Source organism: Heyndrickxia acidiproducens DSM 23148, from assembly GCF_000374345.1.
In the GTDB taxonomy this organism is placed as follows: domain Bacteria; phylum Bacillota; class Bacilli; order Bacillales; family Bacillaceae_C; genus Weizmannia; species Weizmannia acidiproducens.
On the sequence record NZ_KB893981.1, the window covers coordinates 1 to 57671 of the forward strand.

The following is a 57671-nucleotide window of genomic DNA, read 5'->3' on the forward strand; positions in this document are numbered from 1 at the left end:
CGGAAAGTCTGCTGGATTTTCATCCGTTCCAGAAATTGCAGAAATGGGAGGATGCCACTAAATTTTGTACTATTCTTTAAATTGAATTCATATTTAATTCTTGAGACAGGAATGATATAATTCACCTTAAAGGTGCCCCCTTTCTTGGTTATTGTTTTTTCCTCAAAATCAATTATACCAAAGGATGGGGCCCTTTTTTTATTTTAAATTACTATTTTACTTTCGTAATCTGGGTTTATAGTAAACTTTTTAATTTGTCCTATTGACATTATACCTATCGGGGTATATTATAAAACCTGTCAACGATAGTTGTTATTTGAAGGAGGATTAAATGGAATTTTTACTTTTAATGACAATAATTTTAACTTTTGTTTTATATAAAAGATATTTTCCAGTTTCAGGTGTTCATTGTATCAATTTGAAGGACCTTGATTTAGATAAAATAAAGGTAATTGATATAAGAGATTACAATGAATCGCACAACAACCCAGTTGAAGGCACGATGAATATTCCTATTTCTTATTTAAACAGAAATGTCAACGAAATTCCAAATAGTGATTTACACTTAATTGTATCAAATCTTCTTGAAAAAAATATTGGAATACGCTTCTTTAGGAAAAAGGGCTTTTGTGTTGTTGGATATACTATTGTTAATTCTAAACATCACCATTTATTTTTAAAGGAAAATTCCTTGAAAATAGGAACTAAATGTTAAGGAGGCAAAACAATGGATTACAATGTTCAAATGAAAAATAGAGTGAAACGTATTGAAGGTCAAGTGAGAGGAATTATAAGAATGATGGAAGAAAATAAGGACTGCAAAGAGGTTATTACACAGCTATCTGCAGCTAGAACCGCCATTGATCGTACGATTGGGGTAATCGTAAGTTCCAATTTAGTTAATTGCGTTCAAGAAACTAATGAACAAGGGGGAAAAAATACGGAAGAATTAATACAGGAAGCAGTTAACTTGCTAGTAAAAAGTCGTTAGAAAAGGATATTTTTTTAACTTTAAAAATACCTATATGGGTATATAGTGTGAATTACATCTGGGAGGTTACCAAATGGACTATGTTAATTATCTTGTTATTGCAATATTTCTATTCTTTTTATTCAAAAGATACTTGCCAACAAAAGGGGTTAACAACATTTCAACAACAGACTTAAAAGCTGAATTAAATGACAAAAACAAACAATTTGTTGACGTTCGTACACCCGAAGAGTATAAGGGAAATCATATTAGAGGCTTTAAAAATATCCCTCTTAATCAACTCGCCCAAAAAGCGGAGAAAGAACTGTCAAGGGAAAAAGAAGTAATCGTGATCTGTCAAAGTGGAATGAGAAGTAGGCAGGCGAGTAAGATCTTAAAGAAATTAGGATTTTCAAAAGTTACAAATGTTAAGAGTGGAATGAATGCTTGGTCTTAAACAAAATAATTGGAGGAACCTTTAGATGAATAAAATCACAGCAAAAGAAGTTGAAAAATTAATAAACGAAGGAAAAACAATAAATATCATTGATGTTCGTGAAGTTCATGAAGTTGCAACTGGAAAAATTTCAGGTGCAGTAAACATTCCATTAGGATTAATTGAGTTTCGTATGCATGAATTAGATAAATCAAAAGAATATATCATTGTTTGCCATTCAGGAGGCAGAAGTAGTCGTGCTGTGCAATTCCTTGAAAGCTACGGATATAACGTGATTAACTTGATTGGTGGAATGCTTGCTTGGGAAAGTGAAACTAAATAAATTTTTCAGAAAAAATAATACCCTTACAGGTATAAAACAATGAATTTAAAATTCCTAATATATTCTTTGTTGGCTTCATACCTAGATAGTAATATGGGTATTTAATAATTTTTAATAACAAGGTCAAATAAAGACATAATAAAATATTAATCTTTAATAACATGACCAAATAGGAGGCATAATAATGAGTGAAAAAGTAGCAATTATCGCAAGCAATGGTGGATTATTCGATGCCTATAAAGTCTTTAATATTGCAACAGCAGCAGCTTCAATGGATCAAGAGGTAGCTATTTTCTTTACCTTTGAAGGATTAAACTTAATTCATAAAGAAGCGAATAAACAACTACCTATGCCAGAAGGAAAAGAACATTTTGCAGAAGGATTTGCAAAGGCAAATGTTCCTTCTATTCCTGACATACTCGCAATGGCACAAGAATTAGGAGTTAAATTGATTGGCTGTCAAATGACTATGGATGTAATGGGACTTGGAGAAGAAGTGTTTGTTGATGGGATTGAAGTCGGTGGAGCTGTAACATTCCTACAATTTGCGAAAGATGCTGATGTAACACTAACTTTTTAATTTACACGTAAAGATATCATGCTTGCAAGCTGAATTCAGCTTAGTTTGTTTTACTTGCAAGCTTTTGAAACCATACTCTTTTAAAAATTTTTTTGCTTTAATTTATACCTTATAGGGTATTTGAAAATTGTGAATAAAACATCAGGAGGATTTTACCATGACACAAAAAGTAATCATCATAGGTGGAGTTGCAGGCGGGGCCACAGCAGCAGCGAAGTTAAGAAGATTAAGTGAAGACGTAGAAATTATTCTTGTTGAACGTGGAGAATATATTTCATTTGCCAACTGTGGTTTACCATATTATATTGGGGAAACCATTACAGACAGAAGTAAATTATTAGTACAAACAGTAGAAGGTATGTCGGAACGATTTAACATGGATATTCGTAATCTGAGTGAAGTAGTGAGTATTAATCCTGATCATCATTCAGTCACGATTAAAAATTTGCGAAATGGTGAAGAGTACAAAGAAACATACGATAAATTATTGTTATCACCCGGCGCTAGACCAATTATACCCCCAATTCCCTGTCTAAAGGAAAATGAGACATTATTTACCCTAAGAAATATTCCAGATACGGATAAAATCAAAAACTATGTAGATCAACAAAAACCAAAACAAGCAGTTGTTGTCGGTGGTGGCTTTATCGGTATTGAAATGGCAGAAAACTTGGCAGAACGCGGGATTAAAGTCACGATTATTGAAATGGCAAACCAAGTAATGGCACCTATCGATTATGAAATGGCAAGTATCTTGCACCACCATCTAAAAGAAAAAGGTGTACGATTAATTTTAGAGAATGGTGTACAATCTTTTGCAGATAATGGAAAGAAAATAATCTTATCTGATGGGACAACAGTAGATACAGATATGACCATTCTTTCTATTGGAGTAAGACCTGAAAATGAATTAGCGAAAAATGCTGGTCTTGAATTAGGTCCACGCGGTCATATTATTGTAAATGAATATCTGCAAACCTCAAACGAGGACATTTATGCTGTAGGAGACGCAATAGAAGTAGTGGATTATATTAATGGTAATCAAACAGCGATTCCTCTAGCTGGACCAGCAAATAGACAGGGTCGTATTGCAGCGAAAAATATGATGGGACAAAAAGAGAAATATCAAGGAACACTTGGTACATCAGTGGCAAAAGTTTTCGATTTAACGGTGGCTTCAACTGGAAACAATGAAAAGACACTAAAAAGGATTAGAACTCCTTATGAGGTTCTTCATATCCATCCAAGTTCACATGCAGGCTATTATCCGGGGGCTGCACAAATTTCATTAAAACTTATTTTTAACAAAGAAACAGGTAAAATATATGGAGCGCAGGCCATAGGGGTAGATGGAGTTGAAAAACGAATAGATGTCATTTCAACAGCTATCAAAGGTGGATTAACAGTGGAGGATTTAACCAATCTAGAACTATCTTATGCACCTCCATATTCTTCCGCAAAAGATCCTGTTAATATGGCAGGTTATGTGGCGACAAACATACTCGAAGGAGAGTTAGAACATATTCAATGGCATGAGGTAGATAAAACAATTGATGATGGTGGGCTATTAATTGATGTCCGTGAACCGATGGAACGTGAATTTGGTTATATTAAAGGGTCTATCAATATTCCATTAAATGATCTTAGAAAGAGATTAAATGAAATTCCAAAAGACAAAACAGTTTATGTCAGCTGTCAAGTTGGTTTAAGAGGATATTTAGCAAGTCGAATTTTGAAAAATAACGGATACCATGTCAAAAATGTTGATGGTGGTTGGAAAACATATTCATCTGTCTATGGTAGTAATATTCATGTTGATGTGGAAACAACAACGAATGACTTAGGTGAAACGATTATTCAAGATGAAAATGATATAATAGTGGATGAAGTTGTTGACGTTACAGGTCTAACTTGTCCTATGCCTATTGTAAAATTAAAAAAGGGTATAGAGACAATTGAAAGCAATCAGATTTTAGAACTTCATGCAACAGACAGAGGAACATTAAATGACTTACCTGCATGGTCGAAAAACGCAGGACATACTATCTTAAAAACAGAACAAGATGGTCCGGTCATTAAATTTTGGATTAAAAAGAAATAAAGGTACAACGTTTTTCCTATTTATGAATCAGTGTTTTGATATTTTTATTTATTACACAAATGGGCGCAACTGTTGAAGATCATTAGTCTAATTCCTCGATAAAAATGTGGAGGAATTAGACTTTTTTGATCTCTTAAAATCTTTTTTCTTTGGAAGACCATTTTTCTTGACATCACTCCAATGGTAACCATGTTATAGTAGTGATTAATTTCCGGCAGTGTAAATAAATTAGGTTTACCACTTCGAGAAGGATCGCGTCTCCTAATATCGAAACAAAAGGCAAAGAGATTGAATTTGACCCTATGGAGATTGCTATGGCTAATTAAATATGAAAACACTTGGTTAATAATTGATCGGGAAAACCGTGAAATTTATGAAATATAAAATGGAGATAAACAGATGAATATAAAACCAATGGATACACCCAAAACACGGCAAGAATTTGAGAGGAATTTTCATATAGCAGCAGAGCAGTTTATCGAGGGAAAGATGAATTTAGTTAATGTGAGAAGAATTGCAGAAGGGCTTTCAAAAGTAAGAAAGTTACCCAATAATCGTATCGATTTTCTTAGTGTTGATGAAACTGCAAGATTACATGTAAATATGGCTTCAAACTTTCAAGATTCTATATTACAAGATGAAGAATAAAAATAATGTATTTAATAAAAATATGCACCACTACATCTCATGTTTTTTTGTGATTTATACTATCGTCAGCACTCCACACATATTGAGTACGGAACATTTTGATGAAATTATAGAAAGTGGGAGAATACCTCTATAAACTTCATAAAAAGTATGTAAATAATAAGGAAAAGCATAGTAGACCAAAACTAAAAAGGCATCGGTAAGATTATTTACCAATGCTTTTTTTTCTTAAATTATAACTTCAACCCTAACATAACATATCCCACTTATATCATCATCTTTTAAATACCATGCTAGCAGTGTTTTTCTTTCCATTCCTTCACCCATGCTATTATTTTTTTTGGCCCCAACTTGGGCCCAGTGGCCCCAAATTAGTGCATTATCTTGCTCAATTTTGCAAAATACATAAAAACGAAAAAACCCCTGAAACGTTGATTTAACAACATTTCAAGGGTTTTATTAGCATTAAAATGCATAATGCTAATATTAACGAGAGGAAAACACAGGGGAATTTGCAAAAAAGCATTCAGTTTCCATTTTCTAATCAGGAAAAAAGCAGGGGCAGCAAAAAACGGATGGACGATACCATAAAGGCAAGGGCCGGCAGTGCTTTACTAGCTTTTCAATGATGAAAAACAGCATGAAGGATTTTTTTAGAAAAAGGTGATAAAGTAATAATGAAGAAGATACCTGTCCACATCTTTTTATACAATGGACAGGGAATTACAGGAAGGATGTTGCAGCATGATGTACGGAGGTTACGGCATGATGGGGGCATTTGGGATCGTCAGCATGTTTGCCCAGCTGCTGATTCTCGTTTTGATCATATACTTGATCGTTATCGGAATCAAGAAACTCAGTGTAAAGGATGTTGCACCGCAGCATAAAGAAGACCGCAGTTTGGAAATTTTACGTGAACGTTATGCAAAGGGCGAGATTACGGAAGAAGAATTTAAAAAAATGAAAAAAGAATTAACTGAATAAAGCAAGGGGCCACAAAGCGGGCTCCTTTTTTGCGTGAGTTGAAAAGAAGCAGCTATATAAAATGAACTTAAGTTTTTGCATCAAGACCCATCATCATTTTGCATGATTACTCCTTTTTACAGAGGGAAACAGAGTAGCAATGTTTCGTTCATTTTATATAATAGGTATCCATAAAAAAATCCCCTTTGAGAAGGGGATTTGTAATTTATTGAATTTGAATCCGTTTGCCTGATGGCGCTTCTTTTGCCTTTTTCGGAATATTGATTTTCAGGACGCCGTTATCAAGCGTGGCGCTGATTTCGTCTTCTTTTATATTATCGACATAAAACTGCCGGACGAATTCTCCGTAGCGGCGTTCCTGCCGAATCATTTTGCCTTTTTCGTCTTTACTTTCTTCTACTTGGTCGCGTTTTGCGCGGATCGTTAAATAGTTGTTGTTGACGTCAATGGTAATGTCTTCTTTTGAAAATCCCGGCAAATCTGCCTCAACATAATATGCATCATCTTTTTCGGTGATGTCTGTCCGGAATGAGTTGGTGCTTCCGGTAATCGGAGCCAGGCCATTTGTGTTAAACATATCATTGAAGGTCTTCAGCATACGTTCGAAAACATCCTCATTTCCTTTATGGAACGGCATAAGATCAAACATATCAAATCCCTCCTTCTTTATACATGTATATTATACCCCTGATAAAAATGAAATAACACAAAGATCCATTTTAACAAAAAAGTTCACAAAACGGCCAAACTTTTACAATAAAACCTTTGTGCAGAAAAGTGTTAAGATGATACGAGAAGGGATAAAGTGAAACTTCCATCAGTGGAGGGTTTTCCTTCGACGGGCAGTTGATCTCCCGCCGATCTTCTTCTTAACTTGGATTCTTGAGGCAGGAGTCTTACTGCCCGTTAAGGGTGGAATAAATTGAAGCAAAAAGCAGGGGTAGGATGAAAAACAGGAAAAGATGGATTTTAAGCATAGTAATATTGGTGATTTTGATCGGGGCGGCGTTTTTTTACAGCCATCAGCAGCAAGTAAAAGAAAACGCAAAGCAAAAAGCGGCACAGCATCCCCCGCTCCCGGTTCCCGCTCTCTTGAAAGATACCAACCCGGATCCAAAAGTTGCGGATTTCACTCTGAGCGCGCAACAGGGGAAAAAGTCATTTGTCTCCGGGAAAATGTCAACCACATATGGTTATAATGGCAGTTATCTTGGCCCTGTCATCCGGGTAAAGCGCGGAGAACAGGTCAACATGATAGTAAAAAACAAATTAAAAGAAGTGACAACAGTGCACTGGCACGGCTTGCTGGTACCGGGTACAGCAGATGGCGGGCCGCATAATCAGATTGCGCCAGGCAAAACATGGAAGGTCAGCTTTATGGTCAACCAGCCGGCCGCCACACTCTGGTACCATCCGCATCCGATGGGGAAAACAGGCAAACAGGTCTATAAAGGCCTCGCCGGATTATTTTATATTGATGATCAAAACTCAGAAAGCCTCGATATTCCAAACAAATATGGCAAAAATGACTTCCCGCTCGTACTGCAGGACCGCCGCTTCAATAAAAGCGGGCAGTTGTCCTATAAATTGGACATGAATGACCAGATGTTCGGCTTTCAGGGCACAACCGAATTGGTCAATGGCGCGGTTAAGCCGCAATTGAAAGTAAAACGTGGACTTGTCAGGCTCCGGATTCTAAACGGGGCGAACGGCAGAACGTATCATTTACACTTGAGCGGCAAGCAAACCTTTACACAGATTGCTTCTGACGGCGGGTTGCTGAAGTCACCGGTTAAATTGAAAAACTTAACACTGTCCGCCGGCGAACGTGCAGAAATTCTCGTTGATTTCTCTGCGCTCGAAAGCGGCGGCACATTGCAGCTGAAAAATGGCAAAGAAACACTGATGTATTTCAAAGCCAAGGGCAAAGACAACAAGCAATATCGTGTTCCACAAAAACTGGCAACGATTGATAAAATCCCGGTTTCAGAAGCGGTAAAGACGCGGACATTTGTGATGAAAGGCATGGGACCGGACGTCAATATCAACGGCAAGCAGATGAAGATGGACCGTATTGACGAGAAGGTAAAATTGAATTCTGTGGAAATTTGGAACATCAAAAATGCGTCAACATCCATGGGAACGAAAGAAATGGTCCACCCGTTCCATATTCATGGCGTCCAGTTCCAAATCATCAGCATCAATGGGAAAACACCGCCGCTGAATGAACAAGGCTGGAAAGATACTGTGCTTGTCAATCCTGGCGAAACGGTAAAAGTCATCATGCGGTTCCCGTTTAAAGGCATTTACATGTATCACTGCCATATCCTTGAACATGAAGATTTGGGGATGATGGGGCAGTATGAAGTGAAATAGCCGTGATGGCAAAGGGGGGAGAAGATGGCGTTTGGCATCTACTCGGCGATATGTACGATATTGGTTATGATTATCGGATACTTCCTGGGGAAATTCATGAATATCCCGGTTTATGTATTGCCGATCCTCGTTATATTTCTTGGCATCATCATTGTATTGATCAGCTTCATGATAGGTGGCTTTGAAGGCATGGGACTGGGGGCGTTGGGGCTTGTATTACTCGTGTCCTCCATTGTTGCTTTTGTCTTAATGGTATTTTGGAGCGCGTTCTGCGACAAAAATAAGTAAGGATTAAAAATGCAGGCCGGGCGGGGATAAGCCCGGCTTTTTCAGCTTACAACGCATTTTTCTGCTGCTGCACCCTGCAGATTCGCGGATTTTTGCCAACATGATGATCAATCGTTCATTCCGCCAGCTGTACTGCCAAATAAAACAAAGCAATTCCTTCTGTTGTTTTCGGGTCAATGCCTGTGACCTCTGTAATCTGCTTGAGCCGGTAGTGGAGCGTGTTGATATGCACATGCAGCTCTAAGGCCGTTTCTTTCAGTGACAGGTTGTTCGCAAGATAGGCCTGCAATGTTTCCAACAGTCCGGCATGGCCCCGCAATTTTTCGGCCGTTTTTTCCAAATACGCTTTTCGCGAATCCTCAGACACTTCTTCCACAAGCAAATCCAAAAGCAAGTCCTGATAAAATACAATGCCCCCGCTTTTTTCTGCCGCCTTTAACGCCTTTTTCGCTTCTATGAACGACTGGTGGATGACAAAAGTGCCGGCTGTTTTGCCCACACCGATTGCACAGGCTTGTCCGTATTTTTTCAAAAATGCTTGCTGAAACACAACAAACCGCTTATTGAGTCTTTGCTCGGAAAACGGCGCTCCCACATCTTTCAGAAGCAGGTACAGCCCCGGCCCCCAGCGTACGATCATGTCCTGTCCGGTTTCAAAATGATATTTCAAACGCTCATACATCTCGGTTTCCGTCGCTTGCGCCGCGCCCAGCTGTAAGAAGCAACAAATATGCGGCGACTGCACCGGGATTCCGAGCATCATTCCGCGTTCGGCAAAATGCTGGTCATAGGCCTGCAGGGTCGCCCATTCGTAGAAATAGGCTTCAAGGCCCCGCGTTTTTGACTGTGTCTGTTCGGTACGGACGGTTTCCTGAATAATCAATTCTGTCAACCGGCGGATCAGCTCTGCAAAATGTTCGACTTCTTTCGGGCTGCCGGTGACACCAATCACGCCGATTATTCGGCCCTCAAACTGGATTGGCATATTGATCCCCATGCGCACCCCTTCCAGCCGTTTTTCCATCACTTCATCGATATACAATTTTCCCTGCGTTTGCAACACAATCTGCGCACCCCTGTGAAAGTTTCCGATCCGGTTTTTCTGTGTAGAAGCGATAATGATCCCATTTGCATCAACGACAATGATATCTTCATCCATCACCGTTTGGACTTCATTAATAATTTTTCCGGCAAGTTTTGGAGATAGCAGCATCGTCCTCCACCCTCTTTGTATAAAAGTCTAAAAAAATAGCAAAATAACCGGTAAAACTTTGTATCTTTCTCTATACCAATCTTCTCCATTTAGCTATATCATAAAATCGTGCACAAAACAATATTTATCTTGTGAAAATGTTGAATATTTTACGGATCGGGGATGGTGGAATGATTTCAAAGGAGATAAAAGAAAAGCTGAAACAGATCTGCGGACCGGAAAACTACGATGACACGAACGCGGGCAGGCTTGTGTATTCGTACGACGCAAGCCCGCAGTTTCAGGCCATGCCGGATGCAGTGGTGGCGCCGCGCAATAAAGAAGAAATAACAGAGATCGTAAAAATCTGTAATGCCCATAAAATTCCGATTGTGCCGCGCGGCTCGGGATCGAATCTCTGTGCAGGCACATGCCCGGTAGCAGGCGGCATTGTTTTACTTTTTAAGCATATGAACAAAATTTTGGAAATTGACGAAGAAAATTTAACGGTGACGGTACAGCCCGGCGTGGTTACACTTGATATGATCAAAGCGGTCGAAGCAAAGGGCCTCTTTTACCCGCCGGATCCGAGTTCGATGAAGATCTCGACGATCGGCGGCAATATCAATGAGAATTCCGGCGGCCTGCGCGGTTTGAAATACGGTGTGACACGCGATTATGTGATAGCGCTTGAAGCGGTGCTCGCAAACGGAGAGGTGATCAAAACCGGCGGCAAGCTTGCAAAGGACGTGGCCGGTTACGATCTGACACGGCTTCTGGTTGGTTCGGAAGGCACTTTGGCCATCCTGACAGAAGCGACTTTAAAGCTTGTACCGATGCCGGAAACGAAAAAGACCATGCTTGCGCTCTATCAGGATATTGAAGCGTGTGCACAAACGGTTTCCAATATTATTGCGAATAAGATCATTCCGACAACGCTTGAGTTTCTCGACCAGCCGACGCTTAAAGCCGTGGAAGATTTTGCGAAAATCGGGCTGCCGACCAATGTGAAGGCAGTGCTTTTGATTGAGCAGGACGGACCGGAAGAGGTAGTCGAACGTGATATTCAAAAAATCGCTGAGATCTGCCGGGCGGAACATGCAGTCGACGTTCAGGTCGCGCAATCGGCAGAACATGCAGAAGCTTTAATGACGGCAAGGAGAACGGCTTTAAGTGCGCTCGCCCGCCTGAAACCAACGACGATATTGGAAGATGCGACCGTACCGCGTTCAGAAATCGCAAAAATGGTCGTAGCTATTAATGAGATTGCTGAAAAATACGGGCTCAATATTGGGACGTTCGGACATGCAGGGGATGGGAATCTGCACCCGACCTGCCTTGCAGATATTCGCGACAAAGATGAAATGGAGCGGGTGGAAAAAGCCTTTGCGGAAATTTTTCAAAAGGCGATTGAACTTGGCGGCACGATCACGGGTGAACATGGTGTCGGCGTGGCAAAAGCACCGTATTTAGAATGGAAACTCGGAAAAACCGGAATCGAAGTCATGAAGGCAATCAAAAATGCACTGGATCCGAATCAGATTCTCAATCCTGGAAAAGCATTTGCAAAAGAATCGAACCGTGTGGTGATGACAAATTGATAACAGCAGAACAACAAAAAGAAATTCAACGGAAATTTAAAGAGAGAATGGATGAAGACCAGCTGCTCAACTGTATGCGCTGCGGTTTCTGCCTGCCTTCATGCCCGACGTATATTGAATCAGGATTTCAGGAATCGCATTCGCCGAGGGGAAGGATTGCGCTTATGAAAGCCGTGGTAGACGGGCTGGTTGAGCCGGATGAGGATGTTGAGCATTCCTTGAATCTGTGTCTCGGCTGCAGGGCATGCGAATCGGTATGCCCATCTGGCGTCAATTACGGCCATTTGCTGGAAGAAGCGCGTGATATTATCCAGCAGAGCAAGAAAAAGAAGCAGTCCCTGCCGGTGAAAGTGCTGCGGAAAACGGTTTTTGAAGAATTGTTTCCGCACCAGAACCGGATGCGTTTCTTAACGGGGCTGATCGGGCTTTACCAGCGGACCGGCCTGCAGAAAGCGGCACATGCAACGGGTGCTTTGAAACTGCTGCCGGACAATTTGTCTTCCATGGAAAAAGTGCTCCCGAAAATCCCGACGATGAAAGAAATGAAGCACCGGCCATCACATTTGGCGCCCAAAACAGAAGTGAAAAAACGGGTCGCTTTTTTCACAGGCTGCCTGATGGATACGATGTTCATGAAAACGAATGATGCGACGATGAAACTCTTGCAGCTGGCCGGCTGCGAGATTGTAATTCCGCAAAACCAGGCATGCTGCGGCGCACTTCACGGCCACGGCGGCGAAAAAGAAATGGCTAAGGACCTTGCCCGCCGCAATATCCAGGCTTTCGAAGACCTGAAAGTGGACTATATTATTTCTAATGCCGGCGGCTGCGGCGCTTATTTAATTGATTACGGCCATCTGTTAAAAGATGATCCGGAATGGGCGGAGCGGGCTCAAGCATTTTCAAGTAAAATGAAGGACATTTCTGCTGTGCTTGTTGAACTTGGTTTCCATAAGCGGAAACTCAGCCTGCCGAAACAGGTGGTGACATACCAGGATTCCTGCCATTTGCGGAATGTCATGAAAACTTTTTCGGCGCCGCGCCTCTTGCTGCAGTCGATCGAAAATGTTGAGTACCGCGAGATGAAAGAAGCCGACCATTGCTGCGGTTCGGCGGGAATCTACAATATTGTCGAGTCAGAGATGTCGATGCAAATCCTGGACCATAAGATGGAGAATGCAAAAGCAACAGAGGCTGCAACGATTGTAACCGCAAATCCGGGATGCCTGCTACAGATGAAACTCGGAATTGAACGCGAGGGGTTAAGCGGAAAAGTGCGCGCGGTCCATATCGCGGATCTGCTGCTTGAGGCTGCTGAATCTGCACTGGCTGTCCGATAAGTCTGTCCTCGTTCCCGGCTGTCTTTCCGGCTGCAGCTGCGGTAACCAGGCTTTGTGTCTGTTTCAAAAAAATATTAGAAGACCGGCTCTTTTAAAGAGCCGGTTATTTTTTTTGAGAACCGATGGATAAGACATGGCACGGAACAAGAAAGAGGGGCAAACAGACATAAAGCGCGGAGATGGGCAAAAAGGGACCAAATAAGACACGAAAAGCAGCATCCATCCGTGTCTCTCATGTTTTCAGTTGAATATTTTCACAGAATTGATATGATAAAGTAAAATTAAATGTTAAAATTACGGGGAAAATACGGATGACCATGCAATGATATTTGCATCTCATGAAGGAAACGGTAGAATGAATGGAGTGTCCATGATTGTTATTAAAAAATTTTTTGCCCAAAAAACAAGTGAAATCTGTTTTGAATATAGATCCAAAAGTACTAAAGGAGCATGGCATAAAGGCAATCATTACAGATTTGGATAATACATTGGTGGAATGGGACAGGCCGAGTGCGCCGCCAAAACTGATCCAATGGTTCCAAAATATGAAAAAACATGATATTAAGGTGACAATTGTTTCAAATAATAGCGAAACCAGAGTCAAAACATTTGCTGATCCGCTCGGCATTCCGTTTTTATATAAAGCGAGGAAACCGCTGGGCCGTGCTTTCCGCCAGGCGCTCGAGATGATGAATGTCAAAAAGGAAGAAACCGTTGTGATCGGCGACCAGCTGCTGACCGATGTGTTCGGCGGGAACAGGAGCGGATTTTATACCATTTTGGTCGTTCCGGTTGCACAGTCGGATGGTTTTGTGACAAAATTTAATCGCAAACTTGAACGGCAAATGATGGGATGGTTTAAGAAAAAAGGCTATTTAACTTGGGAGGATTAAATTTGGATAAAATGGAAGTTCACTGCATCGGTTGCGGGGTTGCCATCCAAACGGAAGACCCGGATGCATTGGGATACGCCCCGAAATCTGCATTAGAGAAAGAACAAATCATCTGCCAGCGATGTTTCAGGCTGAAACATTACAATGAAGTGCAGGATGTGCCGCTGACGGATGATGATTTCCTGAAAATTTTAAACCAGCTTGGCCGGGTGGACGGGCTGATTGTAAAAATCGTCGATATTTTTGATTTTAACGGCAGCTGGCTGCCTGGTTTACAGAGGTTTGTCGGGAAAAATCCGATTCTATTAATCGGGAATAAAGAGGACCTGTTGCCAAAAGCTGTGAAAAGAGCGAAAATGATCCAGTGGATGAAACAGCAGGCAAAAGAGTTTGGCCTCCAGCCGGTTGATGTGCTGCTGGTCAGCGCAGCAAAGGGGCATGCCATTGCGGAGGCAATGGCAGCAATCGACCATTACCGGGAAGGGAAAGACGCCTATGTGGTGGGCTGCACGAATGTCGGCAAATCAACATTCATTAATCGCATCATCAAACAGGCAACAGGAGAAAAAGACTTCATTACAACATCCTATTTTCCGGGTACGACACTGGATATGATCGAAATCCCGCTTGATGACGGGTCTGCCCTGTTTGACACACCGGGAATTATCAACCACCATCAAATGGCACATTTTGTCGGCAAAAATGAATTAAAGGTGATTACGCCAAAAAAAGAAATCAAGCCAATGGTTTTCCAGCTGAATGAGGCGCAGACATTATTTTTCGGCGGGCTGGCAAGATTTGATTATATCAAAGGCGGCAGGCGCTCATTTGTCTGCTATGTTTCCAATGCCCTGAATATTCACCGTACCAAGCTTGAGAATGCGGATGCTTTATATGAACGGCAACTGGGAGATTTGCTGCAGCCGCCGGGAAATGACCGGCTCGACGATTTTCCTGAACTGGTGCGCCATGAATTTTCGATCAAAGAAGGAAAGACGGATATTGTCTTTTCGGGGCTCGGATGGATTACCGTACATGATCCTGGCGCTGTGGTGGCAGCTTATGCGCCAAAAGGAGTCCGGGTCATGGTCCGGAAGTCATTGATTTAGACAATGGGGGAGGAGGCGGGAATTTTTGTTCCTGTCTTTCTTCCGTTATACTGGGGGATGAGAAATTTTGACAGCTTTATACGGGGTAATTGGAGATCCGATTGCCCATTCCTTATCGCCGGCGATGCACAATGATGCTTTCAGGGCACTGCAATATGACGCCTATTACCATGCTTTTCATATTACGCCCGAAAACCTGGAAACGGCGGTGAAAGGAATGAAAGCAATCGGGGTCGCCGGTTTTAACGTAACAATTCCGCATAAAACCGCAATCATGCCTTATTTGGATGAAATCGACCCGCTTGCTGAAGCCATTGGCGCCGTTAATACAGTTGTGCGCAGGGGCGGCAGCTTGATCGGGTACAATACAGACGGGCCCGGTTTTATTCAGGCGTTCAGGGAAGAAAGCGGAAAGGATGTAAAAACAGAAAAAGTGCTTGTCATCGGTGCGGGCGGGGCGGCCAAAGCCATCTATTATTCGCTCGCAAAAGAAGGCGCCGCGGCTATTGATCTCTGCAACCGGAATGTGGAAAGGGCGGCAGCGATCCAAAGGGCGAACCCTTTTTCATGCCAGTCGGATGTCCTTGGTTTAAAAGAAGCGGAAACCCGATTGGGCGAGTATACACTGATCGTCCAGACGACACCCGTTGGCATGCATCCGGACACGGAAGCACAACCGGTATCGTTGGAAAACGTGAAGCCGGGTACATTCGTATCCGATATTATTTATAACCCGTTTGAAACGAAAATTTTAAAAGAAGCAAGAAAACGCGGCGCCCGCACGCAAAATGGGCTCGGCATGTTTATTTACCAGGGAGCAATTGCGTTTAAGAAATGGACCGGAATCAATCCCGATACGGATAGAATGAAAAGCATTGTACTGGACAAATTAGGAGGAACTCTATGTTAACTGGCAAACAAAAACGTTTTTTACGTGCAAAAGCCCATCACTTAAACCCGATTTTTCAAGTGGGAAAAGGCGGGGTCAATGATAATATGGTCAAGCAGGTAAACGATGCACTTGAGGCACGTGAACTGATGAAAATCAGTGTACTGCAAAACTGTGAAGATGATCACGAAACAGTCGCCAAGGAATTAGCCTCAGGGACAAATGCCGAACTTGTGCAGATCATCGGGCATACGATCGTCCTCTATAAAGAATCAAAAAACAATAAAGAAATTGTTCTTCCTTAAGGTGGGGCAGCATGAAGAAAAAAAGAGTGGGGATATTAGGAGGAACATTTGACCCTCCTCACCTCGGGCATTTAATTTTGGCAAATGAAGTGTTGCAGGAATTGGAATTGGATGAGATCCGGTTTATGCCGAACCAGGAACCGCCGCATAAGGATAAGCCTGCGGATGTCACGAGCAGGGACCGGCTGAACATGCTCGAGCTTTCCGTTGCCGGTAATCCTGCATTTAAAATCGAAACAATTGAACTGGAGAGAACCGGGCGTTCATATACGTATGATACAATGGTACTGCTGAAGAACCGGGAGCCGGATGTACAATTTTATTTTATCATTGGGGCGGACATGATCGAGTATCTGCCAAAGTGGCGCAATATTGGTGAACTCGTTCAGCTTGTCCAATTTGTTGGTGTAAACCGGCCAAAATACTCCCATGCCACCCCCTATCCGGTACAATATGTGGAAATACCCGAAATTCATATCTCATCGTCACTGATCCGTAACCACCTGCAAAAAAAAAGATCGGTAAAATATTTAATTGTTGATCCGGTGTGGGAGTATATAAAGGAGCATCATATCTATGGAACGTGATAAAGCATTGCAATTGGTAAAAGCGCAGCTGACAGAACGGCGCTATACCCATACGATTGGCGTCATGAAAACAGCGGTACAACTGGCAAAAAAATATCATGAAGATGAAAAAAAAGCGGAACTGGCAGCGATTTTTCATGATTATGCGAAATTCCGCCCGGCTGATGAAATGAAGCAAATCATAGTGGACCAACAGCTGGATGAAAGATTGCTTGCTTTCCACTCTGAACTATGGCATGCCCCTGTTGGCGCGTATTTAGTTGAAAAAGAAGCGGGCATCCGCGACAGCGATGTGCTTGGCGCCATCCGTTTCCACACATCCGGAAGAGCCGGCATGTCCAAGCTCGAAAAAATCATTTATCTGGCAGACTATATTGAACCGGGACGCAGTTTCCCGGGCGTGGAAGAAGCCAGAAGACTGGCTGCAAAAAATTTGGATGAAGCCGTACTGTATGCGGCCGGCCACACCATCCAATTCCTGGCAGGCAAACAGCAGGCAATTTTTCCGGAAACCTTTTCATTATACAATGATTTAATATTCAAGAAAGAAGGGAAATCCATTTGAACAATGATGCATTATTAAAAACCGTCGTCAAGGCTTGTGATGATAAACGTGCAGAAGATATTGTCGTCTTAAATATGCAGGGAATTTCTTTAATTGCAGATTATTTTCTTATTTGCAATGGGAATTCCGACAAACAAATTCAGACGATCGCCCGCGAAGTAAAAGAAAAAGCGGAGGAAGCGGGGTGCACGGTAAGGCGGATGGAAGGCTTCGACGAAGGAAAATGGATCCTGATTGACCTTGGGGATATTGTTGCCCATATCTTTAACCGTGATGAAAGAAATTACTACAATTTGGAGAGGCTTTGGGGAGATGCGCCGTCCGTTAATATCCAAAGCGCATTGTCATGAGCTACGAAGATTTTGCCTATGTGTATGACGCTTTAATGAATGATGCGCCTTATGATGACTGGCTGGACTGGGTGAAGGAAGAACAGCGGCGGCACCACACAGAAGGCCGCCGTGTCCTGGATTTGGCTTGCGGAACAGGCGAATTATCCATCCGCCTTGCCAAAAGCGGTTATGATGTGACAGGCGTTGATTTATCGGAAGACATGCTGGCGGTCGCGAGTGAAAAAGCGATAGAATCCGGTACACCGGTTACACTGCTTCAGCAAAACATGTGCGCATTATCGGGTTTGCATGACTTTGACATCGTAACGATTTTTTGCGACTCGTTCAATTATTTGGGCACGGAAGCTGAAGTGGAGGCTGCATTGAAAAATGTATTCAATGCCTTGAAACCGGGCGGGCTGTTTCTTTTTGATGTGCATTCGATTTATAAAATGGATGAAGTGTTTCAAAACCACACATTTGCCGATAATGGCAGGGAGGTTTCCTATATTTGGAACAGCTTTCCCGGTGAACACCCGCACTCGGTTGAACATGATTTAAGTTTTTTTGTATTGGACGAGGCCACAGGCAAATACGACCGATTTGAAGAATTACATAAGCAGCGGACATTTGCAGTTGAAGTCTATCAGAACTGGCTGGCTGAAGCCGGATTCGAATTAAAAACAGTCGCTGCCGATTTTAAACGGGAAGCACCGGACCCGAAAAGTGAACGGATCTTTTTTTCCAGCATCAAACCGTAAAGAAAATGGCAAACAGGAATGGCATGCATTTTTTGGTCAGCGCCATTCCTTTTTTTATAAAAAATTTTAAAAACAGGCAGGACTTTGAAAAAAATTGGCGAATTTTAAGATTGTATGCCGAACTGCCGGGAAACCGCCCCCAGATCTTCTTTGAACTTTTCGTGTGTCGCCTGAAACAGTTCCTCAAACATGCCTTCTGCTTTTCGCTCCAGCACTTTCAGCCCTTCCCCTGTAATGCCGCCTTTTACCGTGACTTTTTCCTGAAGTGCAGGCAAAGTATAGAAATTATTCTTCAGCAGTTCCCCCATCCCAATGATCATTTCAGCAGCCAGTGCAACAGCCGTATCTTCATCAATATCTGTAACATGCGTTGCCCCTTCTATCATCTTCTGTGTTAAAAAGCTGAAAAAAGCCGGCCCGCAGCTGACAATATCGGATGCAGTCCGAATCGAGGCCTGATCAATCTCAATCGGGCGTGATATGCGGGAAAATAAAGCCGTTATTTCATTTCGCCAATAGGCTGTGCATTGTTTTCCGTAAGTGATTAACATCGCTCCTGAAAGCGCCCGGTTTGTAATACTCGGAATGGCTCTTACGCATGAACAGGGGACAACTGACGCCAGTTGTTCCGTGGTGACCGGGCTTGTAATGCTTACCAGGCACTGGGACGGCTTGAAGCTCGCGGCATAATGTTTGAGAATCGGATACATGTCGAGCGGTTTCACACATAACAAAATCAGATCTTGCGACTCAATCGTTTCTTTTATAGGCGCAACCTGTATGTCCGGGTATTGTTTTTTTAAGAGAACAGCTTTTTCAGGTGAACGGTTGGTAATCGTTAACTGTGAAGGAGTGATGGCTTTCGCGTTCATCAATGCTTCAATTAAGATGCTTCCCATATTGCCCGTTCCAATAACGCCAAGCTTCACGCTGGTACCCTCCTTCAACTGCCAATTTGGTTTAACATGCATTCATCATACTATATGACCCGTGGCTGCCCGATATGCATGGAGAACAGAGAGCGGGTGCCGATCGGGATTTTCTGTGAGGTGATCTGAAAATGAAAGAATTGGTATTAAAATATCTCTGGTATGCCCTGGCGGCGGCCGGAATTGGTATTGCATTATTTTTGTATTTTAGCCAAAATAAAAGCATGGCCCATCAGCAGCCGTCTGCACCTGTTGAAAATACAATGATAAAGGCGGATGCAAGCAACGGCGCGGAAGAGGGCAGCAGGCAGCAGGCCACACAACCGGCAAACCCGGCATCCGCTGAAATTTTTGTGGATATAAAAGGGGCTGTAAAAAAACCGGGCATTTATAAAGCAGACGCAGAAGACCGCGTATACGATGTGATTCAAAAAGCAGGCGGGTTCCTGAAAAATGCCAACCAGAGCCAGGTGAACCTGGCCCAGAAGGTCAAAGATGAAATGGTCATTCAGGTGCCGAAACAGGGAGATCCCGCGCCCGCGCAACCGGTCCCCGGAACTTCTTCGGACGCTTCCGCCTCAGCCGCTTCAGACAGCGGCGGGCAGACTGCGGAAAAAGTGAACATTAATACGGCTGATGAGGCTGCCCTCGAGACGCTGCCCGGTATCGGCCCATCCAAAGCGGCCGCCATGATTGAGTACCGGGAGAAAAACGGTCCCTTTCAAAAACCGGAAGATTTGAAAAATGTATCGGGAATCGGCGATCAAACTTACGCCAATATTGAAAGTGCGATTACGGTGCAATAAGACTATAAGAATAGAAGAAGCAGGAAAGGAAGTTGAAGTTATGGAACGGTTATCCTGGAACCAGTATTTTTTGGCGCAGAGCCATTTATTATCTTATCGCAGCACATGTTCAAGGCTTGCAGTCGGCGCAACGATTGTCAGGGACAAACGGATTATTGCCGGCGGATATAACGGCTCGATTGCAGGGGACGAGCATTGTATTGATGAAGGCTGCTATGTGATTGACGGCCACTGTGTGCGCACGATCCATGCCGAAATGAATGCCATTCTTCAATGCGCAAAATTCGGGGTGGCAACAAAAGATGCGGAAATTTATGTAACCCATTATCCATGCCTCCAGTGCACAAAAGCGATTATCCAGGCCGGGATCAAATCGGTTTACTATGCCCGGGACTATCGCATCCACCCCTATGCAGCGGAATTATTCAAAAAAGCAGGTGTCCATGTTGAACATGTCCCTTTTCAACCGGAATCATTGGATATCCATGCCCGTGAAAAAGCGGATTTAATTGAGCAATTGTTCAAGGTTGCGAAAGAACACGGCGCCGGTTCCGATGTACTGGAGGATTTGCTGCAAAAAGCGGAATCTTTGTTTCCGGGCGCAATGAAAAAAGAATAAGGCTGTTTCCCGGCAGCCCTTTTGTGGATTTGTAAAAGGCAGGTGATGGGATGAAAGGAAATTGGCTGTTTGCAGCACTCGCCTGCTTATGCGGCGTACTTGTGGTGCTTCACGCCCCGGCTGTGCTCGTCCTCGGGTTCCATCTGATTTGGATTCGCGTCATCTTCACGAAAAATCGTACAGTGATCAGGACTGCTGCTGTTTTTTACGTGCTGGGGATGCTGGCAGGGTTGTGGCAACTGCATTTATCCGTAACCAAACTCCAGGCCGGTGCTGCCCAAATGACCATTCAGTTCCAGGAATATCCGGCAATCGACGGGAATCAAATCAAGACAACCGCAACTGTACAGAATGAAAAGATTGTATTTCAATATTATGCGGAAAAAGAAACAGAACTTGCGGCATTAAAAGCAACTATTACCCCCGGTACAATCTGCGCTGCCGGCGGTGAACTGGTACAGCCTGAACCAAACCGCAATCCCGCAGCGTTTAATTATCGTTCTTATTTAGCACATCAGCATATCTACTGGATTTTTAAAAGCGACCGGATTCAAACCTGCAGCCCGCCCCAAAAACAGTGGCTTTATATGCTCAAACAAATTCGCAACGCATCCCTCCAGCAAATTGAAAAAACCTTTCCTTCCTCCACAATCCCGTATGCAGCAGCACTGCTTTTTGGCGACCAGGACAATTTTGAAGACAGCATCTATCAGCTGTACCAGCGCCTTGGCGTGGTTCATCTGCTGGCAATTTCCGGCCTGCATGTCCAGCTGATTGCCGCCAGCCTGTTTTATTTGCTGATCCGCGCGGGTATCACAAGGGAACGGGCTGCGGGCTGTTTAATGGCTGCATTGCCGGTATATGCGGCTTTGTGCGGGATGAATCCGCCGGTTGTCCGGTCAGTGCTGATGTCCATGCTGTTATTAGCCGCCTCCAGGCATAAGCTCCCCCTTCAAACAATGGATGTTCTTTCCATCAGTTTTATTCTGTTCGTATTAAAAAATGCTTACGTGATTTATCATGTTGGTTTTCAGCTGTCATTTGCCGTTTGTTGCGGCCTTTTGCTTTCCAGCCAAACGATTTTGAAAAAAATTTCCGGCACCGTTGGCAAAGGGTTCGCCATTTCTTTGATCTCACAACTTTCGGCATTGCCGGTGCTTTCGTATTCGTTCTATGAGCTTTCGCTTGTTGGTTTGTTTGCAAATCTTCTTTATGTACCGCTTTATACGTATATTCTGCTGCCATTAGCCGCCATGGCCTTTGCCGCCAGCCTGGCTGCCTATCCGTTGTTTCCTTTGTTTGCAAAACCATTGTTATGGGCGGCCGGCATTTCCGAACAACTCGGGCAGATGATGGACACAAAATGGTCTACACTGGTGACAGGGCGCCCGCCGGTTTGGGTGATCGTGATCATGGTTGCCGGATTGGTGTATTTATTTATCTGCCTCGAAAATGGAAAAGCTTTCTTTGCGGCTGCATTTCCATTTTTGGTTGTCCTGACGATGTTTATCGCGAGTGAAAAGTATTTGATTTTTGGAAAAATAACCATTATTGATGTGGGACAGGGGGACAGCATCTTAATCCAGCTCCCGTTCCACAGGGGTACTTATTTAATGGATACCGGGGGAACGGTCCGGTTTGAACAGCCGGAGTGGATGAAAAGAAAGCATCCATACGAGGTGGGGAGGGATACGCTCGTCCCGTTTTTAAAGAGCCAGGGGATCAGTACAATTGATAAACTGATTTTAACGCACAGCGATGAAGACCATATTGGGGGTGCAATGGCTTTGCTGCAGTCATTGGAGGTAAAAGAGATCCACATCACACCGCATTCGTGGGAAAAACCGTTGATGGACAAAACGCTGGTGTATGCCCGGCAAAAAAAGATCCCCGTCTATGAAATGAAAAACGGCAGCGGCTGGCGAAATGCTTCCGGCGTTTTCCACTATGTCTCGCCAAATGATGAAAAATATGAAGGCAATAATGATTCACTTGTAATGTATGCTGCAATAGGCGGAAAAACCTGGCTCTTTACGGGCGATCTCGAGGAAGAGGGCGAGGCGCTCCTGGTGAAGTTATATCCAGACCTGCCCATTGATGTATTAAAAGCCGGCCACCATGGCAGCAAAACATCAACAAGTGAAACCCTGCTCCGCCAGTATCATCCGCAAATTGCAATCCTTTCCGTTGGCAAACATAACCGGTTCGGACATCCAAGCCCGGAAGTGATCGACAGGCTTGTAAAGGATGATGTAAAAATCTACCGGACAGATGAAGATGGGGCTGTGCAGTACCGCTTTTTCAAAAACAAGGGAACGTTTTCAACTGTTTTTCCATAAGATGAAGTAACATAACCGGCTGTAATAAAAATGCCCGGTTGCTTTTGAAAGTGAGGGCCGGCAACGATGCCAGCCGGGCTGCACCGGGCCTTGCATTGTTAACTGCCTAATAAGTCAATCGTCGTGGCAATGATGAAGAGAACCAGGAAAAACAAAAAAGATACGCCAAAGCCAACCATTGAATCAACGACATCATTTGTTTTGGATTGGACATTCTGCTCAAATTCGTTCATGTGCTCCCCCCTTTTCTACTTTTTCATTATATAGAATTTTATAAATGATTTCCACAATGAACGAAAGGCCTTTCCTTTCGTACCAGGAGTTAACATTTATAAGTCCGGGCTGAATCGGTGACAATACAAGTATGCCGGTTCCACCGTTAATGGGAAAGTGTCCTAGGCCTCTTCCATTAGCGTTTATATAGATAAAGGGGATTTTTAAATAAATCCCCTTTCTATTTTAGGCTTGCAGAATGGGGTTCGTTTCCTTACGATAGAGATAAAGAATGGTTTGGGAGCGAAATAGATGAAAGAGCTTTGGAAAAAAATTGAACGGCAGCAATTTTCGCCGCTTTATTTATTATATGGCACAGAAGATTATTTAATTCAGGAAACAAAACAGAAATTGCTGGCACATGCGCTTTTGCCGGCAGAACTTGATTTTAATTATGCATCCTATGATCTCGAAGAAACCCCTGTAGAAGCAGCCATTGAGGACGCGGAAACTTTTCCTTTTATGGGGGAGAGGCGGCTTGTCATGGTGCATCATCCATACTTTCTCACAGCAGAAAAGCCCAAACAGAAAGTGGAGCATGATCTTGGGAAACTGGAAGCCTATATAAAAGAACCGGCGCCCTACTCGATATTTGTGCTGATTGCGCCTTATGAAAAACTGGATGAGAGGAAAAAGCTGACAAAACTGTTAAAAAAACAAGCCGCAATTGGACAAGCTGGCAAACTGAAAGACCGCGACCTGACGGAATGGATTGTCAGCCAGGCCGGCGGAAACGGGCACCGGATCGGAAAAGAAACGGCAGAGATGCTGGCCGCTCTTACCGGCAACAATCTCAATATACTGGCAAATGAAATCAATAAATTATCATTATTTGCAGGGGATGAAAAAGAAATCACCCCCCGGATGGTCAAAACTTTGACCGCGCGTTCTTTGGAGCAAAATGTATTTGAGCTGGTGGAAAAGGTGGTGGGGCGCCGAATTGACCAAGCGCTCCGAATCTATTATGATTTGCTAAAACAAAATGAGGAACCGATCAAGATTCTGGCTATTTTAGCAGGGCAGTTCAGGCTTCTTTACCAAACGAAAGAGCTGGCAAGGAGGGGCTACGGGCAGCAGCAAATTGCTTCGTATTTAAAGGTGCATCCATACAGGGTCAAGCTTGCGGCCGGCCATGCAAAAAAGTTTTCGGAAGAAGAATTAAACCGGGTGATGATGTATCTGGCAGAAGCCGATTACCAGATGAAAACCAGCGGCCTGAAAAAAGAAATGGTAATTGAAATGTTTTTATTCAGGCTAAAAGGGGATTAATTTGGAAAATTGATGAGTCCATAAAAAAAGACGCCTGCGAGGCGTCTTTTTTTATGCTTCTGCATTTTTAAGCATGGGCAGATAATTTTTTCATGAGGCGTGATTTTTGCCTGTTTGCAGCGTTTTTATGAATAAGGCCTTTAGAGGCAGCTTTGTCAAGTTGTTTAACGGCGCTGGCTAAAAGTTCTTTTGCATTTTCATCATGGTTTACAGCAGCAGCTTCAAACTTTTTCACTGCCGTACGCACGGAAGATTTTACCGCTGTATTTTGGGCGTTGTTTTTTTCATTCACTTTAACGCGTTTGATTGCAGATTTAATATTTGGCATTCATTTCACCTCCCACGAGTAAAAACGTCTGTTTGACTCGTCCACATTCACTATAGAACAAATGATATTTTAACAAAATGAATGCAGGATTGCAATACATCCCATAAGAAATTCCCGTTTTTCGAATGGATGATTTGGAATAGGGGAAAACAAACGTAAGAGCAGTGAAGTTTAAGCGCTAAAGTTCTAAAGTTCTAAACTTACTATACGAGGAGGAAGCCGTATGGATTTAAGCAAATATGCTGTGCGTACAGACTTGGCGATTGAAGCGCACAGCCTGGCGGTTGAAGAAAAGGCCAAAAGAAGTGAAAACAAAGAGATCGAAGGGGTTACGGTTGAGGAGCGCACGGTGCAGGATATGAAAGTGACAACCGTTCAGGTCTCGGAAAAAGGCGAAAAATTGATCGGAAAAAAAGCCGGAAATTATTTAACGATAGAGGTCCAGGGAATCCGCAATCAGGATACGGATGTACAGCAACAGGTCGAAAAAGTATTCGCTGAGGAGTTCAGCCATTATCTGCAGGGCTTAAATATTAAGCAGGATTCGAGCTGCCTCGTGGTCGGGCTTGGCAACTGGAACGTTACGCCGGATGCCCTAGGGCCGATGGTTTGTGAAAAGGTACTGGTAACGCGCCATCTTTTTCAATTGGAGCCGGCGAGCGTTGAATCCGGATACCGGCCTGTAAGCGCGCTTGCACCCGGTGTGATGGGGCTGACCGGGATCGAGACGAGCGATGTCATCTTTGGGGTAAGTGAAAAAACGAAGCCGGATTTTATTATTGTGGTGGATGCTCTGGCGTCGCGTTCGCTTGAGCGGGTGAACGCAACCATCCAAATATCGGATACGGGCATCCAGCCAGGGTCGGGTGTCGGCAACAAACGGAAAGAACTTTCAAAAGCGACACTGGGGGTGCCGGTGATTGCCATCGGCGTCCCGACCGTCGTCGATGCGGTGACCATTACGAGTGATACGATTGATTATTTGTTAAAGCATTTCGGCAAAGAAATGAAAGAGTCTTCCCGGCCGTCGCGGGCGCTGGCGCCGGCAAGCCTGACGTTTGGAGAGCGGCGGAAACTGACGGATGAGGATATGCCGGGAAAAGATGCCCGTAAGTTGTTTATGGGTGTGGTCGGAAATTTGGATGATACGGAAAAACGCGAGCTGATTCACGAAGTGCTCTCGCCTTTAGGCCATAATTTAATGGTGACGCCAAAAGAAGTGGATGTCTTTATTGAGGATATGGCCAATCTGCTGGCAACCGGCCTCAATGCGGCGCTGCATCCGTCTGTCAATCAGGACAATTCAGGATATAAAACGAAGTAAAGTAATTTTTTATTGATCCGCGGCAGTTTGCAAAAGAACATGCCGCGCTTCATGATGGACTTCATTCTCTATGAAAGTCATATTTCTCTATGAGAGTCATACAATTTATTAAATTGTACTAGACTTGATTGGAGAGGGTGGGGGAATGAAATCCAGCAGGCATGCCGGCCATTTTTTTATATTGAATCTAACCAGTATCATTCGTCTTATTTCAATCGTCATTTTATCCCTGCTGCTCGTGTCTATCCTGATTGGCACATTAACATCATTAAAGCCGGGCTACCGCGTATCGTCATCAGCGGTAAATGAAGCGGCAAAGCAATTTTCAAGCAAAACTTTGTACAAGTTATTGCTTTCAGACAGCCAGTTATTGGAACAGAACCTGCCAAAGGAAACAGAACGGCCGGTTAGTAATATTGTTTTTGAAATGTTAACCAATGTCCGTTTCGAGGATCCGCGCAGCTTCCTTGGGCGCGAACTGCCCGGATTTGAAATTTTTGACAGCAAAATTTTAGTCGCCGGTGACGGTGCCAACTATACGAATATGCCAATTGAATCTGTTCCGCCCGACAGCACCTTGCATGCCAATGATCCGGAAACGCGGAATACCGATAAATTAGAGGGCCATAACCGCACGGCAGAAGATGAAAAACAGCAGCCTTCACGGACAACAGGCGGGAAAAAACGGGTCTATATTTACTTTACGCATACACGGGAATCGTTTTTACCTTATTTAAAAGGGGTTACCAATCCGGATTTGGCGCAGCACTCCAAGATTAATGTCACCAAAGTCGGGGAGAGGCTGCAGCAGGATTTAGGAGATAAAGGGATCGGTGCAGTTGCCGATACGACGGACATCCTCACCCTGCTTGATAAAAACGGCATGCAATACTACCAGGCATACCAGGAATCCAGAAATGTAATGGCATCGGCGATGAGAAAGGACCGCAACCTCCAGTATTTCATTGATATTCACCGCGACTCCAGAAGAAAGAAAGATACAACTGTCGTGATTAATGGAAAATCTTATGCCAAAATTGCATTTGTGATCGGCGGTGAACACCCGAATTGGGAAAAAAATGCGAAAGTCGCTGCAGACCTGCATAATCTTCTGAAGAAAAAATACAAAAATGTATCAAGGGGGGTTATCCTGAAAAAAGGCGCCACAACAAACGGCAAATTTAATCAGGACCTGTCCGGCAATTCGCTATTAATTGAAGTGGGCGGCGTTGACAATACATTTGAAGAAATGTACAGGACGATGGATGCTTTTGCAGATGTGTTCGCAGACTATTATTGGCAGGCTCAAAGCGTCAACGGCGGACGGAATACAGAAACAGGGAAAAACTGACCGCCCGGCAAACGGCGGTTTTTTTTTTTTTTTTTCGAAGCCTGTCTTTCGCGGCTGCCGGTGTCCGCCAGCAATGTTTTTCATTGAATGTGCGAAGGCGGGCTGATATAATCAGAAATAGTGTACATGTGCCGAATACAGGAGTGAAATTGGATGATGAATCGAGAAGAGAAATTAGACAGGCAAAAAAGGATCCGCAACTTTTCCATTATTGCCCATATTGACCATGGGAAATCGACCCTGGCTGACCGCATATTGGAAAAGACGAATGCTTTGAGCGCCCGCGAAATGAAAGACCAGCTGCTGGATTCCATGGATTTGGAGCGGGAACGCGGGATTACGATAAAATTAAATGCTGTCCAGTTACAATATAAAGCAAATGACGGGGAAGAATATATTTTTCATTTGATTGACACCCCCGGACATGTCGACTTTACATATGAAGTATCACGCAGCCTTGCCGCTTGTGAAGGGGCCATTTTGGTCGTCGATGCCGCGCAGGGGATTGAGGCCCAAACGCTTGCAAATGTATATTTGGCATTGGACAATGACCTTGAGATTATACCGGTGATCAATAAAATCGACCTGCCGTCCGCCGATCCGGAACGCGTCCAGCAGGAAATTGAGGATGTCATCGGGCTCGATGCCTCTGAAGCGGTGTTCGCTTCTGCAAAAGCAGGGATCGGCATTGAAGACATACTGGAACAAATCGTTGAAAAAGTCCCGTCTCCGGAGGGCGATCCCGATGCCCCGCTCAAAGCGCTGATTTTTGACTCACTGTACGATGCCTACCGCGGCGTTATCGCTTATATCCGGATCGTACAGGGCTCTGTAAAAGTGGGCGACAAAATCAAGATGATGGCGACCGGCAAAGAATTTGAAGTCACAGAAGTGGGGGTCAGCACGCCAAAACCGGTGTTTGTTGATGAACTCACAGTCGGCGATGTCGGGTTTTTAACAGCTTCGATAAAAAATGTAAAAGATACCCATGTCGGCGATACCATTACGAGTGCAGAAAACCCGGCAAAAGAGCCGCTGCCGGGTTACCGGAGGATGAATCCGATGGTCTATTGCGGCCTGTATCCGGTTGATACCGCCAAATTCAATGACTTAAGGGACGCACTTGAAAAACTTGAATTGAACGATTCGTCATTACAATACGAGCCGGAAACATCACAGGCGCTCGGTTTTGGCTTCCGATGCGGTTTTCTGGGCCTGTTGCATATGGAAATTATTCAGGAACGGATTGAACGCGAATTTAATATCGATCTCATTACCACTGCGCCAAGTGTTATTTATAAAGCAAAATTAACAGATGGGGATACCGTCACAGTCGACAACCCGAGCAATATGCCGGAAGCGCAAAAAATAGAGACTGTCGAGGAACCGTTTGTCCGTGCATCGATCATGGTGCCGAATGACTATGTCGGCGCCGTCATGGAAATTGCCCAGGCAAAACGCGGTAATTTCATCGATATGCAATATCTCGACAGCATCCGTGTCAATCTCGTCTATGAGATTCCGCTTTCTGAAATTGTCTATGACTTTTTCGACCAGCTGAAATCAAACACGAAAGGCTATGCTTCCTTCGATTACGAGTTAATCGGCTATAAAGAGTCCAATCTTGTTAAAATGGATATTTTATTAAACGGTGAAAAAGTGGATGCGTTAAGTTTTATCGTCCACAAAGATTTTGCATTTGAACGTGGCAAAATGATTGTCGAACGGTTAAAAGACCTGATCCCGCGCCAGCAATTTGAAGTCCCGATCCAGGCTGCGATCGGGCAGAAGATTGTTGCCCGCTCCAATATTAAAGCGATGCGTAAAAATGTATTGGCGAAATGCTATGGCGGGGATATTTCGCGGAAAAGAAAACTTCTTGAAAAGCAAAAAGAAGGGAAAAAGCGGATGAAACAGGTCGGCTCCGTGGAAATTCCACAGGAAGCGTTCATGGCTGTTTTGAAAATGGATGACAATGCGAAAAAGTAACCGGCCGGGGCCGGACGAACACAGGGAGCGGGCTTGGAGACTTTCCGGCACGCTCCTCCTTTCTTCAGCCAACGAATCCCAGGGGGTGACAGATCATGAAAGCAGCCTATATCCATATTCCGTTTTGCGAACATATTTGCTATTACTGCGACTTTAATAAATTTTTATTAAAAAATCAGCCTGTTGATGCATATGTCGATATGCTCGTCAAAGAAATGAAAATCAAGGCAGCGGCGTATCCATATGAAAAGCTGCACACGATTTTTGTCGGCGGCGGGACCCCGACAGCGTTAAATGAAGCGCAATTGGAAAAACTGCTGTCCGGCATCAATGAATATCTACCATATGACCATCGCGGCGAATTTACGTTCGAAGCCAACCCGGGTGAAACATCGGAAGAAAAACTGCGTATCTTATTTGAACACGGCGTCAACCGCTTAAGTTTCGGAGTGCAGTCCTTTAACGACCGCCTGCTGGAGAAAATCGGCCGCACCCACCGCGCCGCAGATGTTTATCATACGATTGAAACAGCCCGGAGAAGCGGCTTTGAAAATATCAGCATTGATTTGATGTTTGGCCTTCCGACACAAACGGTTGAGGAGTTCCGCACATCATTGGATGCGGCTTTTTCCCTGCAGCTTGAACATTATTCAAGCTATTCCCTGATTGTCGAACCGAGAACAATTTTTTATAATCTGATGAAAAAAGGAAAACTACCGCTTCCATCTGAAGACACGGAAGCGCAGATGTATGATATTTTAATGAATGAAATGGAGAAGCACGGCTACCGCCAGTATGAGATCAGCAACTTTGCCAGGCCCGGTTTTGAAAGCATCCATAATCTTGTCTATTGGGACAATGAGGAATATTTTGGTTTTGGCGCCGGGGCGCACGGGTATGAAAAAGGTGTACGGACAGCCAATGCCGGGCCTTTGAAAAAATATATCCGTCTTCTCCAGAACGATACGCTGCCTGTCGTTGAAAAACATGCGGAAACAGAGCAGGAACGAATGGAAGAAGAAATGTTTTTGGGGCTGAGGAAAAATAAGGGTGTGAGCATCAGGCATTTTCAGGAAAAATTTCATGCCGATCTGTATGATGTTTTTGCGCCGGCGATACAGGAAATGACAAATAGAGGGCTGCTTGAACAAACGGCAGATAATATCAGGTTAACCCGTAAAGGACGCTTTCTGGGCAATGAAGTGTTTGAAGCATTCCTGCTTGGCTAAAACGTTCCCGGTTTACAAGTAAATCTGTTGACAATGGCAGGCGTTTTTGTTAATTTATTTATATAAATTAGCACTCGTTCACATTGAGTGCTAACAGGGGTGATGGAAGTTGTTAACTGATCGTCAGCTGTTGATTTTGCAAGTGATCATTGATGACTTTATTCGGTCCGCACAGCCTGTCGGTTCAAGAACGCTTTCAAAAAAAGGTGAAATTTCATTCAGTTCCGCGACGATCCGGAACGAAATGGCTGATTTGGAAGAACTCGGGTTCATTGAAAAGACACATACGTCATCGGGAAGAGTACCTTCTGAAAAAGGCTACCGGTATTACGTCGACCATATTCTGTCACCACAAAAATTAGCGGCAGGGGATATTTCCCAAATCCATTCTATTTTTGCCGAGAGAATTTATGAGCTGGAAGAATTGGTAAAGAAATCGGCGCAGATTCTTTCTGACATGACGAATTATACGGCGATACTGCTCGGGCCGGATGTAAAAGAGACAAAACTAAAAAATATGCAAATCGTCCCGCTGAACGATAAAACCGCAGTAGCGATTATGATTACCGATACCGGCCATGTAGAAAACCATACCATTACACTGCCGGAAGGGTTCGATGCAGGCCAGCTTGAGAAAATGGTAAACATTTTTAATGAGCGGATTACCAATGTACCGATCACGGATTTAAAAGATAAAATTCACAAAGAAGTGGCTGAGATCATGCGCCATCATATTCAAAACTATGATGCGGTTTTGCGTATGATCCTGAATATGCTCAATGCCAGCCACCATGAAAGAATTTTTATTGGCGGCAAGGTCAATATTCTGAACCAGCCCGAGTTCCATGACCTGGATAAAGTCCGGTCTTTACTGGATATGATCGAGCGGGAAGACAGTTTCTATGACCTGTTCAAAAAAGTGCCAAGCGGGCTTCATATTAAAATCGGTAAGGAAAACCAGATTTCCGAGATGAAAGACTGCAGTTTCATTACGGCGACGTATTCGATCGGGGATGAGCCGGTTGGCAAGATCGCGATTCTGGGACCGACCCGCATGGAATATTCCCGCGTTGTAAGTATTTTAAGTTTTTTAAGCCATGATATGACCAGTGCCTTGACGAAACTGTATCATCGTTAGGCTTTTCGGACATATTTAGGGGTAGGAAGGCTTAAAGCTGGCGCAAACACTGCTTTAAGTCGTTTCTTACTGTGCTTTTTTATGGCCAAAACAATGATAACCTTTAAAGGGGGTGAACTGAAATGGCAGAAGAACAAAAACATCCATCTGCAGAAAACCAGCCAAACCAGGAAGAAGAACAGACGGTTGAAGCCATCTTCGCCGAAGAACAGGAAACAGGCGATGCGCAAAAAAACCAAAAAGAAACCGCTGAAGCCGAGGAAGATCAGAAGCCGGCGGATGACCAGCCGTTAAAAGCGGAGCTCGAAAAAGCAAATGAAACGATTAAAGAATTGCAAAGTAAATTGGAAGAATCCGAAAACCGTTATCTCAGACTGCGGGCGGACTTTGACAATTACCGCCGCAGAGTGAATCTTGACCGGGAAGCCGGCGAAAAATACAGGGCACAGGCGCTCATTACCGATTTGCTGCCTGCGATTGATAACTTCGAACGCGCACTCAGCATGGCCGAGAAAAATGAGCATACGAAGCAGCTGTTGCAAGGAATGGAAATGGTTTACCGGAATATTTTGGATGCGCTCAAAAAAGAGGGCGTCGAACCAATTGAAACGGAAGGCAAAGAATTTGACCCGCATTTCCATCAGGCAATCATGCAGGCACAGGAAGAAGGCGTGCCGTCCAACATGATTGTGGAAGAATTCCAAAAGGGTTACAAATTAAAAGACAGAGTGATTCGCCCGTCAATGGTGAAGGTGAATCAGTAAAGACTGGATTACATAAAGAATAAGGGAGGCATCATCCATGAGTAAAATTATTGGTATCGACTTAGGTACGACTAACTCATGTGTCGCAGTACTGGAAGGCGGGGAACCAAAAGTTATTCCCAACCCGGAAGGAGGAAGGACAACCCCTTCTGTTGTCGCTTTTAAAAACGGGGAACGCCAGGTAGGCGAAGTCGCAAAACGGCAGGCGATTACAAACCCGAATACGATTATTTCCATCAAACGCCATATGGGTACAACCCATAAAGTTTCGGCAGAGGGAAAAGAATATACCCCGCAGGAAATTTCGGCGATGATTCTGCAATACTTGAAATCCTATGCCGAAGATTACCTTGGTGAAAAAGTTGAAAAAGCGGTAATTACTGTACCGGCTTATTTCAACGATGCACAGCGCCAGGCGACAAAAGACGCCGGGAAAATTGCCGGCCTGGAAGTTGAACGGATCATTAATGAACCGACTGCCGCAGCACTGGCATACGGTCTTGACAAAACGGATGAAGACCAGACAATACTTGTTTTCGACCTTGGCGGTGGTACTTTCGACGTATCCATTCTTGAACTTGGCGACGGCGTTTTTGAAGTCCATGCCACTGCGGGCGACAACCGCCTCGGCGGTGATGACTTTGACCAGGCGATCATTGATTATCTTGTTGAGGACTTCAAGAAAGAAAATGGCATCGACTTATCAAAAGATAAAATGGCATTGCAACGCTTGAAAGATGCTGCTGAAAAAGCGAAAAAAGACTTATCCGGTGTGACATCCACGCAAATTTCACTGCCGTTTATCACAGCCGGTGAAGCAGGTCCGCTCCACTTGGAAACAACCTTGACCCGGGCCAAATTTGATGAACTTACTTCCCAGCTTGTTGAACGGACGATGGGGCCAACCCGCCAAGCTTTGCGTGATGCCGGGTTATCCGCTTCAGACATTGATAAAGTGATTTTAGTCGGCGGCTCAACCCGTATTCCTGCCGTTCAGGAAGCAATCCGCAAAGAAATCGGCCAGGAACCGCACAAAGGTGTAAATCCGGATGAAGTTGTTGCAATGGGCGCGGCCATCCAGGGCGGAGTTCTGACCGGCGATGTCAAAGACGTTGTACTATTGGACGTTACCCCGCTTTCATTAGGGATTGAAACAATGGGCGGTGTATTTACAAAACTGATCGATCGCAATACCACGATTCCGACATCGAAATCGCAAGTATTCTCAACGGCTGCCGATAACCAAACTGCCGTGGATATTCATGTGTTGCAAGGGGAACGCCCGATGGCAGCTGACAATAAAACACTGGGCCGTTTCCAATTGTCGGATATTCCGCCTGCACCGCGTGGCATTCCGCAAATCGAAGTCACATTCGATATCGATAAAAACGGTATTGTCAATGTCAGCGCCAAAGATCTGGGGACAGGCAAACAACAAAACATTACCATTAAATCTTCGACGACTTTATCAGATGACGAAATCGAACGGATGGTAAAAGAAGCGGAAGAAAATGCAGAAAAAGACAAACAGCGCAAAGAAGAAGTTGAACTTCGCAACGAAGCTGACCAGCTTGTATTCCAAACGGACAAAACATTGAAAGATCTTGAAGGAAAAGTTGACGCGCAAGAAGTCTCAAAAGCAGAGAAAGCAAAAGACGATTTGAAAGCGGCAATGGAGAAAAACGATCTCAGCGAAATCCGCGAAAAGAAAGATGCCCTGCAGGAAATCGTCCAAAACCTTTCTGTCAAGCTTTATGAAGAAGCAGCCAAAAAAGCGCAAACGCAGCAAAATGAAGGCGGCGCACAGGACGGAAAAAAAGGGGATAATGTAGTCGATGCCGATTTTGAAGAGGTTGACGACGACAACAAGAAATAAAAAATTCCGCAGCTAAAATTTTAAAGATACATTGGCTACAAAGTTTACGGAAAAAGTCAAAGTCCAGTCTATTCTCGGCTTTGACTTTTTTCGTATCCCAATGCTACAATTAGCTTTATGTGAAATGTTTCGGGAGTGAGAAGAAATGAGTAAACGGGATTATTATGAAGTGCTAGGCGTTGAGAAAACAGCAACGAAAGATGAAATTAAAAGAGCTTACCGGAAACTTTCCAAAAAATACCACCCGGATATCAACAAGGCGCCGGACGCGGCCGATAAATTTAAAGAAATCACAGAGGCGTACGAAGTATTAAGCGACGATCAAAAACGCGCCCAGTATGACCAATTCGGCCATGAAGGCCCGAGCCAGGGATTTGGCGGCGGCGGTTTCGGCGGGGCTGATTTTGGCGGCGGCTTCGGATTCGAAGATATTTTCAGCACCTTTTTCGGGGGCGGGGGCAGAAGAAACGACCCGAATTCGCCAAGACAGGGGGCAGACCTTCAATATACGATGACACTCGACTTTGAAGAAGCTGTCTTTGGAAAAGAAACAGACGTGCAGATTCCGCGCGAAGAGACGTGTGACACATGCCACGGTTCAGGCGCAAAACCGGGAACGAAACCGGAAACATGCCCGCACTGCCACGGCACAGGCCAGTTGAATACGGAACAAAACACGCCGTTCGGACGCATTGTCAACCGCAGAGTATGCCACCACTGCAGCGGTACCGGAAAAATCATTAAAGACAAATGCAGAACATGCGGCGGCACCGGAAAAGTGAAAAAGCGCCGTAAGATTCACGTGAAAATTCCAGCCGGCATTGATGACGGCCAGCAACTGAGAGTGGCAGGCCAGGGTGAACCAGGAATAAACGGCGGCCCTGCAGGTGACCTGTATATTGTTTTTCACGTCAAGCCGCATGAATTGTTTGAACGTGATGGCGATGATATTTATTGTGAAATCCCAATTGCCTTCACGCAGGCTGCTTTGGGGGATGAAATCGAAGTGCCGACACTGCACGGCAAAGTGAAACTCAAAATTCCGGCTGGCACGCAATCCGGTACAAAATTCCGGCTGCGCGGCAAAGGGGTTCCAAATGTCCATGGCTATGGAACCGGCGATCAGCACTGTATTGCAAAAATCATTACACCAACGAAACTGACTGAGAAGCAAAAACAGATTTTACGGGAGTTTGCGGAAGTCAGCGGAAAGGTCCCGGATGAACAATCCAGCAATTTTTTTGATAAAATGAAAAAAGCATTTAAAGGGGACTAATATTGTTAGGAGCTGGTGGTCGATGAAATGGTCAGAAATTATGATCCATACGGCAAATGAAGCAGTAGATCCGATTTCTAATATTTTATATGAAGCAGGTGCGGGCGGCATTGTCATTGAAGATTCGAATGAGCTGTTAAAAGAACATGAAGACAAATTCGGTGAAATTTACGAGTTGGACCCGGATGATTTCCCGGAAGAAGGGGTCATCATCAAAGCCTATTTGCCGGTTAACAGCTTTTTGGGTGAAACGGTAGAAGAAATCAAACAATCCATCACCAATCTAACGACATTTGATATCGACATCGGCCCGAATAAAGTGACAATCAGTGAAGTGCATGAAGAAGAGTGGGCGACTGCCTGGAAAAAATACTATAACCCTGTTAAAATTTCCGAAAAGTTTACGATTGTCCCGACTTGGGAAAACTATCATCCGGTATCCAGTGATGAACTGATCATTGAATTGGATCCGGGCATGGCTTTCGGAACCGGGACCCATCCGACAACTGTGATGTGCATCCAGGCGCTCGAAAGGACGGTTAAACCCGGAGACAAAGTCATTGATGTCGGCACAGGATCCGGTGTTCTCAGCATTGCCGCTGCGCTGCTTGGGGCCAAAGAGGTAACCGCCTTTGACTTGGATGAAGTTGCCGTCCATTCGGCGCGGCTGAATGTGAAATTAAACAAAGTCCAGGACCGTGTCCGTGTCAGCCAAAATGATTTGCTTAGAGGCGTTGACGGGCAGGCCGATGTTGTTGTTTCCAATATTTTGGCCGAAATTATCGTAAAGATTACGGAAGACGCGGCAAATGTGGTCAAACCAGGCGGCTTTTTCATCACTTCCGGCATTATCAAGCAAAAGAAAGAACTCGTAAAAGATGCGCTCATGACTGCACAATTCACGATTGAAGAAACACTGGTCATGGAAGACTGGGTCGCATTTATCGCAAAGCGCAGGTGACAGTCATGCAGCGGTACTTTTTGAATCAAACCTATCATGATGAAAAAGAAGTGAAACTGCAGGGCGAAATTTACCATCACATTGCCCGTGTCATGCGAATGCCTGCAGGTGCCCGCTTTTACTGCGTATTTCAAGAAGAAAAGGCATGTATATGTGAAATCCGCAAGATTACAGCTGATACAGTTTTTGCGGAAATTATGGAATGGGAAAAAACCGGAAAAGAACTGCCGGTACACATAACGATTGCGAGCGGACTGCCAAAGGGCGATAAGCTGGAATGGATCATCCAGAAAGCGACAGAACTGGGCGCTTATGAATTTCTTCCTTTTATCGCGGCCCGCTCCATTGTGAAATGGGATGAAAAGAAGGAGAAGAAAAAACGCGGACGCTGGCAGAAAATTGCCGTCGAAGCCGCGGAACAATCGCATCGCCAGCACGCTCCATCCGTCAATCCCCCGGTTGCTTTCAAAGAGCTGCTCAATCTAAGCCGTACATACAATCATAAACTTGTTGCTTTTGAAGAAAACGCAAAACAGGGGGAGCAGCATCATTTTGCAGAAACGCTGGCGGACATGAAAGAAGGGGAATCGGCGCTGATTGTTTTCGGGCCTGAAGGCGGTTTGACCCGGGAAGAAGTGGACAAACTTACCGAATACGGATTTCGGGCATGCGGGCTTGGCCCAAGGATTTTACGGGCTGAAACAGCACCATTATATGCGTTATCCGCAATTTCTTATCATTTAGAATTAATGAGGTGAATGTGATGTCAACAGTAGCATTCCATACGCTAGGATGCAAAGTCAACCATTATGAAACGGAAGCCATTTGGCAGCTGTTTAAGCAGGCAGGATATGAAAGGGTCGATTTTGAAGCAACTTCAGATGTATACGTCATTAATACATGTACAGTTACGAATACCGGCGATAAAAAAAGCCGGCAGACCATCCGCCGCGCCGTCAGAAAAAATCCGGATGCCGTGATTTGCGTAACGGGTTGCTACGCGCAAACTTCACCGGGTGAAGTGATGGAGATTCCGGGCGTGGATGTTGTCGTCGGGACACAGGACCGCGTTAAAATGCTTGACTATATTGAGCAGTACCGCAAACAACGCCAGCCGATCAATGGCGTTAAAAATATCATGAAAAACCGCGTCTATGAAGAAATGGACGTGCCTTATTTCACAGACCGCCATCGCGCGTCCTTGAAAATCCAGGAAGGCTGCAACAATTTCTGTACATTTTGTATCATCCCGTGGGCACGCGGCCTGATGCGTTCACGCGATCCGCAGGAAGTCATCAGACAGGCACAGCAGCTGGTTGATGCCGGCTATAAGGAACTGATTTTAACAGGCATCCATACCGGCGGATACGGGCAGGATTTTAAAGATTACAATCTTGCCATGCTGCTGAAAGATCTGGAGGCGCAGGTACACGGTTTAAAACGTGTCCGTATTTCATCCATTGAAGCGAGCCAGTTGACGGATGAAGTAATTGATGTCATCCGCAATTCAAAGATTATCGTCCGCCATATGCATGTACCGCTCCAGTCCGGTTCCGACACAGTACTAAAAAGAATGCGCCGCAAATATACAATGGCCCAATTTGCAGAACGCATTACGAAATTAAAAGCAGCGCTCCCGGGCCTTGCGCTCACTTCAGATGTCATTGTCGGCTTTCCGGGTGAAACCGAAGAAGAATTCATGGAAACGTACAATTTTATTAAAGAATACCAATTTGCTGAGCTCCATGTTTTCCCGTATTCGCCAAGGACGGGGACGCCAGCTGCCAGGATGGCGGACCAAATTGATGAAAATGTCAAAAATGAACGCGTGCACCGTTTGATTACATTATCGGACCAATTGGCAAAAGCATACGCCTCTAAATTTGAAAATGAAGTACTGGAAGTGATTCCGGAAGAACGGTTTAAAGAAGATCCGCACAGCGGCCTGTATGAAGGTTATTCGGATAATTACATGAAAATCGTGTTCCCGGCAACGGAAGATATGGTTGGGAAGCTTGTGAAGGTTAAAATTACAAAAGCAGGCTATCCATACAGCGAAGCCCAGTTTGTCAGAGTAATGGATGATGCCGGGCCGGCCGTTGACCAGGCGATGTAATAGCAATAAGGGAGCCGGAAGTGGCAGAAATCTTGCCAAAATAGCCGGCCGTTCCTTATTAAATCCGGAAGAAGTGCAGAACGTGAGGAGACATTAAGAAGCTGTAAAGCGAATGCAAGCGTTCAGGCTTCAAAATGCACAGGTTAAAAAGGGCCGGGGATTGAATTCCCCGGTTCTTTATTTTTTCCCGTGGACTGTAATTACTAAGCGCCCGAACTGCCCGGCAAAAGGCAGGACAATTAAAGAGGAAGCGAGATTAAACAGGAGGCTTGCGTGTGCCAATTGCTGATCCGGAAAATTGGAAAGCGCCCGGCAAAAATCAGCGAGCAACGGGATAAATGGAAAAAAAATAAGGGCCCCGCCGGCATTCAGCCAAATGTGCGTATAAGCCGTTAAACGTGGCTCTTCCCCGGCGCCGAAGCTTGCAAGCAGGCCTGTTATGCAGGTGCCGATATTTGCGCCGAGCATAATCGCAATCCCGGTTTCCAGCGGAAACACTCCGGAACTGATAAAGCCCATCGCCATTCCGATCGTCACCGTACTCGATTGGATGGTGGCGGAAAGCAGGATGCCGAGTAAGAAGGCAAGAATAATATGTGCTTTTAACATGATAAACAAATGCTGGATCATTGTTGTTTTTGAAATGGGAACGGCAAGCCATTCAAACCCGCGCATGGCGGCAAACACGAGCGCAAGCCCGAACAATATGTATCCGGCACTCTTGATACGTTGATGCTTAAAAAACTGTAAGAGCAATCCTGCGGCGAGTAATGGCAGGCACAGGTTTGATAACTTGAACGTCAGCAGTTCCAAAGTAAAAGTGGTGCCGATGTTCGTCCCTAAAATAATCCCGATCGATTGCGTAAATGTCAACAGCCTGGCGGATACCAGCCCGACTGTAATCACCATCACGGCGGAACTGCTTTGCAGGAGGGCGGTCATCAGCATCCCGAACAGCATGCCGGTCAAAGGCGTTCTCGTAAACCGTTTCAGCCATACCTCAATTGCGCCTGCGGAAAGGTTAAACAGGCCGGTTCTGAGCCTTGTAATGCCAAATAAAAATGTAATCGTCAAACCGATAAACCAGCAGATATAAAGCATGTCCTCCCCCCCCATAATGATCTTATGGGAAAGGGGATGCAATCATGACAATCATTTAAAAAAGCAAGTAACTGAACATCCCGGCAGAGCCGGAGATGAACAAGCGAAACGTTTCCGCACCGGCTTTCTATTAAAACCGCCTATAACCCCTTTAATAGAAAGCCGGTACCCGACCCATGCTTAGCCGCGGGCGTTAATAGCGCACATTGAACTCTTTAAAATCCTCCTGTACCGGCAAATATTCAATTTCGATGCCTTCCACCTTTGCAAAACGGGAAGGTCCCTTTTTCAATCCTTCAATAAATTCATCCAGATGCTTTTTTTTGCCTTCAGCCATGACTTCGACACTGCCGTCGTCTTTATTTTTCACCCACCCGGAAATATCGTGCTGTCTTGCCAGATTTAAGGTGTAATAGCGGAACCCGACCCCCTGTACCCGGCCGGTCACGATGATATGCGCCAGTTCTGTTGTACCCATGCAGATTCCTCCAGTTTGTTTGGTGCGAGTCAATCAATCATTCTATTAAATTATAAAGATTACAGTGCAATGATGGCAAGCACATCGCAGTCTTCGGGCTGAAAACATATCACGGAATGGAAACTTTTTGCCGCAGCACCCGGAATCTCAGGCTGCGGTGACAGCAGCCATGAAAGGGGCGGCAGGATCCTTTGTGTTTAAAAACATTCTGGAAAATGAATCTTGCAGGTTTAGGTTGTTGACCTAATATAGAGGATATTATATAATTATAAAGTACATGGTTTACCATGTTTGACATGTAACCGTTTGTGTTCGGAGGGAGGGAAAGAGAGATGTCAAAAACAGTCGTTCGCAAAAACGAATCGCTTGAAGATGCTCTTCGTCGCTTCAAACGTTCAGTTTCTAAAACAGGAACTTTGCAGGAATACAGAAAGCGCGAATTTTACGAAAAACCAAGCGTAAGACGCAAGAAAAAGTCAGAAGCTGCCAGAAAACGTAAGTATTAAGAGAGGGTGGAATAATGAGTCTTCTCGAGCGTTTAAATGACGATATTAAACAAGCGATGAAAAACAAAGAAAAAGATAAACTCTCGGTAATTCGCATGCTGAAAGCAGCCGTTCAAAACGAGGCAATCAAGCTCGGGAAAGATGAATTGACGGATGATGAAGAGTTGACTGTCCTTTCTCGCGAAGTAAAGCAACGCAAAGACTCCCTCCAGGAATTTGAAAAAGCGGGTCGCAACGACCTGGTTGAAAAAGTTCAAAATGAATTAACTTATGTGGGTGTATATATGCCTGAACAGCTTTCTGAAGGTGAGCTCCTGGAAATCGTTAAAAAAACGATCCAGGAAGTGCACGCTGCTTCAAAAGCGGATTTTGGCAAAGTAATGGGCGCTGTGATGCCTAAAGTAAAAGGCAGAATCGACGGTTCAATTGTTAAAAATGTCGTTCAGCAGCAACTTTCCTAACGAATGTTGAAAAGCCGGAAATCATTTGATTTCCGGCTTTATGTATGTTCATATGTAATGACAATGCATCCAATCAAAGGCTGCGCGCATGATAGGAAACGAACTAAAAAAGCCGGCCGATTTAAATTCTTGCCAAATGGTAGCCGTTTAGCGGGATGGCCTGTTTGGCTGTTTGCACCAGCCAGTGTCCAATCCGCTTAGCGTTTGTAAGAAAATCGCAAAAAAAGTGATGAACCCCTGTTTTCATTCATAAATATGAGATGAAAGGGGGTTCTTTTTTATGGCAAAAAAGTGGAGGCACCAGCTGCAAAAATGGATGACGCAAAAAATGGAACTTCCGCAGGATGTCACAATGGACCTCCCCCGTATCACGATGATCGGGCAGATTCATATTTACATTGAAAATCACCGCGGTTTACTTACGTTTACAGACAAAGAACTCCGGCTGCTTCTGAAGAACGGGCAACTACTGATTAAAGGCCAGTCTTTTGTCATAAAGACCATTTTACCCGAAGAAATCTTATTAGAAGGAAAAATAGATGAAGTCGTGTATTTGAATGAATAGGGGTGGCTTTTTTGAAAAATCAATGGGTAACCTTTTTTAAAGGGACAGTGCTCGTAAAAGCAGAAGGCAGAGGCATCGAACGCTTTATTAACCAGCTGACGCGCTCCGGGATGGCAATATGGAATGTAAAGCGGCAAGGTACAATGGCGGTTACTTTTTATATGAATCTGGAGGATATCGGCGAGCTCCGGAAACAGATCCGGAACCATGATTGCCGCATCCGCTTTTTAAGGGGGAGCGGTGCACCGTTTTTATGGAAAAGGTCGTTGAAAAATGCCGGCTTTGGGATCGGTTTTTTGTTGTTTTTAGCCATCATCACCCTGCTTTCAAATATGATTTGGGGTGTGGAAATAAAGGGGGCTTCCCCGAAAACCGAACATCAAATCCGCAAAGAATTGGACAAACTGGGCATCAGAACGGGAAATTTCCAGTTTTTCACCGACGATATTGAATCGATCCAGCATCAGCTGACCAACCGGATTCCGGAAGCAACCTGGATTGGCGTTGATTTGCGGGGGACAACCTATCACTTTACAGTTGTCGAAAAAAACACGCCGAAAAAAGCGAAAAAGCCCGGCCCCCGGCATCTCGTTGCTTCACAAAAAGCGGTCATTGAAGAGATGTTTGTTGAAAAAGGCAAACCAGTTGTCAAGCAGCACCAATACGTAAAAAAAGGACAACTCCTTGTTTCCGGTGTTATCGGCAATGATAAGGAAAAATACCCGGTTGCAGCAACAGGAAAGGTTTATGGAAAAACATGGTACAAATCAGAAGTGGAATTGCCGTTAAAATCCAGATTTCAAGTGTATACTGGTAAGGAGAAGCGCAAATATTACCTGCAAATCGGGTCTTGGAAAATGCCTGTATGGGGATTTAAAAACCATACTTTTACGCGCTATGATACAGATGAAGAAAGCAGGGCCGTTAAATTTATAAAATGGGATCTGCCGCTTCATTTTATTCGCAGGACAGTAAGGGAAAAAGAAACGATAGACAGAGTATATACAAAAGAACAGGCTGCTAAAGAAGCTAAAGCGATGGCCAAGCAGGATTTACGCAAAAAACTGCCCCGTGATGCGAAAATTATGGATGAATATATTTTGCAAGAAAAACTCGTCAATGGTACATTAAACATGATGATTTATTACCAGGCTGTTGAAAATATTGCAATCGCAAAACCAATTGCTCAAGGAGACTTAGAATGACAGATGAAAGTACGGTAAAATTACAATTAGAAAATACAAATGAGGCGGTACTCTTGTTCGGGATATCCGACAAGCATTTAAAGCTGCTCGAGGAAGCGTATGATGTGCATATCATTACCCGCGGCGAAACAATCCAGGCAAGCGGGGAAGAAGCTGCCGCAGAACGCGTGAACATGATTTTGGAAAAGTTGCTTTACCTGGTCCGCAAAGGCATCCATATCAGCGAACGCGATGTGTTTTATGCTGTTGAAATGGATAAAAAAGGCCATCTCGAATACTTTACGAATCTTTATGATGAAGAGATTGCGCGGAATACAAAGGGGAAGGCAATCCGCATTAAAACCCTGGGGCAGCGGGATTATATCCAGGCTATTAAACATTATGACCTCGTGTTCGGGATCGGGCCGGCCGGAACGGGAAAAACGTATTTGGCGGTCGTAATGGCCGTGAATGCTTTAAAAAGCGGGCAGGTTAAGAAGATTATTCTCACCCGCCCTGCTGTGGAAGCAGGGGAGAGCCTTGGCTTTTTGCCCGGCGATTTGAAAGAAAAGGTAGATCCTTATTTACGCCCGCTATATGATGCATTGCATGATGTACTCGGGCCGGAGCACACCCAGCGTTTAATTGAGAGGGAAACGATTGAAATTGCGCCGCTTGCTTATATGCGCGGCCGGACTTTGGATGATGCTTTTGTGATACTGGATGAAGCCCAGAATACAACACAGGCCCAGATGAAAATGTTTTTAACGCGTTTAGGCTTCCAGTCAAAAATGGTGATTACAGGGGACCGGACGCAGATCGACCTGCCGAAAGGAGCAGAATCCGGGCTGCTTACGGCGGAAAGGGTATTGGAAAAGGTTAAGGGCATCTCGTTTGTCTATTTGGAAGAAAGCGATGTTGTCCGCCATCCATTGGTTGCAAAAATCATCACCGCTTACCAGAACGCATAACCCGAATCCTGCATTCGGGTTTTTTTAGTGCGCCGATGAGCAAGCGCCCTCCGCATTTCGGATGTCCAGCTGCGGGCGCTATCGGCTCGGGTCAACTGTTCCGCCCCCACTGAAGTCAAAGAGCGGACTTCATTGGTGCCGGCCCATTTGCCTGTCGCCGATGAGCGAGCGCCCTCCGCATTTCAATAATGCATTTTGGTGTAAAAACTGATATGATTTTCATAGGGAGCGTAAGGGGGTGGCTGTACACAATGAAATTACACGAGCATATTAGTAAGTTGCGGATGATCTTAAGCTATAAAGTTTTTACGGCAATACTCTTTATGGCTTTGGCCCTTATATTGTTCGGGATTTTTTATCAAAATATCCGGCCGCAAACCTACAATATTGAATTATTTTCTATTGCGAATAACACAATTCGTTCCCCGAAGACAATCGTGGATGAACAAAAAACAAATGAAGAAAAGCAAAAAGCGGCCCAGGAAGTTGCAAGAGTTTACACTTACCAAAGCGACCTGGTCCAAAACCGCATATCACTGATGAACTCCATACTTGACTTTGTTGAAGAGGTTAAAACGGACTTTTCAAACAAAAAGGAAACAAATGGGAAGGACAGCAAAGAACTTCAGGCAGATAAACTGGATAAATTAAAGGATATCCTGACAAAAAATGTTTCTGAAAATGTCACGAATTCGATATCTGACCAAAGTTTTCTCACACTTTTGGCCGCAACGCCGGAACAATTGGATCAGGTGAGAAGCCTGGTTGTAAACGATACGGAAGCCACGCTTAATCATAGAATCAAGGAAAGCCAGGTTGATGAAGCAAAGGCAGATATTGCGGCTGAAATCAATCAAACAGATTTAAATAAAAACTTAAAAAGCGCAGCGTCGGAACTTGGACAATACGCGATAACCGCTAACTATGTGTATGATGCAAAATTAACTGAAGAACGAAAACAACAAGCCATGGATAATGTTGAGCCTGCTAAAATCCTGCAAGGCCAGGTGATCGTTCAGGAAGGGCATCTGATCGACCGGGAGACATACCGGCAGCTGGAACTATTGGGGCTCTTGAAAAATGATGGTTCGGTGAAGCCGTATATCGGACTGGCCATTTTTGTGCTGCTGATCATCGGGCTGCTCTATTTCCATCTCAAGCTTATGCAAGTGCCGGAAGAGACAAAGCAGAACAGGCTTGTGATGGTCAGCCTTGTTTTTATCATCTCACTGGCACTCATGAAACTTTCGGGCGCCATGAACCATTTGGAAGTTCCCGGCATTGAATATGTATTTCCGGCAGCCATGGGTCCGATGCTGATCCAGGTTCTTTTAAAAGACCGGACTTCCTATTTAATGGCCGTCATTCTCGCGGCTTGTGCCAGTATCGAGTTTCATGATGAAATAGCCGATATGATTAATGTGGAGATGGTCGTTTACACTTTATTAAGCGGAGTGTCGGGGATTCTGTTCTTATCCAAGCGGTATCAGCGGGCCAGCATATTAAAAACAGGCGCATTTATATCCGCCATGAATATGTTAACCATTTGTTTTATTACATTTTTAAATATCGGGGAATTTACGCAGTGGGAGTTTTTGTATTATTTATTGTTTGCTTTTTTGTCCGGTACCTTATCAGCGGTGTTTACAATGGGGCTCCAGCCGTTTTTTGAAGCGGCTTTCGGGATTCTGTCCCCGATCCGGCTGCTCGAATTGTCCAATCCGAACCACCCGCTTTTGAAAAAAATATTGACAGAAGCTCCGGGTACCTATCACCATAGTTTAATGGTTGCCAATTTAGCAGAGGCAGCGTGTGAAGCGATCGGAGCGAACGGGCTGCTTGCCAGGGTGGGCAGTTATTATCATGATATCGGGAAAACAAAGCGCCCGCAATTCTTTATTGAAAACCAAATGAATATTGGCAATCCCCATGACCGCCTGGAACCGGAAGTAAGCCGTGATATTATCCTTGAACATACAACAGACGGAGCGGAAACATTGAAAAAATACAAGCTGCCGAAAGAATTCTCGGATATTGCCGAACAGCATCACGGTACGACATGCCTGAAATACTTTTACAGTAAAGCGAAGGAAAAGGACCCGGATGTAAAAGAGGACGATTACCGCTACCCGGGTCCGAAACCGCAGATGAAGGAAACGGCTGTTATTAATATCGCTGACAGTGTGGAGGCGGCTGTCCGCTCCATGAATCATCCGACGCCGGAACAAATAAAAAATCTTGTCCACAGCATCATCCAAAGCAGGCTGATGGACGGCCAATTTAACGAATGCGACATGACCCTGAAAGAACTGGAAATCATAAAAACAACCCTGTGCGAAACCTTAAACGGCATCTTCCACTCAAGAATACAATATCCAAAATAGAAAAGCGGAGGGCGCTCGCCCATCGGCGACAGGCAACTGGGCCGGCCCCAATGAAGTCCGTTCTTTGACTTCAATGGGGCAGGAACAGTTGACCCCGAGCCGATAGCGCCCGCAGCTGGACACCGAAAAGCGGAGGGCGCTCGCCCATCGGCGACAGGCAACTGGGCCGGCCCCAATGAAGTCCGTTCTTTGACTTCAATGGGGCAGGAACAGTTGACCCCGAGCCGATAGCGCCCGCAGCTGGACACCGAAAAGCGGAGGCGACTGTACATCGGCGTACGGATTTGATGGACCGCGACTGAGATAAAGGAAACACGGCGAGGGACGAGCCGATGTTGACTTATCGGAGGGAGGGGGCAAGGAAATCCGCCAGCCGATAGGAGCCGCAGCTGGACAAAGAAAAGCGGAGGCGCCCTGCCCAGAAAAAAACTAAGAAAAGGATGGCAAACATATGGCATTATCAATCGACTTAATTGATGAAACAAACGAATTAAAAGAGGAAGACTTGCGGTTGATCGAAGACTTATTAAACTACGCGGCAGAAGCAGAAGCGGTGGAGGATGGCACTGAAGTTTCAGTGACCTTTGTCACCAACAGCCGCATACAGGAAATAAACCGTGAATACCGCGATAAAGACCAGCCGACAGATGTAATTTCCTTTGCATTGGAAGAAATGGGAGAGGGAGAAATTGAAATTACCGGAGACAATATGCCGCGCGTACTTGGCGATATCATCATCTCTGTGCAGCGCGCCCATGAGCAGGCGGAAGACTACGGCCATTCCTTCCTGCGGGAACTGGGCTTTTTATCCGTACATGGATTTCTTCATCTGCTGGGGTACGACCATATGACAAAAGAAGATGAAACAAAAATGTTCGGGCGCCAGAAAGAAATTTTAGACGGCTATGGGCTTAAACGATCGTAAAATCCCAAAATACCGGACCCCGTTTCCGCCTGCATGGGCAGGATTGCGGAATACGGTGAAAAGCGAACGGAATTTCCGGTTTCACCTCTTTGCTGCCGGCTGCGCGCTTGGGCTTGGGTTTGCCTTATCCCTTTCCAAATATGAATGGATCGCCGTTTTATTTTCCATTTTTATAGTGCTTGCATTAGAACTGGTGAATACGGCCATCGAAAGGGCGGTTGATTTGGCGGAAGACAAATTCCACCCCCTTGCCATGCAGGCCAAAGATGCAGCCGCTGCCGCAGTATTGATGGCAGCTGTACTTGCGGTAGTGGTCGGCTGTATCGTCTTTCTTCCAAAACTGCTTCACCTGATTGAAGGAGCCGCATTTTAACGCAGCTTCTTTTTTTTATGGGAGGAAGTGCCGGGAGGGCTGTAGGATGGCCCCTATTTGAAACGGGCAATCCTTTAAGATAAAATAGAACTGTAACCGCCACATATCGACAATTTTTGAGGGAAACTTTAAAATTTTCAAAAATGATTAAAAATAGATTTTAACTTTAGGGAGCATTTGTAGTAAAATAAAATCAGAGGGGAATACAAATGGAAATCAATCAGTTCAGCGGAGGACTTGCATGAATCATTTATCAAAACCATCATCATATAAATCAGGATTTATTTCTATTATCGGCCGCCCGAATGTTGGCAAATCAACTTTTTTAAACCATGTGGTCGGCCAAAAGATTGCGATCATGAGCGACAAGCCGCAAACAACAAGAAACAAGGTCCAGGGTGTTTACACAGCTGACGAGGCGCAAATGATTTTCATTGACACGCCCGGGATCCACAAGCCAAAGCATAAACTCGGAGACTTCATGATGAAAGTAGCGGAAAATACGCTCAAAGAAGTGGATCTGATTTTATTTATGATCAATGCGGAAGAAGGGTTCGGCCGCGGCGATGAATTTATCATCGAAAAGCTGAAACAGGTTAATACCCCTGTTTTTCTGGTCATTAATAAAATCGATAGGGTCCACCCCGACGATTTGCTTGGCATTATCGGGCAGTACAAAGACTTGTATCCGTTTCAGGAGATCGTGCCCATTTCAGCACTTCAGGGCAATAATATCGACAGGCTTCTGCAAACCATCCGCACATACCTGCCGGAGGGGCCGCAATATTATCCCGCCGACCAGGTAACAGACCATCCGGAGCGTTTCATTATTTCAGAATTAATTCGTGAAAAAGCACTGCAGCTGACAAGAGAAGAAGTCCCCCATTCAATAGCGGTTGTAATCGACCAGATTGAACGGGAAAAGAACCGGAATATCATCCGGGTGATGGCAACGGTTGTGGTGGAAAGGCCGTCACAAAAAGGGATTATTATTGGCAAACAGGGGAGCATGCTGAAAGAAATAGGCAAGCGGGCAAGAATCGATATTGAAAATTTGCTGGGTTCTAAAGTGTTTTTGGAACTTTGGGTGAAAGTTGAGAAAGATTGGCGCAATAAAATCAGCCAGCTTCGCGATTTCGGCTTTAGGGAAGATGAATATTAAAGGCAGATAAAAGCAAAATTCTTGCAGGCATTTTTAGCAAATTTTACGTCACATTTTTTCATTTGTCCTGGTGAAGCTATCGTTAAAGACGTTAAAAAAGATTTCATGACTGAACAACATGAAAGGCGTGGTTTATATGTTAGAATTTACCTGGAAGGTCTTTGCTGGTACGGGCAATATTAATACGTATTTGCTTTTTAAAGAATTGGAAAGAGAACATCAAAATGAACAGCTGGAAACAGAAGAAGACCAGACCGGGGTTGATTTTCCAATTACTTGAATTCACTTGGGTGAAGCGGCGCTTGTTTTTAGCTCAAGAGGTGAGGAGATTGTTGGAAAAGTGTGAAGGAATCGTCATTAAAAATACGGATTACGGCGAAACCAACAAAATTATGCATGTTTACACAAGGGAGTTTGGGAAACTCGGCATGATGGCGAGAGGCGCCAAAAAACCAAACAGCCGCTTAGCCGCAGTTTCCCAAGTCTTTACATATGGGCAGTTTCTTTTTCATCCGTCGCGGGGACTGGGCACGCTCCAGCAGGGCGGGATCCTTTCCTCTATGCGTTATCTTCGCGAAGATATTTTTAAAACGGCTTACGGTGCTTTTATCATTGAACTCTTGGATAAAGCAGTGGAAGAAAAAAAGCCAAATCCTTATTTGTTTGAATTGCTGCTGCGGTCGCTTGAATATATGAATGAAGACTATGACATGGAAATTATTACCGATATATTCGAAATGAAGATGCTGAATGTGCTGGGATTATATCCGGTGATGAACGAATGTGCAGTATGCGGAAACCAGGAAGGCATTTTCGCCTTTTCGATTCGGGAAAATGGGCTGATATGCCACCGCTGCTTTGATAAAGATCCGTACCGTCTTCCGCTTACACAGCCAGCGATCCGGTTGCTCCGGCTTTTTTATTATCTGGATATCGGCCGGCTGGGGAAAATATCTGTTAAGGAATCAACAAAAAAAGAATTAAGAACAGCCATTTCGATGTACTATGAAGAATACTCCGGCCTGTATCTGAAGTCAAAACGGTTCCTCAGCCAGTTGGAAGGGCTGAAAAAAGGGTTGGATCACCATGATCATCAGGATTAAACCACTTTTCCAGTATATTCTTCCTGCAGCCATTTTATAAACGGATACTGTAATTTTTAAAACAGTTTGCCATCTTTTTCGGCTGCAGACAGAAAATATACAAGTGTGTTATACTGTTTGACATGGTTGGTTGAATAAGGCGGTGAGTACGATAGAATTAACAAAAAGGCAAGAACAAATTTTGGAAATTGTAAAAAACAACGGCCCGATTACAGGTGAGCATATCGCTGACAGGCTGAGCTTAACAAGGGCAACGCTGCGGCCCGACCTCGCGATTCTGACAATGGCGGGTTATTTGGATGCGCGCCCGCGGGTAGGGTATTTTTATACGGGTAAAACCAGTACACAGCTGCTTACGGAAAACTTGAAAAAAATTCTCGCCAAAGATTACCAGTCTTTGCCGGTTGTAGTGAATGAAAACATTTCTGTGTACGATGCGATTGTTACTGTCTTTCTTGAAGATGTCGGGACACTTTATGTCGTCGATGACGATTCACATCTGGCCGGTGTTTTGTCGCGGAAAGATTTACTGCGTGCAAGCATTGGAAATAAGGATTTAACATCGCTCCCGGTGCATATCATTATGACGAGGATGCCGAATATCACCTATTGCAAAAAAGATGACTTACTTATAGAGGTAGCCAGAAAACTGATTGAAAAACAAATCGACTCGATTCCGGTTGTAAAAGAAACGGCTGGCGGGATGGAAGTAATCGGGCGCATTACAAAGACAAATATTACAAAAGCATTTGTAGAACTGGCAGATGATAAATAAAAAGGAAGTGTATTCATTTGGCGAAACCAACAATCTACATTGTTTCCGATTCAGTCGGCGAGACGGCAGAACTTGTGACAAAAGCGGCGATCAGCCAGTTTGAAGATAATGATGCGGATATCAAACGGTTTCCTTATGTGGAAGATCCTGTACATATTGATGAAGTGATAACTCTTGCTGCCCTGAATTACGGTATGATTGTGTATACGCTGGTAAAACCGGAAATGAGGAATTACATGAATAAGGAAGCGGAAAAGCACGGCATTGCCTGTGTTGATTTAATGGGGCCGCTAATGGATCAACTGCTTCATTTTTACGAATGCAAACCGCTTTATGAACCGGGGCTGGTCAGAAAATTGGATGAATCCTATTTTAAAAAGGTGGAAGCCATTGAATTTGCGGTAAAATATGATGACGGCCGGGATCCGCGCGGCATCACGAGGGCCGATATTGTGCTGATCGGGGTGTCGCGGACATCAAAAACTCCCTTGTCACAATATTTGGCCCATCACCGTTACAAAGTGGCCAATGTTCCGATTGTACCTGAAGTTGATCCTCCGGAAGAACTTTTTGAGGTTCCTGCCAGCAAATGCTTTGGATTAAAGATAGATCCGGATATATTAAATCATATTCGCAAAGAACGTTTAATTACGCTTGGACTGAATGATCAAGCAAGCTATGCAACACTGAAACGGATCAGGTATGAACTCGAGTATTTCAACAATATTGCCGGCCGGCTTGGTTGTAAAGTTATTGATGTCTCCAATAAAGCCGTAGAAGAAACCGCCAATATTATCATGGACGAAATGAATAAGTAAGCGGAACCCTGCTTTAGATGGCAAAGCAGGTGAAATCCTAATAAAAACGAGCTGATCTGCCGGGGTTGCCTGCAGCATGGAGAAAAACCGGCACTCTCCCGTTTTTTTTTATGAGATCAGGAATATTTTTTGCAAATTCAAGTATTTATTTATAGTCAAAACGCCGCAAGTATACTATAATAAAAAATTGTGATAAAAATGTATTTAAATTAGGTTTAGAGATGGCCGTAAAGGAATAAACTATTTATTAGGAAATGTCAAGTCCGTTTTTGTAAAAAATTCGACAAAGCTAAAAAAAATCATGGAAGAATTGCAAAAAAAGCAGGATTCTGTGGAGTGATGTAGAATATTTAGCATGAAAGACATTACCGTATTTGTTGATGCAGATGCCTGCCCGGTAAAAGAAGAGGCCGCAAAAGTTGCAAAACAGTTTGGGGCTGCCAGTATTTTTGTGGCATCCTATACGAACCGGATGGCGGATCCGGTGGAAGGGCGCTGGATTTATGTTGATCCGCACAAGGAGTCGGCTGACCTGTACATCATGAATCATGTCGAAAAGAATGATATCGTGGTGACGCAGGATATCGGGCTGGCCAGTCTGGTTCTGCCCAAAAAAGCTTATGCGGTTTCTCCAAGAGGCAGTAAATATAATGAAACCTCAATCAATACGGCATTGGATTTTCGATATTTGGCTGCAAAAGAAAGGCGCCGTGGCAATTATGGAAAAGGGCCGAAACGGTTTACCGCAGAGGACCGTGAACGTTTCAAGCTGTCATTGGCGGAAATCTTGTCCAACATAGAAATCAATAATTAGAAGGGATGTTTTCGTGGCAGAAATTATTCCTAATGAGAAGATCAATGAAATACGCCAATCGTCAGATATTGTCGAAATCATTAGCGAGTATGTGCAGCTAAAAAAACAGGGACGTAATTATTTCGGGTTATGTCCTTTCCATGGTGAAAATACCCCTTCCTTTTCGGTTTCGGCTGAAAAACAAATTTTTCATTGTTTCGGCTGTGGAGCGGGCGGCAATGTATTTACGTTCATCATGGATATTGAAGGGATCTCGTTTCAGGAAGCCGTCGTGAAACTTGCGCAAAAGTCAAACATAGCGCTCGAGTTGCCGGATCAGGCAGAAACGCCAAAGCAAATGAATCCGGAAACGGCTGAGATGCTGAAGGCACATGAACTTCTTCAAAAATTGTACCATCATCTGCTTGTCCACACAAAAGAAGGGCAGCCGGCATTGGAATATCTGCGCGGGCGCGGGTTTACCGATGAAAGTATTGAGAAATTCGGCATTGGCTATGCGCTGCCTAACTGGGATTTTGCAGTGAAAATGCTTCAGAAGAGGGGATATGCCCTCCCTGTACTTGAAAAAGGCGGGCTTATTATCCAAAATGACCGGGATCATGCATACTTTGACCGGTTCAGGGATCGGATTATGTTCCCAATTATTGATACCAAAGGGAGAATTATTGCTTTTGCCGGCAGGGCGTTCCGAAATGGCGACCAGCCTAAATATATGAACAGCCCCGAAACAACGCTTTTTAACAAAAGTTCGCTGCTTTTTAATTTACACCGGGCCAGAAGCCAGATCCGGAAGAAACAGCAGGCCGTCCTTTTTGAAGGCTACGCAGATGTTATCTCGGCGGATCGGGCAGGAGTGCAAAACGGCATTGCGACGATGGGCACTTCCATTACGCCTGAACATGTCCAAATGATCAGAAGGCTGACAGACAGTGTGGTGATTTGCTATGATTCGGATTCCGCCGGGATTTCCGCTGCTTACCGGGCGGGAACGATGTTGAGCGAAAACGGTTGTGAAGTACGTGTTGCGCAAATGCCAAAAGGATTAGACCCTGATGACTACATCAACCAAAACGGCGGAGAAAAGTTCCGGGCAGATGTAATAGGGGCCAGCCTCACTTTTATGTCTTTTAAAATGAATTACTTCCGCATGAATAAAAATCTCCAAAATGAAGGAGAAAAGCTGCAGTATATAGAAGAAGTAATACAGGAAATTTCCAAACTGGAAAAAGCCGTTGAAAAAGATTTATATCTGCGCCAGCTGTCAGATGAATTCTCCTTGTCTTTGGACGCTTTAAAAGAACAGGAACGGGAAATAAGCGCGCTTGCCAACAAAAAGGCGGCATACAAACGGCGCAGCAAACAGCCTCCTGAACGTATGGCGGCGCCTTCCGGAAATGCCGTTCTTCCTGCAAACCTGACCGCAGAAAGGCGACTTTTGGCCTATATGTTAAAGGATGGGGAGATCGCCTATAAAGTAAAGGAACTCCTTCATGGAAACACTTTTTACGGCGATGAGCACCAGGCGGTTTTTACGTACTTGCTTGGCTATTACGAAGAAGGGAATCCCCCGGATGCCAGCACATTTATTTCTTACCTGCCCGATAAGAAGCTGCAAAGAACCGTTGTTGAGATTGAAATGATGACGATCAATGAAGAATTGACAGATGCAGAGCTGGAAGACTATGTGAATTATGTGCTAAAACACCAAAAACTGATGCAAATCAGGGAAAAACAAAGGGCACAAAAAGATGCTGAGCGGCAGCACGACCTCCAAAAGGCGCTGCAGCTGGCCGGCGAAATTATTGCATTGCAAAAGTCCATGACTTAATTCGGCTTTTTGCGATCATTAACATAGATGTGCAATGGACCATTGCCCGTGTTGAAATTGTTGGAAGGAGGGGGACATATGGCTGAAAAGTCAGCACGTTCCAAGGAAGTAGAAGAAACTGAATTCACCCTTAAACAAGTAAAAGAACAACTCGTTGAACGCGGAAAAAAACGGGGTTTCCTCACATATGAAACCATTTCAAATAAGCTGAGCCATTTTGAATTGACATCGGACCAAATGGATGAATTTTATGAATATCTGGGTGAGCAGGGAATTGATATTACGGATGACCATGACACGAATACACATGAAGATGACGATGCTCCAACACATCATGAGCTGCAAAAAGAAAACGATGAGGAGTTTGATCTGAATGATCTGAGCGTTCCTCCCGGTGTAAAAATCAATGATCCGGTGCGCATGTATTTAAAAGAAATCGGGCGCGTCGACCTTCTATCCGCTGACGAAGAAATTAAACTGGCCCAAAGGATTGAGAAGGGGGACGAAGAAGCGAAACGCCGGCTTGCCGAAGCCAATCTCCGCCTTGTTGTCAGCATTGCAAAGAGATATGTGGGCCGCGGCATGCAGTTTCTCGATTTGATCCAGGAAGGCAATATGGGCCTGATTAAAGCGGTAGAAAAGTTTGACTACCAAAAAGGATACAAATTCAGCACTTATGCAACCTGGTGGATTCGCCAGGCCATCACCAGGGCAATCGCAGACCAGGCGAGAACGATCCGCATTCCGGTTCATATGGTTGAAACCATTAATAAATTAATCCGTGTGCAACGGTCACTGCTGCAGGATCTCGGCAGGGAACCAAGCCCGGAGGAAATCGCCGAGGAAATGGACATTTCTCCGGAAAAAGTCAGGGAAATCATCAAAATCGCACAAGAACCTGTCTCCCTGGAAACGCCGATTGGAGAGGAAGACGATTCGCATTTGGGCGACTTTATTGAGGACCAGGACGCAACATCTCCTTCCGACCATGCTGCTTATGAGTTATTAAAAGAACAATTGGAAGACGTTTTGGATACGTTAACCGACAGGGAAGAAAATGTGCTCCGCCTCCGTTTTGGCCTTGATGACGGGCGTACGCGCACTTTGGAAGAAGTCGGCAAAGTATTTGGCGTTACGCGTGAACGGATCCGCCAGATTGAGGCAAAAGCGTTACGGAAACTGCGCCATCCGAGCAGAAGCAAACGCCTGAAAGATTTCCTCGAATAAGCTGCCTCTTTACTGCTTTGAATAGGTTTTGGGAACAAAGGCGTCTGTGCTTTTCATACACTTAAGCACCGGCGCCGATGTTTATCCGGTTTACTTCTTTTGGAGTAAACTTTTTTCTTGCAGAAAGGGATCATCATGCACGCTTTGGCCGAATGTTTCAATAGGGATGTGCAAAAAATGGACGATGCTAAGAAAACGATCATTGTAAATGAAATAAAAATGTGGAAGAACAACCATATGATTCCAAAAGAATACTGCGACTTTTTACTTGCGCTTTACAATGAAGGCACTGACGGCACGGATAAAAACAGCAAGGGAAGACAGCACTTACAGCCCGGGAAATTGGCCATATCTTCCGCTTTCATTTTTGTGCTGGCCTGTATTGCTGTATTTGTCATATATTTTACTGAATTACATTTTATTTTGCAAACAGTGATTTTGACGGGTTTTGTCGGAATCTTACTTTTTCTGGGAATTCATTATTCTAATAAAGAATTTTTTTATCCGCTCTTCTATATTGGAGCCGCTATTATCTTGTTGTTTCTAACCGTTTTGGTGAATGAAAGATTATTTGGTAATCATCCCCATACCCTTTATGCGTTGCTTTTTTTTCACTGTGCGCTGTGGTTCTTTGTCGGAAAAACCTGCAAGCTGGCGTTTTTTACAATATCCGGGGTACTGGGCGCAGTCGTACTGATAATATCTATTGTAATATAGATAAAAAAGTTTTTTAAAAGATTTTGTAATTTTTGCTACTTTTCGTATGTCCCTTTTTAAAAGCTGTGGATATTTACCAGGCTTTATTATAAACGATAGTGTAAGCGCAATCAATATGAAAACGAAAAAAGAAATCTCTTTATGTTAGGGGTTTCCTTATTAAAAATTTTCAGTTAAAATAGAAGCAAAGTACTGTTAGCATGTTTGAAAAGACACGGATACGAGGGGGAAAATTTGGTGAAAAAAAATCCTGTTATACCCTACTTGCTGATTATGGCGCTGGGGCTCGTACTTGTTTTTTTTCTCTCGCTTAAAGGGGTAGGCGATGCAAAGGAATCCGCAAAAGAAAAGGAGAATCCGAAAACAGCACAGACTGCAGACGCAAAGTTTGATCCTGAAGGTTTTGCCAAAAAAAACTGTGTGACCTGCCACGGAGACAACTTGCAGGGATCTTCCGGGCCAAGTCTGCATGGAGTCGGGGAAAAATTATCGAAGGACAAAATTAAGGACGTACTCAAAAACGGCACGAGCGGCGGCATGCCTGCGGGATTGGTGCCCCCGGAACATACGGATGAGATGGCTGATTGGGTGTCCAAATTGAAATAATCGGGGTTTTTCCCTTCAGAAGAAAAATTTTGTCTGGAGGGGGATCCCTTTTTTTTGTGGCAAAAAGTGGCTACAATAGAAGTATCTTATGCAAAGTGGTGAAAAGATGAACAGTGAAAAACTTTCAAAACGGCTCGCAGCAGTGGCCGCTTATATCCCCAAACAGGCCAGGCTCGCGGATATCGGTTCCGACCATGCCTATCTGCCTTGCTACTGCGTGAAAAACGGGATTGCGGACCGTGCAATCGCTGGAGAAGTCGTGGAAGGGCCTTACCGTTCTGCCCTGAACCGGGTGGAAAAGGCCGGTCTAAAGCATAAAATTGCAGTCAGAAAGGGTAACGGGCTTGAAGTCCTTTCGCCGCAAGAAGCAGACTGCATTACCATAGCTGGAATGGGCGGGTCTTTAATTACGTCAATTTTAGAGAGAGGAAAAGCAAAGTTGTCCGGGGTAAAGCGGCTGGTTTTGCAGCCAAATGTTGGAGCGGTCTTTGTGAGAAGATGGTGCGCTGAAAACGGCTGGCAGATCGTCCATGAAGAAATTCTTGAAGAAGATGGAAAAATTTATGAAATCATTGTCGCAGATGCTGTCGGGGAGCGCCGCCCTTACCAATTGCCGGCAGCGGAACTGTTGATGGGACCGTTTTTAATCAAGGAAAAAAATCAGGCTTTCCGGAAAAAGTGGACAGCCGAAAAAAGAAAATGGCAGCACATCTTAGAAAGCATGTCTGAAGCACATACAAATGCAGAACTCGCAGATAAGAAAAAAGAATTGCTGCATGCCATTTC

The 57671-nt window shown here is 44.4% G+C and carries 61 protein-coding genes (1 of these 61 running past the window's edge); 54 read left to right on the plus strand and 7 right to left on the minus strand.

Annotated features, from left to right (window positions below; all coding sequences use genetic code 11):
* Nucleotides 1-331: 331 nt before the first annotated feature.
* From C232_RS0103535 to C232_RS0103575, 8 genes are all read left to right on the plus strand, one after another.
* Complete coding sequence (locus C232_RS0103535) at nt 332-715, plus strand: rhodanese-like domain-containing protein (RefSeq protein ID WP_018661335.1); 384 nt, start codon at nt 332-334, stop codon at nt 713-715.
* A gap of 12 nt (nt 716-727) precedes the next feature.
* Entirely contained in the window at nt 728-991 is a 264-nt protein-coding gene (locus C232_RS0103540; RefSeq protein ID WP_018661337.1) for a metal-sensitive transcriptional regulator, read from the plus strand.
* A 73-nt stretch (nt 992-1064) separates the two neighbouring features.
* Nucleotides 1065-1427, plus strand: coding sequence for a rhodanese-like domain-containing protein (locus tag C232_RS0103545; RefSeq protein WP_018661339.1), 363 nt, complete (start codon nt 1065-1067; stop codon nt 1425-1427).
* 25 nt (nt 1428-1452) lie between these two features.
* Nucleotides 1453-1749, plus strand: a complete 297-nt coding sequence (locus C232_RS0103550) for a rhodanese-like domain-containing protein (protein ID WP_018661341.1) — start codon at nt 1453-1455, stop codon at nt 1747-1749.
* Nucleotides 1750-1933: 184 nt separating this feature from the next.
* Nucleotides 1934-2329 carry a DsrE/DsrF/DrsH-like family protein gene (locus tag C232_RS0103555; protein WP_018661342.1) on the plus strand — a complete coding sequence of 132 codons (396 nt, stop codon included), beginning with the start codon at nt 1934-1936 and terminating at the stop codon, nt 2327-2329.
* 157 nt (nt 2330-2486) lie between these two features.
* Nucleotides 2487-4430: a CoA-disulfide reductase gene (locus C232_RS0103560; protein ID WP_018661344.1), complete on the plus strand. Its 1944-nt coding sequence runs from the start codon at nt 2487-2489 to the stop codon at nt 4428-4430.
* Nucleotides 4431-4829: 399 nt separating this feature from the next.
* Complete coding sequence (avs1c, locus tag C232_RS0103565; RefSeq protein WP_018661346.1) at nt 4830-5078, plus strand: AVAST type 1 anti-phage system protein Avs1c; 249 nt, start codon at nt 4830-4832, stop codon at nt 5076-5078.
* 744 nt (nt 5079-5822) lie between these two features.
* Nucleotides 5823-6062, plus strand: a complete 240-nt coding sequence (locus tag C232_RS0103575) for an SHOCT domain-containing protein (protein ID WP_018661351.1) — start codon at nt 5823-5825, stop codon at nt 6060-6062.
* A 205-nt stretch (nt 6063-6267) separates the two neighbouring features.
* Here the strand turns inward: C232_RS0103575 and C232_RS0103580 are convergent, their stop codons facing one another.
* On the minus strand, nt 6268-6711 hold the full coding sequence (locus C232_RS0103580) for an Hsp20/alpha crystallin family protein (RefSeq protein ID WP_018661353.1): 444 nt from the start codon (nt 6709-6711) through the stop codon (nt 6268-6270).
* 296 nt (nt 6712-7007) lie between these two features.
* On the opposite strand from C232_RS0103580, the gene C232_RS0103585 reads away from it, so the two are divergent.
* A complete protein-coding gene (locus tag C232_RS0103585; protein ID WP_018661356.1) occupies nt 7008-8438 on the plus strand; it encodes a multicopper oxidase family protein in 1431 nt (476 codons plus the stop codon).
* Between the two features lie 24 nt (nt 8439-8462).
* Complete coding sequence (locus C232_RS0103590) at nt 8463-8726, plus strand: YesK family protein (RefSeq protein WP_018661358.1); 264 nt, start codon at nt 8463-8465, stop codon at nt 8724-8726.
* Between the two features lie 115 nt (nt 8727-8841).
* On the opposite strand, the gene C232_RS0103600 is transcribed toward C232_RS0103590, so the two are convergent.
* Entirely contained in the window at nt 8842-9939 is a 1098-nt protein-coding gene (locus tag C232_RS0103600; protein ID WP_018661361.1) for a CdaR family transcriptional regulator, read from the minus strand.
* Nucleotides 9940-10109: 170 nt separating this feature from the next.
* On the opposite strand from C232_RS0103600, the gene glcD reads away from it, so the two are divergent.
* The 10 genes from glcD (at nt 10110) to C232_RS0103650 (ending at nt 18300) form a co-directional block, all read left to right on the plus strand.
* Complete coding sequence (gene glcD / locus C232_RS0103605; RefSeq protein WP_018661363.1) at nt 10110-11519, plus strand: glycolate oxidase subunit GlcD; 1410 nt, start codon at nt 10110-10112, stop codon at nt 11517-11519.
* Between the two features lie 47 nt (nt 11520-11566).
* Entirely contained in the window at nt 11567-12859 is a 1293-nt protein-coding gene (locus C232_RS0103610) for a (Fe-S)-binding protein (RefSeq protein WP_422723651.1), read from the plus strand.
* Between the two features lie 374 nt (nt 12860-13233).
* Complete coding sequence (locus C232_RS0103615) at nt 13234-13752, plus strand: YqeG family HAD IIIA-type phosphatase (RefSeq protein ID WP_018661369.1); 519 nt, start codon at nt 13234-13236, stop codon at nt 13750-13752.
* A 2-nt stretch (nt 13753-13754) separates the two neighbouring features.
* Nucleotides 13755-14861 carry a ribosome biogenesis GTPase YqeH gene (yqeH, locus tag C232_RS0103620; protein ID WP_018661370.1) on the plus strand — a complete coding sequence of 369 codons (1107 nt, stop codon included), beginning with the start codon at nt 13755-13757 and terminating at the stop codon, nt 14859-14861.
* Between the two features lie 67 nt (nt 14862-14928).
* Nucleotides 14929-15771: a shikimate dehydrogenase gene (locus C232_RS0103625; protein WP_018661372.1), complete on the plus strand. Its 843-nt coding sequence runs from the start codon at nt 14929-14931 to the stop codon at nt 15769-15771.
* The gene (yhbY, locus tag C232_RS0103630) at nt 15765-16055 is read left to right on the plus strand and encodes a ribosome assembly RNA-binding protein YhbY (RefSeq protein ID WP_018661374.1); all 291 of its coding nucleotides are present in this window, start codon (nt 15765-15767) and stop codon (nt 16053-16055) included. The genes C232_RS0103625 and yhbY overlap by 7 nt, the downstream gene beginning before the upstream one ends.
* 11 nt (nt 16056-16066) lie before the next feature.
* Nucleotides 16067-16642, plus strand: a complete 576-nt coding sequence (locus C232_RS0103635) for a nicotinate-nucleotide adenylyltransferase (protein ID WP_018661376.1) — start codon at nt 16067-16069, stop codon at nt 16640-16642.
* Nucleotides 16632-17207: a bis(5'-nucleosyl)-tetraphosphatase (symmetrical) YqeK gene (gene yqeK, locus C232_RS0103640; protein ID WP_018661378.1), complete on the plus strand. Its 576-nt coding sequence runs from the start codon at nt 16632-16634 to the stop codon at nt 17205-17207. The genes C232_RS0103635 and yqeK overlap by 11 nt, the downstream gene beginning before the upstream one ends.
* A complete protein-coding gene (gene rsfS / locus C232_RS0103645; RefSeq protein WP_018661380.1) occupies nt 17204-17557 on the plus strand; it encodes a ribosome silencing factor in 354 nt (117 codons plus the stop codon). Before yqeK ends, rsfS begins: the two co-directional genes overlap by 4 nt.
* Nucleotides 17554-18300, plus strand: coding sequence for a class I SAM-dependent DNA methyltransferase (locus tag C232_RS0103650; protein WP_018661382.1), 747 nt, complete (start codon nt 17554-17556; stop codon nt 18298-18300). The genes rsfS and C232_RS0103650 overlap by 4 nt, the downstream gene beginning before the upstream one ends.
* 104 nt (nt 18301-18404) lie before the next feature.
* Here C232_RS0103650 and comER read toward each other — a convergent pair whose 3' ends face one another.
* Entirely contained in the window at nt 18405-19229 is an 825-nt protein-coding gene (gene comER, locus C232_RS0103655; protein WP_018661384.1) for a late competence protein ComER, read from the minus strand.
* 131 nt (nt 19230-19360) lie between these two features.
* Between comER and C232_RS0103660 the strand changes: the two genes are divergently transcribed.
* From C232_RS0103660 to C232_RS0103670, 3 genes are read left to right on the plus strand one after another with little or no spacing between them, the layout of a single operon-like run.
* On the plus strand, nt 19361-20035 hold the full coding sequence (locus tag C232_RS0103660; protein ID WP_018661386.1) for a helix-hairpin-helix domain-containing protein: 675 nt from the start codon (nt 19361-19363) through the stop codon (nt 20033-20035).
* A 40-nt stretch (nt 20036-20075) separates the two neighbouring features.
* Entirely contained in the window at nt 20076-20654 is a 579-nt protein-coding gene (locus tag C232_RS0103665) for a ComE operon protein 2 (protein WP_018661389.1), read from the plus strand.
* A 50-nt stretch (nt 20655-20704) separates the two neighbouring features.
* The gene (locus tag C232_RS0103670; RefSeq protein WP_018661391.1) at nt 20705-22993 is read left to right on the plus strand and encodes a DNA internalization-related competence protein ComEC/Rec2; all 2289 of its coding nucleotides are present in this window, start codon (nt 20705-20707) and stop codon (nt 22991-22993) included.
* 98 nt (nt 22994-23091) lie between these two features.
* Here C232_RS0103670 and C232_RS19205 read toward each other — a convergent pair whose 3' ends face one another.
* Entirely contained in the window at nt 23092-23226 is a 135-nt protein-coding gene (locus tag C232_RS19205; protein ID WP_018661393.1) for a YqzM family protein, read from the minus strand.
* A gap of 292 nt (nt 23227-23518) precedes the next feature.
* Between C232_RS19205 and holA the strand changes: the two genes are divergently transcribed.
* Entirely contained in the window at nt 23519-24535 is a 1017-nt protein-coding gene (holA, locus tag C232_RS0103680; protein ID WP_018661395.1) for a DNA polymerase III subunit delta, read from the plus strand.
* Nucleotides 24536-24602: 67 nt separating this feature from the next.
* On the opposite strand, the gene rpsT is transcribed toward holA, so the two are convergent.
* Nucleotides 24603-24863 (minus strand): 30S ribosomal protein S20, encoded by a 261-nt coding sequence (gene rpsT, locus C232_RS0103685; RefSeq protein ID WP_018661397.1) that lies wholly within the window; start codon nt 24861-24863, stop codon nt 24603-24605.
* A 223-nt stretch (nt 24864-25086) separates the two neighbouring features.
* Between rpsT and gpr the strand changes: the two genes are divergently transcribed.
* The 11 genes from gpr (at nt 25087) to mtaB (ending at nt 38887) form a co-directional block, all read left to right on the plus strand.
* The gene (gpr, locus tag C232_RS0103690; protein WP_018661399.1) at nt 25087-26187 is read left to right on the plus strand and encodes a GPR endopeptidase; all 1101 of its coding nucleotides are present in this window, start codon (nt 25087-25089) and stop codon (nt 26185-26187) included.
* Between the two features lie 145 nt (nt 26188-26332).
* Nucleotides 26333-27538: a stage II sporulation protein P gene (spoIIP, locus tag C232_RS0103695; protein WP_018661402.1), complete on the plus strand. Its 1206-nt coding sequence runs from the start codon at nt 26333-26335 to the stop codon at nt 27536-27538.
* 156 nt (nt 27539-27694) lie between these two features.
* Entirely contained in the window at nt 27695-29527 is a 1833-nt protein-coding gene (gene lepA, locus C232_RS0103700; RefSeq protein WP_422723652.1) for a translation elongation factor 4, read from the plus strand.
* A 95-nt stretch (nt 29528-29622) separates the two neighbouring features.
* Nucleotides 29623-30756, plus strand: a complete 1134-nt coding sequence (gene hemW, locus C232_RS0103705; RefSeq protein ID WP_018661406.1) for a radical SAM family heme chaperone HemW — start codon at nt 29623-29625, stop codon at nt 30754-30756.
* Nucleotides 30757-30865: 109 nt separating this feature from the next.
* Nucleotides 30866-31894 (plus strand): heat-inducible transcriptional repressor HrcA, encoded by a 1029-nt coding sequence (gene hrcA, locus C232_RS0103710; protein ID WP_018661408.1) that lies wholly within the window; start codon nt 30866-30868, stop codon nt 31892-31894.
* A gap of 122 nt (nt 31895-32016) precedes the next feature.
* Nucleotides 32017-32658 carry a nucleotide exchange factor GrpE gene (gene grpE, locus C232_RS0103715; protein ID WP_018661410.1) on the plus strand — a complete coding sequence of 214 codons (642 nt, stop codon included), beginning with the start codon at nt 32017-32019 and terminating at the stop codon, nt 32656-32658.
* Nucleotides 32659-32695: 37 nt separating this feature from the next.
* The gene (gene dnaK / locus C232_RS0103720; protein WP_018661412.1) at nt 32696-34534 is read left to right on the plus strand and encodes a molecular chaperone DnaK; all 1839 of its coding nucleotides are present in this window, start codon (nt 32696-32698) and stop codon (nt 34532-34534) included.
* A 145-nt stretch (nt 34535-34679) separates the two neighbouring features.
* Nucleotides 34680-35810: a molecular chaperone DnaJ gene (gene dnaJ / locus C232_RS0103725; RefSeq protein WP_018661414.1), complete on the plus strand. Its 1131-nt coding sequence runs from the start codon at nt 34680-34682 to the stop codon at nt 35808-35810.
* Between the two features lie 22 nt (nt 35811-35832).
* Nucleotides 35833-36771, plus strand: a complete 939-nt coding sequence (gene prmA / locus C232_RS0103730; protein ID WP_018661417.1) for a 50S ribosomal protein L11 methyltransferase — start codon at nt 35833-35835, stop codon at nt 36769-36771.
* 5 nt (nt 36772-36776) lie between these two features.
* Nucleotides 36777-37529 (plus strand): 16S rRNA (uracil(1498)-N(3))-methyltransferase, encoded by a 753-nt coding sequence (locus C232_RS0103735; protein ID WP_018661419.1) that lies wholly within the window; start codon nt 36777-36779, stop codon nt 37527-37529.
* 5 nt (nt 37530-37534) lie between these two features.
* Nucleotides 37535-38887 (plus strand): tRNA (N(6)-L-threonylcarbamoyladenosine(37)-C(2))-methylthiotransferase MtaB, encoded by a 1353-nt coding sequence (gene mtaB / locus C232_RS0103740; RefSeq protein WP_018661421.1) that lies wholly within the window; start codon nt 37535-37537, stop codon nt 38885-38887.
* A 177-nt stretch (nt 38888-39064) separates the two neighbouring features.
* Here mtaB and C232_RS0103745 read toward each other — a convergent pair whose 3' ends face one another.
* Nucleotides 39065-39988, minus strand: a complete 924-nt coding sequence (locus tag C232_RS0103745; RefSeq protein ID WP_018661423.1) for a Na/Pi symporter — start codon at nt 39986-39988, stop codon at nt 39065-39067.
* Between the two features lie 193 nt (nt 39989-40181).
* Nucleotides 40182-40466, minus strand: coding sequence for an acylphosphatase (locus C232_RS0103750; protein WP_018661425.1), 285 nt, complete (start codon nt 40464-40466; stop codon nt 40182-40184).
* A 332-nt stretch (nt 40467-40798) separates the two neighbouring features.
* Here C232_RS0103750 and rpsU point away from each other — a divergent pair, with 332 nt between their 5' ends.
* The 19 genes from rpsU to C232_RS0103845 form a co-directional block, all read left to right on the plus strand.
* Complete coding sequence (rpsU, locus tag C232_RS0103755) at nt 40799-40972, plus strand: 30S ribosomal protein S21 (RefSeq protein WP_018661426.1); 174 nt, start codon at nt 40799-40801, stop codon at nt 40970-40972.
* Between the two features lie 14 nt (nt 40973-40986).
* Entirely contained in the window at nt 40987-41433 is a 447-nt protein-coding gene (locus C232_RS0103760) for a GatB/YqeY domain-containing protein (protein WP_018661428.1), read from the plus strand.
* A gap of 280 nt (nt 41434-41713) precedes the next feature.
* Entirely contained in the window at nt 41714-41998 is a 285-nt protein-coding gene (gene yqfC / locus C232_RS0103765) for a sporulation protein YqfC (protein ID WP_018661430.1), read from the plus strand.
* 11 nt (nt 41999-42009) lie between these two features.
* Nucleotides 42010-43203, plus strand: coding sequence for a sporulation protein YqfD (yqfD, locus tag C232_RS0103770; protein ID WP_018661431.1), 1194 nt, complete (start codon nt 42010-42012; stop codon nt 43201-43203).
* Entirely contained in the window at nt 43200-44153 is a 954-nt protein-coding gene (locus C232_RS0103775; protein WP_018661433.1) for a PhoH family protein, read from the plus strand. The genes yqfD and C232_RS0103775 overlap by 4 nt, the downstream gene beginning before the upstream one ends.
* A gap of 251 nt (nt 44154-44404) precedes the next feature.
* On the plus strand, nt 44405-46537 hold the full coding sequence (locus tag C232_RS0103780) for an HD family phosphohydrolase (protein WP_018661435.1): 2133 nt from the start codon (nt 44405-44407) through the stop codon (nt 46535-46537).
* A 451-nt stretch (nt 46538-46988) separates the two neighbouring features.
* The gene (ybeY, locus tag C232_RS0103785; protein ID WP_018661437.1) at nt 46989-47462 is read left to right on the plus strand and encodes an rRNA maturation RNase YbeY; all 474 of its coding nucleotides are present in this window, start codon (nt 46989-46991) and stop codon (nt 47460-47462) included.
* Entirely contained in the window at nt 47443-47835 is a 393-nt protein-coding gene (locus C232_RS0103790; RefSeq protein WP_018661440.1) for a diacylglycerol kinase family protein, read from the plus strand. Before ybeY ends, C232_RS0103790 begins: the two co-directional genes overlap by 20 nt.
* 241 nt (nt 47836-48076) lie before the next feature.
* Nucleotides 48077-48997 (plus strand): GTPase Era, encoded by a 921-nt coding sequence (gene era, locus C232_RS0103795; protein WP_018661442.1) that lies wholly within the window; start codon nt 48077-48079, stop codon nt 48995-48997.
* A 136-nt stretch (nt 48998-49133) separates the two neighbouring features.
* Entirely contained in the window at nt 49134-49277 is a 144-nt protein-coding gene (locus tag C232_RS19215; protein ID WP_018661444.1) for a YqzL family protein, read from the plus strand.
* A 49-nt stretch (nt 49278-49326) separates the two neighbouring features.
* Entirely contained in the window at nt 49327-50100 is a 774-nt protein-coding gene (gene recO, locus C232_RS0103805; protein ID WP_018661447.1) for a DNA repair protein RecO, read from the plus strand.
* A 142-nt stretch (nt 50101-50242) separates the two neighbouring features.
* The gene (ccpN, locus tag C232_RS0103810) at nt 50243-50875 is read left to right on the plus strand and encodes a transcriptional regulator CcpN (protein ID WP_018661449.1); all 633 of its coding nucleotides are present in this window, start codon (nt 50243-50245) and stop codon (nt 50873-50875) included.
* Nucleotides 50876-50892: 17 nt separating this feature from the next.
* Nucleotides 50893-51693: a pyruvate, water dikinase regulatory protein gene (locus C232_RS0103815; protein ID WP_018661451.1), complete on the plus strand. Its 801-nt coding sequence runs from the start codon at nt 50893-50895 to the stop codon at nt 51691-51693.
* 355 nt (nt 51694-52048) lie between these two features.
* Nucleotides 52049-52507 (plus strand): YaiI/YqxD family protein, encoded by a 459-nt coding sequence (locus tag C232_RS0103820; protein ID WP_018661453.1) that lies wholly within the window; start codon nt 52049-52051, stop codon nt 52505-52507.
* 13 nt (nt 52508-52520) lie between these two features.
* Nucleotides 52521-54335: a DNA primase gene (gene dnaG / locus C232_RS0103825; RefSeq protein ID WP_018661455.1), complete on the plus strand. Its 1815-nt coding sequence runs from the start codon at nt 52521-52523 to the stop codon at nt 54333-54335.
* A gap of 78 nt (nt 54336-54413) precedes the next feature.
* Entirely contained in the window at nt 54414-55562 is a 1149-nt protein-coding gene (rpoD, locus tag C232_RS0103830; protein WP_018661458.1) for an RNA polymerase sigma factor RpoD, read from the plus strand.
* Nucleotides 55563-55739: 177 nt separating this feature from the next.
* Nucleotides 55740-56279, plus strand: coding sequence for a hypothetical protein (locus tag C232_RS0103835; RefSeq protein ID WP_026314463.1), 540 nt, complete (start codon nt 55740-55742; stop codon nt 56277-56279).
* A gap of 237 nt (nt 56280-56516) precedes the next feature.
* Nucleotides 56517-56885 carry a cytochrome c550 gene (cccA, locus tag C232_RS0103840; RefSeq protein WP_018661461.1) on the plus strand — a complete coding sequence of 123 codons (369 nt, stop codon included), beginning with the start codon at nt 56517-56519 and terminating at the stop codon, nt 56883-56885.
* A gap of 106 nt (nt 56886-56991) precedes the next feature.
* On the plus strand, nt 56992-57671 hold the 5' portion of the coding sequence (locus C232_RS0103845) for a tRNA (adenine(22)-N(1))-methyltransferase (protein WP_018661464.1). It continues 25 nt past the right edge of the window; 680 of the gene's 705 nt are visible here — the first part of the coding sequence; it begins with the start codon at nt 56992-56994; its stop codon lies off the right edge, out of view.

Excerpts from the sequence above, each read along its gene's own strand:
- C232_RS0103535 (WP_018661335.1), top strand. The coding sequence starts at position 332 with ATGGAATTTTTACTTTTAATGACAATAATTTTAACTTTTGTTTTATAT.
- C232_RS0103540 (WP_018661337.1), top strand. The coding sequence starts at position 728 with ATGGATTACAATGTTCAAATGAAAAATAGAGTGAAACGTATTGAAGGT.
- C232_RS0103545 (WP_018661339.1), top strand. The coding sequence starts at position 1,065 with ATGGACTATGTTAATTATCTTGTTATTGCAATATTTCTATTCTTTTTA.
- C232_RS0103550 (WP_018661341.1), top strand. The coding sequence starts at position 1,453 with ATGAATAAAATCACAGCAAAAGAAGTTGAAAAATTAATAAACGAAGGA.
- C232_RS0103555 (WP_018661342.1), top strand. The coding sequence starts at position 1,934 with ATGAGTGAAAAAGTAGCAATTATCGCAAGCAATGGTGGATTATTCGAT.
- C232_RS0103560 (WP_018661344.1), top strand. The coding sequence starts at position 2,487 with ATGACACAAAAAGTAATCATCATAGGTGGAGTTGCAGGCGGGGCCACA.
- avs1c (WP_018661346.1), top strand. The coding sequence starts at position 4,830 with ATGAATATAAAACCAATGGATACACCCAAAACACGGCAAGAATTTGAG.
- C232_RS0103575 (WP_018661351.1), top strand. The coding sequence starts at position 5,823 with ATGATGTACGGAGGTTACGGCATGATGGGGGCATTTGGGATCGTCAGC.
- C232_RS0103580 (WP_018661353.1), bottom strand. The coding sequence starts at position 6,711 with ATGTTTGATCTTATGCCGTTCCATAAAGGAAATGAGGATGTTTTCGAA.
- C232_RS0103585 (WP_018661356.1), top strand. The coding sequence starts at position 7,008 with ATGAAAAACAGGAAAAGATGGATTTTAAGCATAGTAATATTGGTGATT.
- C232_RS0103590 (WP_018661358.1), top strand. The coding sequence starts at position 8,463 with ATGGCGTTTGGCATCTACTCGGCGATATGTACGATATTGGTTATGATT.
- C232_RS0103600 (WP_018661361.1), bottom strand. The coding sequence starts at position 9,939 with ATGCTGCTATCTCCAAAACTTGCCGGAAAAATTATTAATGAAGTCCAA.
- glcD (WP_018661363.1), top strand. The coding sequence starts at position 10,110 with ATGATTTCAAAGGAGATAAAAGAAAAGCTGAAACAGATCTGCGGACCG.
- C232_RS0103610 (WP_422723651.1), top strand. The coding sequence starts at position 11,567 with ATGGATGAAGACCAGCTGCTCAACTGTATGCGCTGCGGTTTCTGCCTG.
- yhbY (WP_018661374.1), top strand. The coding sequence starts at position 15,765 with ATGTTAACTGGCAAACAAAAACGTTTTTTACGTGCAAAAGCCCATCAC.
- C232_RS0103635 (WP_018661376.1), top strand. The coding sequence starts at position 16,067 with ATGAAGAAAAAAAGAGTGGGGATATTAGGAGGAACATTTGACCCTCCT.
- yqeK (WP_018661378.1), top strand. The coding sequence starts at position 16,632 with ATGGAACGTGATAAAGCATTGCAATTGGTAAAAGCGCAGCTGACAGAA.
- C232_RS0103650 (WP_018661382.1), top strand. The coding sequence starts at position 17,554 with ATGAGCTACGAAGATTTTGCCTATGTGTATGACGCTTTAATGAATGAT.
- C232_RS0103660 (WP_018661386.1), top strand. The coding sequence starts at position 19,361 with ATGAAAGAATTGGTATTAAAATATCTCTGGTATGCCCTGGCGGCGGCC.
- C232_RS0103665 (WP_018661389.1), top strand. The coding sequence starts at position 20,076 with ATGGAACGGTTATCCTGGAACCAGTATTTTTTGGCGCAGAGCCATTTA.
- C232_RS0103670 (WP_018661391.1), top strand. The coding sequence starts at position 20,705 with ATGAAAGGAAATTGGCTGTTTGCAGCACTCGCCTGCTTATGCGGCGTA.
- C232_RS19205 (WP_018661393.1), bottom strand. The coding sequence starts at position 23,226 with ATGAACGAATTTGAGCAGAATGTCCAATCCAAAACAAATGATGTCGTT.
- holA (WP_018661395.1), top strand. The coding sequence starts at position 23,519 with ATGAAAGAGCTTTGGAAAAAAATTGAACGGCAGCAATTTTCGCCGCTT.
- rpsT (WP_018661397.1), bottom strand. The coding sequence starts at position 24,863 with ATGCCAAATATTAAATCTGCAATCAAACGCGTTAAAGTGAATGAAAAA.
- gpr (WP_018661399.1), top strand. The coding sequence starts at position 25,087 with ATGGATTTAAGCAAATATGCTGTGCGTACAGACTTGGCGATTGAAGCG.
- spoIIP (WP_018661402.1), top strand. The coding sequence starts at position 26,333 with ATGAAATCCAGCAGGCATGCCGGCCATTTTTTTATATTGAATCTAACC.
- lepA (WP_422723652.1), top strand. The coding sequence starts at position 27,695 with ATGAATCGAGAAGAGAAATTAGACAGGCAAAAAAGGATCCGCAACTTT.
- hemW (WP_018661406.1), top strand. The coding sequence starts at position 29,623 with ATGAAAGCAGCCTATATCCATATTCCGTTTTGCGAACATATTTGCTAT.
- grpE (WP_018661410.1), top strand. The coding sequence starts at position 32,017 with ATGGCAGAAGAACAAAAACATCCATCTGCAGAAAACCAGCCAAACCAG.
- dnaK (WP_018661412.1), top strand. The coding sequence starts at position 32,696 with ATGAGTAAAATTATTGGTATCGACTTAGGTACGACTAACTCATGTGTC.
- dnaJ (WP_018661414.1), top strand. The coding sequence starts at position 34,680 with ATGAGTAAACGGGATTATTATGAAGTGCTAGGCGTTGAGAAAACAGCA.
- prmA (WP_018661417.1), top strand. The coding sequence starts at position 35,833 with ATGAAATGGTCAGAAATTATGATCCATACGGCAAATGAAGCAGTAGAT.
- C232_RS0103735 (WP_018661419.1), top strand. The coding sequence starts at position 36,777 with ATGCAGCGGTACTTTTTGAATCAAACCTATCATGATGAAAAAGAAGTG.
- mtaB (WP_018661421.1), top strand. The coding sequence starts at position 37,535 with ATGTCAACAGTAGCATTCCATACGCTAGGATGCAAAGTCAACCATTAT.
- C232_RS0103745 (WP_018661423.1), bottom strand. The coding sequence starts at position 39,988 with ATGCTTTATATCTGCTGGTTTATCGGTTTGACGATTACATTTTTATTT.
- C232_RS0103750 (WP_018661425.1), bottom strand. The coding sequence starts at position 40,466 with ATGGGTACAACAGAACTGGCGCATATCATCGTGACCGGCCGGGTACAG.
- rpsU (WP_018661426.1), top strand. The coding sequence starts at position 40,799 with ATGTCAAAAACAGTCGTTCGCAAAAACGAATCGCTTGAAGATGCTCTT.
- C232_RS0103760 (WP_018661428.1), top strand. The coding sequence starts at position 40,987 with ATGAGTCTTCTCGAGCGTTTAAATGACGATATTAAACAAGCGATGAAA.
- yqfC (WP_018661430.1), top strand. The coding sequence starts at position 41,714 with ATGGCAAAAAAGTGGAGGCACCAGCTGCAAAAATGGATGACGCAAAAA.
- C232_RS0103775 (WP_018661433.1), top strand. The coding sequence starts at position 43,200 with ATGACAGATGAAAGTACGGTAAAATTACAATTAGAAAATACAAATGAG.
- C232_RS0103780 (WP_018661435.1), top strand. The coding sequence starts at position 44,405 with ATGAAATTACACGAGCATATTAGTAAGTTGCGGATGATCTTAAGCTAT.
- ybeY (WP_018661437.1), top strand. The coding sequence starts at position 46,989 with ATGGCATTATCAATCGACTTAATTGATGAAACAAACGAATTAAAAGAG.
- C232_RS0103790 (WP_018661440.1), top strand. The coding sequence starts at position 47,443 with ATGGGCTTAAACGATCGTAAAATCCCAAAATACCGGACCCCGTTTCCG.
- era (WP_018661442.1), top strand. The coding sequence starts at position 48,077 with ATGAATCATTTATCAAAACCATCATCATATAAATCAGGATTTATTTCT.
- C232_RS19215 (WP_018661444.1), top strand. The coding sequence starts at position 49,134 with ATGTTAGAATTTACCTGGAAGGTCTTTGCTGGTACGGGCAATATTAAT.
- C232_RS0103820 (WP_018661453.1), top strand. The coding sequence starts at position 52,049 with ATGAAAGACATTACCGTATTTGTTGATGCAGATGCCTGCCCGGTAAAA.
- rpoD (WP_018661458.1), top strand. The coding sequence starts at position 54,414 with ATGGCTGAAAAGTCAGCACGTTCCAAGGAAGTAGAAGAAACTGAATTC.
- C232_RS0103835 (WP_026314463.1), top strand. The coding sequence starts at position 55,740 with ATGGACGATGCTAAGAAAACGATCATTGTAAATGAAATAAAAATGTGG.